The sequence below is a fragment of the Mucilaginibacter boryungensis genome, from assembly GCF_015221995.1.
Lineage (GTDB): Bacteria > Bacteroidota > Bacteroidia > Sphingobacteriales > Sphingobacteriaceae > Mucilaginibacter > Mucilaginibacter boryungensis.
This window is the reverse complement of record NZ_JADFFM010000002.1, coordinates 1498236-1554968: the sequence shown is the minus strand read 5'-3', so window position 1 is coordinate 1554968 and position 56733 is coordinate 1498236. Positions and strand designations below refer to the sequence as shown.

The window sequence follows — 56733 nt, the reverse complement described above, 5'->3', positions numbered from 1 at the left end:
ATATTTATTTCAATCTACAAAGCATCTGCGCGTCAAAAAACGGTTTTAACTGTTGTTTATTGGCTGACTTTACTTTTAACGTTTATATGTATTGATATTTTACCCTATCATGATAACATGTCTTTAATTAATGGCTGTTTAGCTTTTGTGCCTTTTATATGCATGTTAATTGCAGGTGTAATTTATAACCGCTTATCTGAAAGAAATTAACACTAAAGCCTTACCCATCCTCACGATTTCATTTTCATAAACCTATTGCGTAATTTTGCAGTTCAAAAAAAAATAATACGATGTCATCAGTAGAAACCGCTTTTGTTAAATACAAAGTAAAAGACCTTTCGCTTGCCGAATGGGGCCGCAAAGAAATTGAACTGGCCGAAGCAGAAATGCCAGGCTTAATGGCCCTGCGCGCCGAGTACGGCCCATCGCAACCGCTTAAAGGCGCACGTATTGCAGGCTGCTTACACATGACTATACAAACCGCTGTATTAATTGAAACACTGGTTGCGCTGGGTGCCGAAGTTACCTGGTCATCATGTAATATCTTCTCGACACAAGATCACGCTGCTGCCGCTATTGCTGCTGCCGGTATATCTGTATATGCCTGGAAAGGCCTGAACGAGCAGGAGTTTGACTGGTGTATAGAGCAAACTTTATTCTTTGGCGAAGACCGCAAGCCATTAAACATGATATTAGATGATGGCGGCGATTTAACCAACATGGTGTTTGACCGTTACCCGGAACTGGTTGCCGGTATTAAAGGCTTATCAGAAGAAACTACCACCGGCGTGCACCGTTTATACGAGCGCATGAAAAACGGCACATTGCCAATCCCGGCTATTAATATTAACGATTCGGTTACCAAATCGAAATTCGATAACAAATACGGCTGTCGCGAATCGTTAGTTGACGCCATCCGCCGTGCTACCGATGTTATGATGGCCGGTAAAGTAGGTATTGTTTGCGGTTATGGCGATGTGGGTAAAGGTAGCGCCGATTCATTACGTAACGCCGGTGTACGCGTTATAGTTACCGAAATTGACCCAATTTGTGCATTGCAGGCTGCAATGGAAGGCTTTGAAGTGAAAAAACTTTCAACCGCTATTGCCGAGGCTGATATTGTAGTTACCGCTACAGGTAACCTCAACATTGTACGCGAGGAACACTTCCGTGCGATGAAGGACAAAGCTATTGTTTGTAACATCGGCCACTTTGATAACGAGATTGACATGGCCTGGTTAAACAAAGCTTATGGAAATACCAAAGTTGAAATTAAGCCACAGGTTGATAAGTATACCATTAACGGTAAAGACGTAATTGTTTTAGCCGAAGGCCGCCTGGTTAACTTAGGTTGCGCAACTGGTCACCCAAGTTTTGTAATGAGTAACAGCTTCACCAACCAAACTTTGGCCCAATTAGAGCTTTGGACAAATACAGACCAATACGAAAACAAAGTTTACGTATTACCTAAACACCTTGACGAAAAAGTAGCACGCTTGCACTTAGCCAAAATTGGTGTTGAACTGGAAGTACTTGACCAGGAGCAAGCCGAATACATTGGTGTAACCGTTGAAGGTCCGTTTAAGGCAGATTATTACCGTTACTAAGACTTAAGTACTGCGTTTTAAGTCTTAAGTTAAATATAGAAGGAAGGGCATGATTTTAGGATCATGCCCTTTTTTTGTTATATCCAATTCTCACCATCCCTCATTGCGAGGGACGAAGCAATCTTCCGGCAAACAGAGCGGTGTCAGTGAGTGGTTTTATCGTTGCGTCCCACAGGTCCTCTCCGAGAGACTCTGCGAAACTTAACGAAATTTCCTAATTTTATTCACTTAAGCCCTAATGCTAAACAACCGACACCGGCCAAAAAGGTTAAACTGTAAAACAATGAGGAAACTAATAATAGTTATTTTAACGGGCCTGTGTTTATGTGCCTGCCAAAACCGGCCGCATAATACGCCCAAAGAAAAAATGCTTTGCGGCCAATGGATGACCACTGGCGAAAAATATAACTACGAGCGCTACCATTTTAAACCCGATGGCACATTTACCGATACGGAAGCAGGCAGCGACAGCCCTCTGCGAGAAGCCCAAACCTGGGAAGTTGAAGACGGGCAGCTTGCACTAACCTATAAAAACCATGTAGTAATCCCCTTTAATTATACTACACATTACCGGATAATCAGCCTAAACGATTCGGTATTAGTTATAGCTGGCAGCTCTCATCGCCGCCATACGAGGGGTAATATGGTTTTAAAAAAAATGAAATTGGGCGGAAAGTTTATTCAATCTTAGCGTATTTCCATACTATTCCTATTAGGATGTAAAATAATTACTTGTTTTTTTAATTATTGGATAACCTTTTGGAAATATTACCGTTTAAAAGGGTAACACTAACTATTTCAGAAATAAATATTAAAGATATGGAAGCTATCATTTGTGTTATACTTATCCTGGCCTTATGGGGATTTACTTTTTTGTATACAGCTGTAAAAGAAACAAAACCTGGCAGAGTAAGGGGAGCTGCTGGTGGTGACCTGGATTACTTGTACACCTATCGTAGCTTATTACAAAAAGTAGCACAAATAGAAAATGCACTTCAGAATGTAGATAGCCATCCATATTTCAGATCTGTTGAAATAAGCCTGATCAGGCAGCAAACCTGTGCTAAAATGCGCACTTTGTTAGCCAGTTACGGCCGCGGCCAGCTTACCGGCGCTGATGCACACGATCGGTTAGACGAGATCAACGCACGCATACAAGTGTTATTCTATTCTATGGCGGCTTAATATTAGGATCAATAATAAGTTTAGGGCTTGCGGGAGTTATACCCCGCAAGCTTTTTTTGTTTAAAGGCGGGGGCAACCGGCTGCAAAGTCCCCATTATTGTAGTATCTGTGCAAGCGATATCATCTTAAATTTATTTATAATTATTTATTATTATTCGAAGGGGCTGGTGTTTTATTCCAGATTATTCGAAAAAATCGCTTTTTATTCCCTTTGAAATTCGGTATATTGTAGTAAGTTCTTTGAAAAATAGCAGCGTGTTAAAACCGTCGCCCAACAGGAATAGGTCAATATTTACCTAATTGGCAGCGTTAGGCCTGCGTAAATATTGGAGTAATCCTACGGTTATTTGCCGTCTAAAATTACTTTTTTAATTTGCTGTAACCCCAACTTCAAATAAACGGCAAATCAGTTGGCAGGGGATGATGAGATCGTACATTATCAGAGGAACTGCTTTACATGGGATCAAAACAGGTTGAAAGGGAACAAAAAACCCGTTTAAACCTAAATTTAAACGGGCCTGGTATGTAAGTATCCTTATTGGAAGTACTATTTACAAAATTTAATAAATGACTGTTGATTTAGTTCCAACGACCGCCACCGCGGTTGCTGTCTTTTTGGTAGCCGCCGCCACCGCCACGGTTTCCACCGCCGCCATAGCCGCCGCTTCTGCCGCCGCCGAAGCCGCCACCACCACCGCGACGATCACCGCCTGCGCCTGGTTTCCTTTCTTCTGCCTGGCTAACTGCAATTGTTCTGCCACCAATTTCGGTGCCGTTAAGGCCGTCAATTGCTTTTTGTGCAGACTCGTCATCAGTCATTTCAATAAATCCGAAACCTTTACTTCTGCCGGTTTCGCGGTCAGTAATAATCTTAACAGAACCAACTTCGCCGTAAGCTTCAAATAGTTCCTGTAAATCAGCTTCCTCTACCTTGTAGGGAAGACTTCCAACAAAAATTTTCATCAAGTTTTAATTTAATCATTAGGCATTTTGTGCCTAACATCATTTTCAGTAACACAAATAAATCAATAGTGTTTATTTAATTTCAATAATAGGTAAATTATATTCAATTAATGCTATTTATTTACTGCCGGTTACAATTGTTTGTAATGTTAGCCAATAACACCTAATTAGTTTGTTTATACGCATGGGACAATATATTTGTTATGGTGAAGGCAAGGCAGACTATATTATTCAACATGATGATTTATCAGTGCCCGAATCTTTAAAATAAATTATATTTTCAAGCCCTAAATGCCTGCTGAAAAAAAACATCGTAAAATCCGCCCGCTGCAACTCATCGCGGTTATCTTCTTTACCGTATCAGGCGGCCCTTACGGGCTCGAGCCTTTATTAGGCTATGTACATCAACATGGCGCCCTGTTATTGTTATTAGTAACCCCAATATTATGGGATATCCCTGCTATATTCACCGTACTTGAACTAAATGGGATGATGCCCGTAACCGGCGGCTATTATCAATGGGTTAAGCATGCATTGGGTAAACGCTGGGGATTTTACGAAGGTTGGTGGACCTGGTTATATACCTTTGCCGACCTTGCCATCTATCCGGTATTGTTTATCCAATACGCTGCATTCTTTTTTCCGGGGATAGAAACTTACAAAATACCCGTTTGCCTGGTTATTGTTTGGTCATCCGCGGCATTGAATATTTGGGGCATTGTGCCCGTTGGGCGGGTGGCGCTGGCATTAAGTGTAGTTGTATTGCTGCCATTTATTATACTTTTTGCAGTATTTGCACAGCATCATACCGGTGGTTTTTTATTACCTGCACCATCATTAAAAGGGATTGCTTACCCGTCATTAGGGCTGGGCATTTACACGGTAATGTGGAATTGTTTTGGCTGGGATAATGTAACCACTTATGCCGAAGAAGTTGAAAAACCCGAACGCGCCTATTTTGTATCGATTTTTTTAGCCTTCATTTTAGTAATGGTTATTTACTGCGGTGTAATTATAACTGCGTTGTTATCCGGCATTGATTATACCGTTTTTGCTAACGAGGGGTTACCCGCTTTAGGCACGCTTATTAACGGGCGTTGGCTGGGATCTATCATTGCCATAGCCGGACTGGCCAGTACGCTTGGCTTATACGCGGCAAATTTACTTTCGGTATCGCGGTTACCTAAAGTAATGGCCGACGATCAATTTTTACCAACCCGGTTGCATTCTCTGCATCCGCGGTTTAATACACCTTATGTATCTATCATAGTTTGCTCGGTAGTTATTAGCCTGATGTGCTTCTGGAGCTTTGGCGACCTGCTGATCATTGATGTTACGGTTTATGGCGCGGGGTTGTTCCTGGAATATATATCACTAATAAAATTGCGGCTAAAAGAGCCGCATCGCGAGCGCCCGTTCAGGATACCTTTAAGTACCCGTTGGTTGTGCATATTTTTAGTATTGCCCATAACGGTTTACGGCATTGCGTTAAGCGGCGTGCTATCCAGCATGTCCGAAGCTTTGAAGCCTGCTTTGTTTGCCCTTGCCGCTTTACTGAGTGGCGAATTGGTGTGGCGGTTAATTATGTGGCGCAAACCGCATTTGCGGGGTTTATAAAATTATCACCTTTAAACCATGCGTGTCCATATCCAAAAGCCTTGTTCAGGCGCCATAATATATAATCCTGAAATGATAATTATGCATCAGGCACACTCGTTTTGTGGAGAGAAATATTAATTGTGGAAAATTTTAAGATCGGTTTTTTATTTTAAAAAAATATTGCTAATATTGCAGTCCGATTTTTACGGGCTAAAAATCGCTTTTAAGAGCTAAAAATCATGGATTTAGTAAAATTTGTTGAAGAACAATCGGTAGTAAATAATAAAGTTCCTGCGTTTAAAGCTGGTGATACCATTAGCGTACACTACAAAATCAGGGAAGGTAACAAGGAACGTATCCAGGTTTACCAGGGCGTAGTTATACAACGCAACAGTACTGGCAATAATGAAACTTTTACTGTACGTAAAGTATCAAACGGTATAGGTGTTGAGCGTATTTTCCCTATCAACTCTCCAAACATCGATAAAATTGATGTAAACAACGTTGGTAAAGTACGCCGTGCTAAATTGTTCTACCTGCGCGAATTGACAGGTAAGGCAGCCCGTATCAAATCAAAAAGGGTTTAATTTATACGCCCGTTCAGGGCTGTATTAAATATAAAAAAGCCGCTTCCTTTTCAAAGGAAGTGGCTTTTTCTGTTTGGCTTAACTTCATAGAGCTGATCCATTATTAATAAAAGCCCGCGCAAACAACCCGTCCAACTATTTGTAACGTATATCAGGTATGATAAAACGGCAAATACTAATTTTTTCTGCTTTGCTGGTAATGCAAAATGTTATAGCGCAAAGCCAGCCGGGCAAAAGATATAAGGATATTGTTTTTAACGATATTCTCCTTGAGAAGGATCTCAGTTACAACTCCCAGGCATCCAAGGATCAAAAAAAATCATACCTGTTCGATCTGTATCAACCCAAGGGCGATGATGCAAGTTCCCGCCCGTTAATCATTTGGATGCATGGAGGTGGCTTTAAATTTGGCTCCAAAACAGCTAAGGGCGTAAAGCTTTGGAGCCAAACCTTTGCCCGGCGTGGTTATGTGTGTGCTTCTATCAATTATCGTTTAAGTAAGGCAAACCCATTGTTTCATTTTGATGATTTGCTAAAGGGCTCATTTTATGCTACGCAGGATGCAAAGCTTGCGGTAGCATATTTTCGCACAAATGCAGCGAAGTACCATATTGATCCTGATAAAATTATTCTTGGGGGTAATTCCGCCGGGGGCTTTATAGCCCTTAATGCCGCTTATAGTAAAAATGAGGACTTTGGCCGTTTGGCTAATATTGCTGATGATGAAATTAAAAGCAGCGGGGTGCCCCATCGGCCTATATACGCCGTAATAAATTATTGGGGTAGTATTTATGATCTGGGATGGTTAAGCAACGCCAAAACACCGATTATCAGCGTACATGGCAGCGAGGATGGTTTAGTACCTATCACCCACAAAAACTCGTCGCTGTATGGCAGTCTCGACATTCATAACAAAGCCGATGCGCTACACATTCCTAATACACTTAAAGTATACAAAGGGTATTCTCACGAATTGCAAAAACATTTCAATCCGTTTTTTGAAGGCTCAAAAGCACAAAGCCGGTGGCTGGAAGCCGCGCAGTTTACGGCCGATTATTTGTATGGAATAATGAAATAAAATTGGGTCTGTACTTTATTAGCAATAGCCGCTGGTACATGTTATTAAGTTATCTACGACCCTATATCGTCTAAAAACTTATCAATGTGTATACACCCCTCACTAATGGATTTCATGTAGTACTGCTGGTCTTCGGGGGCGTTGGCTAATTCGTAGCGTAGTTGTTCAATACATAATATCATACCCGAAAGCTCGTTGCGGATATCGTGCCTTAGCTGGCGAATAACTTCGATATTTACCGTTTCATTTTTTTCCGGCTCCATAATGCTACTTGCCCAAGTTAATGGCTTTCATTTTATTGTATAACGTCTTACGGTCTATTTGTAATATCTCGGCAGCTTTTGTTTTATTAAAGTTCACCTCGCGCAGTACCTTTAAAATAGTATCGTATTCTGCTTCCAGGGCTGCGTTTTTTAAATCGTGCTTGGGTTCTTTAGCTAATTGCGCCGGTTCGTTATAATGATTTGTAGCTGGTTCTGGCGAGCTATATTTGGCATTAATGGATATTTCCAGTGGCAGGGCTTTCATTTGCACAACATCGCCTTCGGTTAATAAAGCGGCCCGGCGTACCACGTTTTTTAATTCGCGGATATTTCCAGGCCAGCGATAGGTTAAAAAGCATTCTTCAACCTCGGGCGAAAAGGAAGTGACGTTACGCCCTAATTCATCGTTGGCCATCTTTAAAAAATGGTTCGACAATAACATGATATCGCTTCCACGTTCACGAAGGGCCGGTAAATAAATACCAAACTCGTTAAACCGATGAAACAGGTCTTCGCGGAAACGGCCTTTCTGAATGCCCTCCTGTAAGTTTTCGTTAGTGGCAACAATAATGCGCACATCCAGATCAATCTCTTTCGTACTACCTATCCGTTTTACTTTGCGTTCTTGTACCGTACGTAATAGTGCGGCTTGTATATCATAAGATAAATTACCTACTTCGTCTAAAAACAAAGTCCCGCCGTTAGCCATTTCAAAGTGACCGATCTTGGTATAAAGTGCCCCGGTGAATGAGCCTTTTTCGTGACCAAAAAATTCGCTTTGGGCCAGTTCCTTGGTTAACGAGCCGCAATCCATGGCTATAAAAGGCTTATCGTGACGCGGGCTGTTCAGGTGGATACTTTTAGCCACCGATTCTTTCCCGGTACCACTTTCACCCATAATAATTACGCTGTAATTAGTTGGAGCAACCAATTCAATCTGCCGTAATAATTCTTTTGAAGCCTTACTGGTGCCCACCACAAACTCGGCCGAAAGCACTTGTTTTTTGCCGGGCTTTGGCGTAGCTGCCGCCACCGGCTCTTCCTCTAACAGGGCATGGCGGGTTTCAATGGCTTTGGTAATGGTGTTCAGAATTTCGTCGGGGTACAGGGGTTTGGTGATATAATCATACGCGCCCATTTTAATGAGTTCAACGGCCATTTTAATATCCGAATAGCCCGTTATAATAATTACTCCCGTTTTTGGATAACTGCTTTTGATGTTGATCAGCATCTGCCGCCCATCGGTATCCTCCAACCTGAAATCGCAAAGCACCAGGTCAAACTCACCATTTTTTAGATGCTCCATGGCGCTTGCCCCGTTGTTGGCCGTGGTTACATCAAAATTGTTGCGTGTTAAAAATTTGGATAGCAATAGCCCAACATTTACTTCATCATCAACAATGAGTATTCTTTTCATAGCAGTATAGTAGACTTCAAAGGTATGTAGTAATAAAAGTCAAGGTACTACAAATTTGGTAAAATATTTCGTCCATTTCAATTTTATAAGCTTGGTTGAGAAAATTTTTACCCACCTATGCTACCATTTGTTTTATCCTTAACATTTATTACAATGTCCGTATCTTTAACGCAATGAAAAAACTGATCCGTGGCTTTGGCTATGCATTTAAGGGTATTTGGTATGCTACAGCTACACAACTGAATTTCCGCGTGCACCTGGTAGCATCTCTTACGGCAGCTTTGCTGGGTTACGCCCTAAAAGTGTCGGCTATTGAGTGGATCTGGATCATATTCTGCATGGCCCTGGTATTAGCGGCCGAACTGTTTAACACTTCAATAGAGGTATTAACTGACCTGGTATCGCCCGAGTTTAATACCAAAGCCGGACACGTGAAGGATATTGCGGCCGGGGCAGTTTTGGTTACCGCCATTTTTGCGCTGGTTACCGGGACCATTATTTTTTTACCTAAAATTTTAACGCTTATCCATGCTGCATAAAACCCGCGGCATTGTTTTTAAGGTAACCGATTACGGCGAAAGCAGTGTAGTTGTGCAGGTATATACCGAAAAGTTTGGGCTGCAATCTTATATCGTCAACGGGGCCAAAAAACCAAAGGCTAAAATACACCGCAATATGCTGCAGCCCCTGCATTTGCTGGATATGGTGGTTTATCATAAAAACGCAGGGACCGTGCAGCGCATTGCGGAACTAAAAAATCTGCCCGTTTTACAAAGTATCCCTTATGATGTAATTAAAAGCAGTCTGATTATGTTTTTGAACGAGGTTTTGTATAAATCTGTAAAGCAACAGGCGCCTGACGAAAATCTGTTCCAGTTTTTATTCCATTCGGTTGAATTGCTGGACCAGCAAACAAATAACCCGGCTAATTTTCACCTGGTATTTTTATTGAGACTAAGCCGATACCTCGGTTTTTATCCCGATCAAAACAAAGCCGCCGATGCCGACTACTTTGATATGAGAAACGGCGTTTTTACAAAGTATAAGCCTGAAAATTGGCAGTATCTGTCGCCGCCGCATACACAAAACTTTTACCAGTTATTAAAATATGGTTTTGAAAATATGGATCAGCTTGTGTTGAAGAATGATGAGCGCCGCTACCTGCTAAGTAAAATGCTGGAATACTTCGCCCAGCACATAGAAGGTTTTGGCAATATCCGCTCGCACGAGGTATTGGAGGAGGTGTTAGGATAGGGTCTCACCCTGTCCTCTCCAAAGGAGAGGGAATAGGGCAGATAGATTTAAGTGGGCTACAACTATACCTCGTGTCCAAGCACTTCCTTTTTAATAAATTCAATATTGGATTCGGGAAGTGTGTTGCCGCCTATCTGGTGTACGGTGCCATCTGGCTCCACCTGTAGCTTGGCTTCTATATTTTCCATCTTTACGTTTAAGATATCGTCATCCTTATCAACAATGCAATCTAATTCCCTGCCTGCATAGTTGATGGTAAATTCATAATGCCCGTTGCTACCGCTTGTTGGCGCTGTATTTTGAGTAGTTTCCATGATATTTTGTTCCGTTGTTTACCCTTATAACACAACAGGCACACGGTTGTTTTAGTACTTATAGTCCCTCTTATAACAGCAATAATTTTCGTAAAATATTTTGAAATGCAATTTCTTATCTATTACTTTGAACATCAAAGTACTTTTGCGTGAAAGAAAATCAAGTACAGCAAGACCTTGCCTCTATTCGGAGTTTAATGGAGCGGTCATCCAAATTCCTGTCCCTTAGCGGCTTATCGGGCATATTAGCCGGTGTTTACGCTTTAATTGGGGCAGCAATTGCTTATCGTATTATTTATATAAACCCCATTGATATAAAGCGGCCGGTGCGCGGTTTTTTTTACGAGGGCAGTATAAACGATTACATTGTAACCCTTGCCGAGTTGTTTTTTGTAGCGATTGTGGTATTACTATCATCAATAGCTACAGGCTTTATTTTAAGTTTGCGCAAAGCCAGGCGCACGGGGCAACCATTTTGGGGGGCCAGCAGTAAGGCGCTGGTGTTTAATATGCTTGTACCATTATTAACGGGTGGTGCATTAATGTTTTTATTTGCTTTGCGTGGTTATTTCGGTATTGTTGCGCCGGCATCGCTTATTTTTTACGGACTGGCATTAGTTGGTGCGGGTAATTACACTTTTAAAGGCGTACAATATCTTGGTATTAACGAAATTATATTAGGTTTGATAGCTGCACTTTATCCCGGCTATGGCTTGCTGTTTTGGGCTATTGGCTTTGGTGTGTTACACATTATTTATGGCAGCATTATGTATTTAAAATACGACAAGTGAGCATCCCTTTTGATAAACTTGATAAGGCTTTTGAGAACCGTATAAGGTTACAAATTATGAGTATACTGGTGGTGAACGAGCGGTATGATTTTAACGCGCTTAAAGAACTGCTGGGCGTAACCGACGGTAACCTGGCATCGCACCTGAAGGGTTTGGAGAAGGAGGAATATATTTTGGTAAACAAATCGTTTTTAGGGCGTAAACCCAATACTAATTATGAGGCAACCACAAAAGGCAAGCAAGCTTTTAAAGCACACCTGGATGCATTGGAGCAATTAATTAAACATCAAAAAGTAGGCTAAATTTTTTTTACATATTAACTTTGAAATTCAAAGTACTTTAAAAACCAAAATATGAAAACAAGCACTTACTGGATCGGCTATTTCAAGGCAAATGCCCGGCAGCAACGTATAAACTGGGAAACTAAACCACAGTTAACCCAAGCTGAATTAACAACCATATTATACTCCTTACAAATATGGCAATTGGGTGAAACATCGGAAGGTGTTCAACTAACAAATATGGCGGCACGCCATGCTATCAGAACTAATGATCCGGATTACCTGGAAGCTACAAAACTGTTTATTAAAGAGGAACAGAAACATGGCAATAACCTGGGGCGTTACTTAGATGCTATCGGCAAGCCGCGTATAAAAAATAATTTGGGCGATAACATGTTCAGGTTCATACGGCATTTAAATTCAAATATGGAAATGCTGACGCTCACTGTACTGGTGGTGGAAAGTACTGCACAAATATTTTACCAGGCGCTTAAAGACGCCACCAACTGCACCCTGTTAAAAGAAATATGCACTGATATATTGATTGACGAAGCCCATCACATTACCTTCCAAACCGAGCGTTTGGCCAATGTATATTGTAATAAAAATGCTTTCTCGCGCGTCTGGCGCAAAAAAGCTTACAAGTATTTCTTTTATGCTACTGCCTGCGTAGTTTGGTTTGCACATAGCAAGTTGTTTAAAGCTGGTGGTAATACGTTTAGCGGGTATTTAAAAAAGATGCGCTATAAATACATAAAAACTTTGGAAACTATAACCGGCAACGCTATTGCTCAATTTGCTTAAATCATAGGTCATTATACAAAGTTAGGTGCAATTGCGCTTAGTTTAGACCACAAATCGAGTTTATGATGTATGAATCCTGATTAAGATTTACCTTAGTGAAGTTTTAAAATGTAACACTAAGCCACATTAAGCGTTTATTATCCATGAAACTTATCTCTAAAATACTTTTCGTTTTTTTAATATGCGTTAACTATTGCTTCGCCCAAACCGGTGATCCGAAATTGCTTGTGCGTGAGGGGATTGAGTTACACAACCAGAAAGATTATGCCGGCGCGATAGCAAAATACAAAGCCGCCTTGGCTATCGACCCTGATTACGACCCAGGTAATTATCAATTGGCCTTCTCGCTTAACGCCATGGGTAAGGGGTTGGATGGCATCCCGTATTTAGAGAAAGTATTTAAATCAACTTCGGCATCAACTAACCTCATCACCGGGGCGTACGATCTGGCCGGAAGTATTTACGATCAGCAGCATCAGCCACAAAAGGCAATAGCAAGCTATCAGGCGGGTATCAAAGCCAACCCGGCTTATCAACCCCTGCGCTACAATTTAGGGCTGGCGTATTTCCGCAACCGCCAATATGCTGAAGCCGAACAAGCGGCAATAGGAGCTATTAATATTGATCCGAAACAGGCGAGCAGCATGCGCCTTTATGCGTTGGTATGCTTTCATCAAAATAAACGGGTGCCTGCCTTGTTAGGTTTATGCGAATTCTTAGTTTTAGAACCCAACACTGCACGTAGTGCCGAGGCGTATGGTAACCTGCAGCATATTCTGCAGGGCGGTGTGTTAAAGCCCGAGCCAGGTGAGGTGCGACCGCATGCTATTGAAGCAGGTGTGAATGCCCCAAACCAGGTCATTGCTAAAGCCATTGCGCCGTTTTCCAGGCGTAGGTACGCCAGCGCAGGCGACCTGCTTTCAGCGCAGCTTAGCGCCATCTTTATAGCTTTAGGTACAACACCACAGGAAAAATACCAGTTTTGGCACGCATTAGCCGATGATTTTTACAAACTATCTCAAACACCAAATATGCCTGCATTCGCGCGGTTGATTAGTCTAAGCACTCCCGAAAGCGCCAAATGGGCCAAAACCAACGTCCAGCAAATGAGCGATCTTGATGGCTGGCTTAAAAACAACCAGCCGGATTATAAATAACCCGGCTGAGGTACTTTTATTCAGTTTTGCCCTTTTGCAAATTCACCATTTCGGTGAAGCTTTTAGCGGCAGTTGTAAAATCGGATGGGATAAGCATTACCGTAGTAGTGTTATTATCGATACCAATTTCCGAAAGCATCTGCATACGGCGCAACTCTAAGGCTATGGGGCTACCTTCCATTTGTTTAGCGCCCTGGGTTAATTTTATTGAGGCGTCCAGCTCTGCTTCGGCTTTAATAATACGGGCACGTTTCTCGCGGATGGCTTCGGCTTCGCGGGCCATGGCACGCTGCATGCTTTCAGGTATTTCCACGTCCTTCATTTCCACCATTTCAATTTTTATACCCCAGGGTTCGGTGGCCGAATCGACAATTTTTTGCAGGGTGGCGTTGATCTGCTCACGTTCGCGCAAAACCTCGTCCAGCAAATGCTGACCAATAATATTCCTTAACGCGGTAACCGAAAATTGATACACCGCCTGGTTGTAGTTAGCCACTTTAATAATAGCATCCTCGGGGTTTATCACCTTAAACCAAAGCACTGCGTTAACTTTTATAGTAACACTATCTTTGGTAATGGTTTCCTGTTGTTCCAGGTCAACGGTACGGGTACGGATGTCCACTTTCATTTGGGTGTCGATAAAGGGAATGATGAAATACAACCCGGGCCCTTTTGTAGCATGATAGCGCCCCAAACGGAAAACGATAGCGCGCTGATATTCCTGGGCAATTTTTACCCCCATTACCAATAAAACCAATGCAATAAATGCAATAATTAATCCTGTTGTCATGATGTGTGTTTGATTATTTGTGTGATTAGTTTTTAATCGCCTGCCTGTTAAGTTCCGGGAGGATTTTTAGACGTCGGGGAAAGGTTCACCGGTACGCGATTGTTGAGTAAATGTAGATACATTGCACAATATGGTGCAAATATTTCTTACAAATCAGCACAGTACCAGCACAGTTGGGGGGAGATAATCAAACTGTCATTTCGACCAGCGGGAGAAATTTTATACGTGAAGTAACAAATCGCAGAAGATTTCTCCTTGTACCTCGTTCGAAATGACACGTGGCTATTGAAGGTTTACACCTTCCTGTAAATATCCAGCAGGTTACGGCCTTGTTCCTTGTAGTCGAGCCCATAGCCTACCACAAATTCATTTTTAATGTGGAAGCCCACATAGGTTAATTCTTCTATAGAAACCTCAATAGCCTCGGGCTTTAGTAATAATGAACATACACGAATAGAAGCTGGTTTACGCTGATATAGCTTCTCGACAAGATATTTCAGGGTGTTTCCGCTATCAATAATGTCTTCTACAATTATAATGTCGCGGTCTTTAATATCTACAACCAAATCAATATCCTCGCGTATTTTGCCGCTGGTGGCCGTACCGCCATAGTATGATGCCAGTTTGGTGAAGGTAACCTCGCAGGGAACGTTAATGTGTTTGATCAGATCGGCAATGAAAAGAAAGCTGCCATTCAACACGCCAATAAAAATTGGACTACGCTCAGCATAATCCGTGTTCAGGTGCGCAGCTATCTCTGCTATACGCTGTTGAATTGTACTCTGGTCTATCAGTTTCTCAAATTCCAGATCGGCTACCGTCGTTTTCATCCGACTAATTTAAAAATTTATCCCATAACCCAAAAAATATTATCATACGGATAACTATTATATTTACAGCCACATGATAGACTACCAGGTACATACCCTGCCTAATGGCATCAGGCTTTTGTTTAAACATTACCCATCAACTATAACGCATTGTTGTTTTATGGTTAATGCCGGCGCCCGCGATGAAACTGAGGGCAAAGACGGACTGGCGCATTTTATTGAGCATTTACTGTTTAAAGAGACCGAACGCCGCAGCACTAACCAAATATTAAACCACCTGGAACTGGTTGGGGCAGATTTGAATGCCTATACTACCAAAGAATATACTTGCCTGCACGCTTCGCTGTTAAAGCAACACCTGGGCCGCGCTATGGACCTGTTTGAAGATCTGATATTCCATTCCACGTTCCCCGAAGTTGAATTGCAGAAGGAGCGCGGTGTAATTTTAGATGAAATAGCATCGTACTTAGACCAGCCCGAGGAGGCGATACAGGATGATTTTGAAGGTATATTATACAAAGGGCACCCTATTGGTAATAATATTTTAGGTACGCCCGAATCGGTAAACAAGCTAAATAAGGCCGATATTGATAACTTCATCAGCAGTAATTACAACACCGCGCAAATGGTATTTGGCGTTTTTGGAGATTATGATTTTAATAACCTGATCAAACTATTCAACAAGTATTTTGAAGGGGTTAAACTAAATGACAGCCAAAAGCAGCGCGTAAAACCCGTACCCGTAAAAGCCGAAACAATAGTTGTGAAAAAGCCTATTTCGCAAACACATTGTATTATTGGCAGCAGGGCCTATCCGTCAAACAGTCCGCATAAATACGGCTTGCTTTTGTTAAACAATTTATTGGGGGGCATGGGCATGAGCAGCCGGTTAAATTTAGAGATACGGGAAAAGCATGGGATAGCTTATACCATCGAATCCAATTATACTTCATTCACCGATACCGGTATTTTTAATATTTATTTTGGTACCGATGCAGAGAAAGCCGACAAGGCCCTTCGCCTTACCCATAAAGAATTAAAAAAGCTTCGTGATAATAAGTTGGGGGTATTGCAGTTGCACCAGGCTAAACAAAAGTTTATCGGGCAAATTGCCCTGGCTGAAGAGAACCGTATGAGCCTGATATTATCTATGGCCAAAAGCCTGATGGATTTTAACCGGGTTGATTCGCTGGAAGAAATTTTTGCCAAGATAAACGCGGTAACCGCCACAGAATTATTGGATATCAGCAACGAGATATTTAACGTAAATAATTTATCAGCTTTGTTATTTGAACCCAATGAATAGTTGCTAGTGAAGGGCTTTAAAATAATCAGGCTTACGGATTGTAATCCGTAAGCCTGAAAGTAGAGATATTATCAGATACCCAGTTATATGACAGTTCCGTTGGGTATTACCGCACGTTTTTTAACAACTACAATCCCATCCTGAACAGTATGGGTTGGGAAATCGCCGTTGGGTAGCGGCTCGCCGCAATTAATAATTACATCGTTACCTATATGGCAGTTTTTATCGATAATGGCATTTTTTATCTGGCAGCGGTCGCCAATACCCATAATCGGTTCGTTATTAGCTTTCGAGGTGGCAATTTGTTCAAGTGTCTGATAATTATCGCTACCCATAATATAACAGCTTTCTATCGTGGTGTCAAAGCCAATGCGGGTACGTATCCCCACCAGAGAGTGGGTGATATGGCTGGCGTTAATAATACAGCCCTCGGATATAATGGCCCTTTCTAAATGCGTGCCCGATATTTTTGACGGCGGCAGCATGCGCGCGCGCGTATAAATTGGCCGGTTGCCAAATAAATTAAAGGCCGGTATCTCATCTGTTAAACCCAGGTTGGCATCAAAAAAAGATGGAATGGTACCAATATCTGTCCAATATCCCTCGTATTGATAGCTAACCACCTTATGGGTTTTAATAGATTGCGGGATGATCTCTTTACCAAAATCGGTATGATCGTTAGACTGCAGCAAATTATACAACACTTTGCGGTTAAAGATATAAATGCCCATGGAAGCCAGGTAAATACGTCCCTCGGCCTTCATTTCATCGCTTACTTCTGATACCAGTGCATCGAAACCGCTTTTAGGTTTTTCAACAAATGATGTGATCCGTCCATCGGTGTCTGTTTTTAAGATGCCAAAGCCTGGTACATCATTTACATGAACTGGGATACTGGCAATAGAAATATCGGCACCGGCAGCAATATGCTTATTGATCATTTCGTCAAAATCCATTTGGTATAGCTGGTCGCCCGATAGGATCAGTACATACTCAAATTCGTGCACAGACAGGTGGTGTAGGCTTTGCCTAACGGCATCGGCCGTACCCTGGAACCAACCGCCGCTGGTAGGGGTTTGTTCGGCTGCCAGAATATCAACAAAAGCAGTACTGAAACTGCTGAAATGGTAGGTGTTTTTAATGTGTTTATTAAGCGACGCCGAGTTGAACTGCGTTAATACAAATATGCGCGATATGTTAGAATGTAAGCAGTTGGAAATAGGGATATCGACCAGGCGATACTTACCTGCAATTGGAACCGCGGGTTTTGACCGGGTTGCCGTTAAAGGGAAAAGGCGCGATCCCTGGCCACCGCCAAGTACAATGCTGATTACTTTATCTGTCATATGTTGTTTATTAAGCGTTCATAAAGGTCGATATACTGTTTTGCCGAGCGGTCCCATGAAAAATCCAGCTCCATTACATGGGTGCGCAATAAATTAAGGTGGCCGCTATCCTGGTAAAGGGCAACCGCGCGGCTAACTGAATAACAAATGTCGTCGATACTGGTTTGATCGAAGCAAATGCCATAACCGCCTTCATCGCCGAAATCAATTACAGTATCGCGCAATCCCCCCGTACGGTGCACCATAGGTATGGTGCCATAACGCAGTGCATACAATTGGTTTAACCCGCATGGTTCCACCCGCGATGGCATTAGCAGAAAATCGGAACCCGCGTAAATAAGATGCGAAAGCTCCTCATTATAACCAATAAAGCTACGGTACTGATTAGGCTGATGCGGCGCTAAGTCTATTAAAGATTGTTCAATGGCCGGGTCTCCGGTACCCAGCACCAGGAAATTCACCTTGCCGGGATGTTCATTGATAGCCCGGTTAATAGCCTCGGCTAACAGGTCGGCACCCTTGTCATCAACCAAACGTCCTATAAAGGATATAAGCGGCAATTTATGGTCAAGTTCAAAACGTTTACACAGCGCTTCTTTATTTTTCTGTTTGCCTTTAACCAGGGTTTTAATGGTAAAGTTCCCGGCTATCATCGGGTCGGTTGCCGGATCCCAAACCTGCGTATCTATGCCGTTTACAATCCCCACACCACGATGGCGCTCCATCTGGAATAACGGTTCTAAGCCGTTAGATTGCCAGCTGAGTTCGTCCATATAACTGGGTGAAACGGTGGTATAAGCCGAGCAGCAACGCACAGCTGAAGCCAGTGGATTAATCCCTCCGGCCCAATCCAGCAAACCGGCATGCAGCATATCTATCTCGGGCAGGTACTTTATTTTGGTCCAGCTAAAGGCCCCATGGTACTGCCCGTTGTGGATGGTGAATACCGTAGGTGTATTACTTAAACGGCTATATATAGCCGAATGCTGCAACAGAAAGGGAACCAGGCCGGCATGATGATCGTGGCAATGAATAATATCCGGCGATTGCTGCGACCAGTTGATCCAATCTAAAAACGCCAGCTGATAGGCCATAAACTGCTCGTTCTCATCGGGATAACTGTAAATTTCTTTGCGGTCGAGCAGGCCGGGAATATGAATAAGGTATAGTTCAAAACCCAGTTTATCGGTAGTTTCTTTCCAAACCTCAAATTCCATACGGTTACCCCCAAACATGGTCGAGGCTTTAAAAACTACATCAAACTTGTTTTCCTTTACAAATTTACGATTGTAAAAAGGCAACGCTACAGCGGCCTGCAAACCGGCTTTAACCTGATATTTTGGCAAGGCCCCAACAACATCGGCAAGGCCGCCAACTTTAGCAATAGGATAACATTCGGCAGCGAGGTGATAAATTTTCATTCACAGGTTTTATTGGCTCAATTTAAGCAAAGATTGCTAAAAGAGAAACCCTCAGGAATTATTATGGTTTTTAAAATATAGTTTAGCTAATGGTAAAAATTTAGCCGGTTTGGTGTACTGATATTGAAATTTTTTCAGGGAAAAGGGATGTTACTGATTTTGCAGATTTAGTATTTGTTTACAAAAAACTATTGATAAAAACGCTGACAGTATCGCGACACCACTATCTTACCGGTTTTACAAAGTTTTGCGTCCATTTCGGGGGCGTTAATCGGATTAAAACACCCCTTGTAAACTTTGCCGGTTTTAGACCTTATCCTGGTTTTTTACCCGGAGTTTCTCACTTTTAGACAGACTTTCGCATTTTTAGCGATTTTTAGGTTTAAACACCTGCTTATCAGCTGGTTGCCAAAAACTAAAATCAATGACACGCTTATGCCACCATTAAGCATTTGAGGGATGGGTAACTTTGTAATGTCCACTCAAGAATAAAACGTTTGCTGTCAAACAAATCCTAACCCGCGTTCCTTTTGCGGCTATAATTTCAGATCTACACATACTTCAGCGCATGACTGATAAAATTACTGGTCAGGCCATAATCTTCAGTGCCTTTGCGGCGGATAAAAAAGAAATCGCGGGTGATCTTTAATCCTTCAACGGGGACTTCAACCAAATCGCCTTCGGCCAGCTGGCGCACTATGGATGGCCGCGGCATAAAGCCCAGGCATTGATCGGCCAGCAGGAAGTTTTTTAATGCTTCGGTACCACCAAGCCGTATTTTTACCGAAAGGTCGGCGGGTTTAACATGGTGCACCGATAACGCTTTCAACAAGGCATTCAATGTGCCCGATCCACGCTCGCGCAAGGCCACCGGCGTTTTAACCAATTGTTTTAAGGTAAGCGATTTACCTGCCAGCGGACTTTTAGCCGAACATACAGGGATCACTTCATCGCTCATAAAAGGCTTATAGCTAACCGTAGTCAGTTTATTATCTACCTCTATAATACCAATATCAACCTCGTGGTTAAGTAAAGCATTCAGTATGTATTCCGAATTACGGTTCACCAGCTGCACGTCTACATTAGTATATTCTTTTTGGAAACCCGATAAAATGGATGGTAAAATGTATAATGCAATGGTAGTGCTGGCCCCCAAACGCAAATGGCCGGCCGCGTTACTAAGGTTACTAAGTATCGAAAGATCGTATTCTATTTTGCGTTCAATCTCTGTAGCCTGTAAAAGATACTCGTTCAGCTTTTTACCTGGTTCGGTTAGCAGGATGCTATTCCCTTTGCGTTCAAAAAAGGCTACCTTATATTGGTCTTCCAGCCCCTTTATATGCTTGCTGATAGCCGGTTGTGTAACAAATAATACCTGCGCCGCTTTTGAGAAACTCATATTAGCGGCAACTTCCATAAAAACACGGTGGGCGAAGGATATCATACTTTAGTTAGCTGTTACAAATATAACACGCATTATAAGATAAAGTTATAATGCAACTACACTTTAATACGCAGGGCTATATAAAAAGGTTGCTTTTTGAAATAAAACGAATAATATTTTGATATAAATAACTAAAATGGAACACAAAAAACATTATATGGGTTATTTATAAAAACAACGCTATGAAAATTACAAAATACCTGCACTCGTGCCTTGTGTTTGAAAAGAACGGGTTTAAATTATTGGTAGATCCCGGTACATTCTCTTTTGCCGAAGGATTTATTGAAGCCGATGAATTTAACGATGTTGATGCTGTTATCATCACCCATATCCATGCCGATCACCTGGATAAAGAGAACCTGGTCAAAATTATTGAACTCAGCGGGGCTAAAGTTTATACCGTTAAGCAAGTAAGCGATGAGTTGCAAAAGATTGCCGTAAAAAGTGAGCCCATACCCAATACCATCGGCCCCTTTACGTTGGAATTGATCCCCGTTAAACATGAAGGCATTTTGGATAACCCGCTGCCAGAGATGGTAGCTATGGTTATTGATGGCCAAGTGCTTCACCCGGTAGATTCCTTCGACGATAAACTGTTGGCCTATGCCGGTATTGAGTTATTGATATTGCCTGTTATGGCACCGTTCACTACCGAACTTATTGTAGCCTCCTTTGCTGATAAAATACGCCCTAAACAGGTACTCCCTGTTCACGATGGCTTTGCAAAACCATTCTTTTTAAAACAACGGTACGAAAACTACAACAGGCACTTTGAAAAGCTGGGAGTGGTGTTTCATAACCATATGTCGGAGATTGGCGCGTCGGTTGAAGTTTGAGGCAAACATTATTAAGGTATAGCCAACAGATGTTCGGAAGATTAGAAAGGCGTGGGGTTGCGCGATTCCCCTCTTGAGAGGGGTGCAGGGGTATGTCCTTCTAAACATAAATGACACTCTCCTGCCACCACAATTCCCTCCCGCCCCCTCTCAAGAGGGGAATTTGGATTTCTTCCGAACACTTGTGAGGTATAGCCCACTAAAAGGCATATTGGTCAATTACCAAACGTTCCGATGGAACGTAATAAATTCTCCTTATTTCTACCCACTAAACATCCCTACGGGATGAAAATATGAACATTCCATCGGAACGATTGGTTGGCAGCAATGTGAGCCAGCATTTATTACGTTCCACCAATCATTCCTACGGGATGAAAATAATAACCGTTTCATAGGAGGGGTTGGTTGGCTACAAGGTGAACAAGCATTGATTTCGTTCGCCAAACATCCCCACGGATAAAAATATGAACCGTTCCATGGGAACGATTGGTTGGTAGCAATGCGAACCGAGATTTATTACGTTCCATCGGAACGTTTGGTGTAACCTGCCTTTTCATGGGCTATTGCTTTTATTAGAGGCGTTGCTTTAGCACGGTATGTAGGCTTGCTCTGCAACAGGGAAATGCTACTGCCCCTACCAATGTCAGTAACATTAATAAGTGTTCAAAAACGTCTAAAATTCCCGCTATTCAAAATTATCCCTAACCTTTTTCCTGTTTTAACATAAACCTTACCTTTGCAGCTAAATTTTTTACGCGTGGGAAAAGACAAGTTAAGGCGCTTTGCCGAAGTGGACACTTTTAAAAATGTAGTGCAGATGGATGCCGGCAAACCTTTTAAAGGAAACTGGGCCAACGAGTTTTTTAAAAACAATAACCCGGTGGTGTTAGAACTGGCCTGCGGCAAAGGCGAATACACTGTTAATCTGGCGCGCTTGTTCCCAGGCAAAAACTTTATTGGTGTCGATTATAAAGGCAACCGTATTTGGCGGGGCGCAAAAACCGCGCTGGAAGATGGCATAAACAATGTCGGGTTCCTGCGTATCCAGATTGAAAACCTGCTGGATTATTTTGCACCGGGTGAAGTTGACGAAATCTGGATCACCTTTCCCGATCCTCAGCCGCAGCTAAGTCGAGAAAAAAAACGCCTTACATCACCGCGTTTTTTAGCTATGTACAAAGTGCTGCTTAAACCGGGTGGTTTTGTAAACCTGAAAACCGACAACGACGGCCTGCACGCATATACCGCCGAAAAGATTGATGAATTGAAACTTAAGCTACACATCCGCACGGAAGACCTGTACCACTCGCCATATGCCGATGAGGTATTGTCCATAAAAACCTATTACGAGAAAAAGTATTTGCAGGATAACAAAAACATTAACTATCTTAAATTCTCATTTGAATAACAAGCCATGGACCGCGCAGATTTTTATGACCAGGTATACCAGGTAGTCCGCCTTATCCCCAAAGGGCGGGTAACATCATATGGTGCAATTGCGGCTTACCTGGGCACCAAAGGGTCGTCCCGCATGGTAGGTTATGCTATGAACGATGCTGGCAAAGTACACCCGCAGGTACCCGCCCACAGGGTAGTAAACCGCCAGGGGCTGCTTACCGGTAAATTCCATTTTGGCGGCAATACCATGGAGGAATTACTGGCTGGCGAAGGGGTAAAAGTAGCGGATGATAAAGTAGTAAACTTTAAAGAGCTTTACTGGGACCCGTCAATTGAGTTGGCGCTGTGATTTTAATGTGCAGATATGCGTATATGCAGATGTGCGAATTAGGAATCATACAATAAATTACAAACCCTCATCTGCATATTTGCACATTTTCATATTTGCACATCAAAAACGATGTTGCTTATACCCATCGCTAATCAGCCTATACAATTCATCAAAATTGCATTGAAGGCCGTTGGCACTTATACATACCGGCGTATTATACATGCGATAGTTAATCTTCATCATCCGTTTTTTAAAGCTGCCCGGCTCGGCCTCAATTCGTTTTTCGGGGTCGTTAACCATTAATAATATAAAGCGCTGGTTATGTACCTGGGCGGTGCTGATGCCCGTTATTTCTTCCCAGCCGATCAGTCCCCCGCTTACCCCCGATGAATTATCGGTGATGCCATTCTCATCAATAATAAGCCCGGGCCGTTTATCAAAAAACTTAGTGAAGGCAAATACGGCGCATATGCCAAAGAATACTACAGCTGCAGCCCCTACAATAAAAATGAAAGGCTTGTTTTGCATTATAGGACTAACAAACTTTCCCGGCTCCATTAAAAAGTAAATGCCAAAAACCACAAACAATACCGAGCCAAAAAATAGCAGGGTTATTTTACGCTTGCTGATGGGGATGATGACGGGTTCCATATTAACAGTAATATATAAAGATATTATTTGCCAAACAAAAAGTTAACCCCCAAGCCACATATTGCTAAACTGCTGAGATACGGAGCCTTAACAATTGATAACGGAAAAGTATAACCAGCATTAAATTCCAGTTTATTATTTATGGTTACCCCTGCTTTAAGTGGTATAGATACCCCCATCGACCGAAACTCGGGGTAATTTTGGGTACTTGAACTTGAGGTGCCGTATGTTATAACAAAATTGGAGTTATTATATTTTGATATGTTAAAGCGGGCGCCGCCACCAATAAATATTTTAAAGTTATCCTGTGAGTAAAAGTTATATATAAACTGTGGGGTTACGCTAAAGGTATATTGATTGATTTTTAAAGTGGCCGTTGCGGGCGTTGATGAGCCAGTAGCTATAGGCGTTGGCGGATAACTAAATGAATTACCCGACAATGATACTTCGGCCCTAAAATAAACCACACGTGTATTGTTATTAAAAAACAAATCCAACCCCGCGCTTATTTGCGGCAGTATGCTATTTTCGGTCATGCCGGGGAATAGGGCGCTGCTTCCCGTAAATTTAAATGTGCTGTAGTTAACCCCTGTGCCAACAAAAAATTGCTTTCCCCCATTGCTTTTAGGCGTAAAAGAATGACCCTTATCGCCGTTTATTTTTTTTGCGATGCTTAACAGGTCGTGTTCGTTATATTCGGCTTTCAGGATTTGTTGAGAGAGCCCAGCATCATCAATATTGTTTTTTTGAACAAGATATTGCAACTGAACCCGGTACCTGTTCACGGTTTGTAAACTTCCGCTCTCGTTAAAAAACAACTTGTACACCAGTTCCTGCGGGACGCCACTCTTTTCTTTTATATAAAACCGGGTCTTTATCTCATCGCTGTAACTGTAAAGGCTTATCTTATCACCCCGGGTAAGCAATTTCAAAAACACGGTATTTACAACTGAAGCACTATCCATAGCCTCGGTGGAGGCCCGGGTTACATCAACTGTTTGCTGACTTATCCGTACAGTGAAACGCTCATAATATTCGTATCCTGTTAACGCAAACCCCTGGGAGTTTTCAACAGTATATTTTTCTGTAGCACTATTAACGGTTGTTCTAAAGTTAACAGATGCGGGATTTCTTTCCCACTCGCGGTAGTCAACAAAGCCTTTTAGGGTATCGCCTTTAAGGTTAATTATATAACCGGGCTTAAAGTTTGTTTGTGCTTTTAAAGTAAATGGGATAGCAAAAACTGCTAAGCAAGGCAGTTTAAAATAGTTTTTCAATTTGGTGGTTTTAATTGTGATAAAATTTATTGCACCAAGATATTGAATATCGTAATCAAAAAAAACTTAATTTAAACAAACTGCAACAACTCCATGCGGTTCCCAAACGGATCAATAAAAGCAAACCGCTCCCTGCCGGGGATGACAGGTTCCCATATAATTTCTACCCCTTTACTTTCCAGGTAAGCTTTGGCCGCTTTTACATCAGTTACCTCAAAAGCGCTATGACGGATGGTGCGTGGCAATGGCGTTTCTACACCAATGTGCAATTCGATCCCACCTATATCAAACCAATGTCCCGGTCGCCCAAAAACGTCGGGGCGGGGCTTTTCCATTAAGCCAATAACATCGGCATAAAAACTGCGTGCTTCCTCCAGCCGCTCCTGCGGCACACAAATGTGAATATGGTCGATTTGTTTAAAGGAGATCATTAGCGTGTTTATTTAAAAATTGCTGCCAGGTCTTTGTGCCAAAGGCGTTTTCCGGACACACGTTTATGCCCGATCTAAGCATATCAAAACGCGCTCCCGATAGCTGTTCCGTTTTTAATTCGTCCTTTCGGTTTTGCACGTCCAGGTATGCTTGTGCCATTTCTTCTATAGTTTGTACCGCGGGACCGCCAATAGTGATTGTTTCGTTTTTAGGGGTGCTTTCCATTAAGCCGGCTATTTTGCCGGCCACTTCGCTTATATCAATAGCCTGAAATTTAAGTCCCGCCGGGATTGTAAGGCTTTTGCCCGTATCATACGGTTTTATCATCCGGTTTAATACAAACTCGTAAAATTGTGTGGCCCGTAAAATGGTGAAAGGAACATTGGCCTCCGCAACTAATTGCTCAACATTATACTTCACCTTATAATAAGGGAAATCACTTTTGTCTATCCCGGCTATGGAGATATAAATAAAATGTTTAAGCTTCTCTTTATTGATAGATGCTAACAAGTTCCATGTGCCATCTATATCAACTATCTGTGCATTAAGAGGGTTGCTGGCGCAGTGTATAACTATATCTGCATTAGTCACGGCATCCTGTATACTTTGGCTATGGGACAGGTCGCCCTTAACTATGTTTACTTCTTTAGGCAAGCCTGGATCTTCCTGGGTAGTGATAACCGTTATTTGCTGCCCGGGATAACTTAATTGTTTAATTATTTCCCGGCCAAGGGTGCCGGTGCCGCCGGTTATTAAAATATTACCAGGAATTTTCATCTCGCATCCACAAATTAGGAATTCAACTCATCCCAATACTCCACCGCCCGGCGATAGTGCGGTATCACAATCGATCCGCCTACCAGGTTCGCTATCATAAACACCTCGTTCATTTCATCGTGATTAACGCCGGCCTCGTGGCACTTACCCAGGTGATATTTAATACAATCGTCGCAACGCAGCACCATGGATGCTACCAGGCCCAGCATCTCTTTGGTCTTCACATCCAGCGCGCCATCCGCATAAGTAGTAGTATCCAGCGCAAAGAAGCGTTTAATATTGGTATTGGCCGTTTCCATTATACGGTCGTTCATGCGGGTGCGGTAGCTCTCGAAGTTATCTATTAGTTCTCCCATAAGTATTTTATTAAAGGCTTTGAATCCGAAACCGGATATCCGGACTTCGAGATCATAGCCTGTTACAATTTTCGTTAAAAATTATTGGAATTTCTTATTAATAACTAAATTGCGAAAAATATTAGCAATTCTAAATCAATAATTCATCCTTCAACAATTATACTTTATGGAAACAATATCACCCAACATTTTTACAAACGATATGAAAGCCACTATTGCTTTCTACCAGCTACTGGGCTTTACAAAAACCATGTCGGTACCCGAGGAGGGCGATGATTTGGTGTGGGTGATGATGAATAACGGCAGCGTAACCATGATGTTCCAAACCTTTGAAAGCCTGGCCGATGACCTGCCCGAAATATCGCGAAAAAATGGCGGCTCGTTATTGCTTTATATTAACCTGAAAAACATCAAAGCGTTCTTTAATGAGATACAAAGTAAAGTAACTGTACTAAAAGGGCTTGAAACTACTTTTTATGGGGCAACGGAGTTTTCTATAAAAGATAATAATGGATATGTTTTGACATTCGCTGAACATGAATAAGTCTTAAGTTTCAAGTCATTAGTCTGAAGTCCAAAATCAATTAAAATGGGAACTTTTAGAGAATTAATTGCTTACAAAAAGGCGTTTAATTTATCCATGGAAATTTTTGAATTGACTAAAAAGTTTCCGAAAGAAGAAACGTATAGCTTAATTGACCAAATCAGGAGATCGTCACGGTCGGTTTTTGCATGCATTGCAGAGGGGTATAAAAAGCGGAGATATCCCAATCACTTTATAAGTAAATTAACTGATGCCGATATGGAAAACGGCGAAACACAGGCATGGTTAGATGCATCTTTGGCATGTAAATATATTTCTAAAGAAATCTTTGAAGACTTAAACAAGAAAAGTGAAGAAGTGTCTTATTTGTTAATTTATATGATTAACAATCCCGATAAATTTAAATAGACTTTAGACTTAATTACCTATTATATGACTTCAGACTCAAGACTTCAGACTTCAGACTTAAAACGCTGCGCCTGGTGTGGTACAGACCCATTGTACATGAAGTACCACGACGAAGAATGGGGCAAGCCCGTGCATGATGATAAAACCCTGTTCGAATTCCTGGTGCTGGAATCGGCACAAGCGGGGCTGAGCTGGATCACCATTCTGCGCCGGCGCGATGGCTACCGTAAAGCCTTTGCCAATTTTGATGTGAAAAAGGTGGCCGCTTTTGATGAGCAGGATGTAGAACGCCTGATGCAGGATGAAGGCATTATCCGCAACCGGTTAAAAATATTGGCGGCTATTAATAATGCCCGGTTGTTTATTACCGTGCAGAAAGAGTTTGGGTCGTTTGATAAATACCTGTATACCTTTATGCCTGATGGTAAACCAATTGATAACAAACCTAAGCCGGGCGGCATACCGGCCAGCACCGATATCTCCGACGCGATAAGTAAGGATATGAAAAAACGCGGGTTCAAATTTTTTGGCACCACTATTTGCTATGCCCACATGCAGGCCACCGGCATGGTGAACGACCATTTGGAAGATTGCGATTTTAGATAGATATTACACCCATGAAACGGACACTTGTTATTTTATTGCTATTACTTGCCGGCACCAACCTGTTTGCCCAGCAGGCTAAAATTAAAGCGCTTGCCCAGCAAATGGCTACGGCCACTGTGAAAGGCGATTTTAAAACAGTGATAGCCCATACCGACCCCGAAACCGTAAAAAAAGCCGGCGGTCCCGATGCGATGCTAAAAGTTGTGACCAACATGTTTGCGCAGCTTAAAAAAAGCGGTATGACCATCAGGAGCGCGACGGCAGGTAACCCCGGACCAGTTTTGCAAGCAGGCAACAAACGGTTTTGCGCCGTTCCTGAAACGGTTGCTATGGCTGTACCCGCAAATAACATGACACCAAAAGGGGTTTATACCGCGCAATCAACCCTATTGGCTGTCAGTACCGATAATGGCGCCAACTGGTATTTTGTAAACTCTGGCAGTATGAGCGATGAAGCGCTTTACAAACTATATCCTGAAGTAAAGGGTAAAATATCCCTGCCCAAACAAACACCACCACAATTTACACCCGAACAGTAAAACACGCCTACTCTAAACAGATAACGGACGTATTACTTTTTCACCATATAAGAAGCCAGGGTGCCCTTCAGCATAATATCATGGGCTTTAATGGCCACCTGGTAATCATCAACCATAGCGTTATAGGCTTTAATTTTGGCATTGGGTTGTCCGGTTACTTCATATTCCAACCGGTGAAAAATGAAAGACCGTACTAAAAAGGCTTTCAGGTCAAAATCAACACCAACATCGTTAAGCAGCTGGCCAATATAATCTTTATCCATCAGGTAATCGAGCCCTACGTACGATTGCATGAAGCTAAGCAACTGAAAGCTGGCGGATACCGCGGCCGGGTTGGCATACCTATCAGGCATGGCATAGTAAGCTTTTAGCTGTGCCAGTACAGGCGCAAACTCGGTGGCAAGCTGTTCTTTGGTTAAAAACTTAAAGCCTTTTGGTGGATAAACCGGTGCCATTTTATATAGGTCTGTGTATAGTGTAACCGTATCCTTACCGCCTGTTTTGGTTAGTAAAAAAATATCCACGTTAACACCGTTTATCATTTTGCTTGTACGGCCCGCATATATCAAAGGCGACCCATCGGCCCATAAATAGGTTTTCAGAAACCGGTTCAGCTGGGCGGTAATTTTGGTTTGATTGGCCAGGTCCTCCACATATGCGCCTACCGGGATCAGCATATTCGGGCTCATACCATAACCTTCAGGCGCGGGGCCGTCCGCATGTTTTAATACGTAGTGTTCAAAAAGCTCATCGGTAGGCAGGCCGGTGGGCGGTGCCTCAACGGTGGTTGTAGCAGATTTTGCAGGGGTTTGCTTTGGTTTAGTTACAGGGCGTTGTGCTTTAACAACACCTGCCAAAAGCACAATCAGGATCAATAGTTTCGCAGTCTTCATAAAATTAATTCCATGAAGATTAGTATAAATCTTCAACTAAGCAAATAGTACATTGATAAACTTATATTTTTAACAAATCTTTGCTTTATAATTGCAGTAATGGCTCGCGGGCTTAATAAAACGGATGGCAGGATCACGAGCCGGGGGAGAACCCCTGGCGACCGGCTCTTCTCCATCGCCGTGTATTAGCTTTGCTTCATTATTGAAAAAACATCAAATACCGGGTTATGAAAAAATTGTTTTTGCTGGATGGTATGGCCCTTATATACCGGGCACATTTTGCTTTAAGTAAAACTCCGCGTTTTACATCGGGCGGGTTAAATACATCGGCCGTTATGGGTTTTACCAATACATTGCTGGATGTGTTGAAGAAGGAGAAACCAACCCATATGGCTGTTGTTTTTGACACTGACGCGCCAACCGAACGCCATACCGATTTTGAGGCTTACAAGGCCCACCGCGAGGCTATGCCCGAAGACCTGAGCAAAGCCCTGCCTTATATATTTAAAGTGGTACTGGGTTTTAATATCCCACTGATTACATCCGACGGTTATGAAGCCGACGATATCATCGGCACCCTGGCCAAAAAAGCCGAGCAGAAAGGCTACCAGGTTTACTGTATGACGCCTGATAAGGATTTTGCCCAGTTGGTATCCGATAATATTTTCATATATAAACCGGCCCGTATGGGTAATGATATGGAAATATTAGGGGTTAAGGAAGTGCTGGCCAAATGGGAGGTTGAGAAAGTAGAACAGGTAATAGATATACTGGGCCTTTGGGGCGATGCGGTAGATAACATCCCCGGCATCCCCGGCATTGGTGAAAAAACCGCGAAAGCATTGATAAAGCAATATGGCTCGATGGAGAACATTATTGCCAACAGCCATGAATTAAAAGGCAAACAACGTGAGAATGTAGAACAATTTGCCGAACAGGGGCTCCTGTCGAAAAAACTGGCGACCATTAACCTGAACGTCCCGGTTGAACTGGACGAAGCCGGACTTGAAATGTGCGCCCCAAGCAAGGAGTTGTTAGAACCCCTATTTGCCGAACTGGAGTTCCGCACCTTGGGTCGCCGTGTGTTTGGAGATGACTTCAGCATTATTGAAACCCGTGCAGCCGGTACACAGATTGATATGTTTGGCGCGCCGGTTGCCGAAGGGCGCACTACCATGCAGGTAGAAATAACCGATATTGCCGAAAGCCCAACCCATGCCGCCAAAAACATCACTAATGTTGAACATGAATACCATTTGGCCGATACGCCCGAAAAACGCGCCGAACTGGTAGCCTTACTAAGTCAGCAAACACATATTTGTTTTGATACCGAAACTACCGGCACCGATGCTAACAATTGCGAGCTGGTGGGCCTTTCGTTCGCGATAAAGCCCGGTCAGGGCTGGTATGTCCCGGTTTCAGCTGTGAAGGAAGATTGCCAAAGCGTAGTTAACGAATTTAAGGCTGTACTTGAAAACCCCGATATCGCCAAAACGGGACAAAACATCAAGTACGACATTATGATACTGAAATGGTACAATGTTGAGGTGAAAGGCAAGCTGTTTGATACCATGATGGCCCATTATGTTATAGACCCTGATACCCGCCATAATATGGATATCCTGGCCGAAAACTACCTGGGGTATAAGCCTGTTTCCATTACCGAACTGATTGGCCCCAAGGGTAAAAACCAGGGAAGTATGCGCGATGTAGACCCCGAAAAGATAAAAGAATATGCTGCCGAAGATGCGGACATTACCCTGCAACTGAAAACCGTGTTTGAAAGCAAAATAAAAGAAGCGGAAGCCGAAAAATTGATCCACGAGATTGAGCACCCTTTAATATATGTGCTGGCCGATATGGAATATGAGGGCGTGCGCATTGATGAGGGTGCGCTGAGGGACTTCTCGAAAGAATTAGAAGGGGACATTATTAAACTTGAAAAAACAGTTTACGACAAAGCCGGCGTGCGTTTCAATATCGCATCACCAAAACAATTGGGCGAGGTGTTGTTTGAGAAATTAATGCTTGACCCTAAAGCCAAAAAAACCAAAACCGGCCAATATCAAACCGGCGAGGATGTGCTGCTGGCCCTTGCCAACAAAAGCGATATTGTACGTGATATTCTGGATTTCCGCCAGCTGCAAAAGCTAAAATCTACTTATGTAGATGCGTTGCCGCTAATGATCAATAAAAAAACCGGGCGGGTGCATACTTCCTACAACCAGGCGGTGGCGGCAACCGGGCGGCTAAGCTCTAATAACCCCAACCTTCAAAACATCCCTATCCGTACCGAACGCGGCCGGGAAGTGCGCAAGGCTTTTATCCCGCGGGATGAGAACCATATCCTGGTATCGGCGGATTATTCGCAAATAGAACTGCGCATTATTGCCGAGATAAGCAAGGACGAGAACATGCGTGCCGCCTTTACCCAAAACCTGGACATCCACACTGCAACGGCTGCCAATGTATACGGCGTAGCGCTTGACCAGGTAGATGGCACTATGCGCCGCAATGCTAAAGCGGTAAACTTTGGTATTATATATGGGCAGTCTGCTTTTGGTTTATCGCAAAGCCTGGGTATCCCGCGTAAAGAAGCCGCCGAAATAATTGAACAATACTTTATCCAGTTTCCCGGCATTAAAAATTACATGGCCGATACCATGAACTTTGCCCGCGAGAATGGCTATGTATGTACGCTGATGGGCCGCCGCCGTTACCTGCGCGATATTAACTCGGCCAACCAAACTGTGCGCGGCTTTGCCGAACGAAATGCCATTAACGCGCCTATACAAGGCTCGGCGGCTGATATGATAAAGATAGCCATGATCAACATTCACCGCGAACTGAAAGCCCAAAACATGGCCGCCCGCATGACCATGCAGGTGCATGACGAGTTGGTTTTTGATGTGCCGCACAACGAAGTGGACAAAATAAAGCCAATAATAGAGCATCACATGAAAAATGCCATTAAAACCGAAGTACCGATTATGGTAGAGATAGGCACGGGTTTAAACTGGTTAGAAGCGCACTAATTGGTGCTTTGCCCGGGTTTATACATACCTGCGTCAAACTAATTACATTGGCGGGATGCCAAAGCCCTGCAGGTCTTTTGCCTTGGGGCTTTTTTCCTTTTTGCCTATACCAATTTTGCTGAGCAGCGATTTGGCTTTATCAAACAATCCGCCAACCGAATCTTCGCTGATAAAATGAGATGCCTTTTGCGAGGCTATACCCACTATGGCTTTTATCAAAAGATTAGAATTGCGGAACAGCGTTTTGTTTAAAGCAAAAGGCAAGGCTACCCGCGAAATAAGGCCCAGCATATCCTGCCCTTTAAAGGCCTCGGTTGCCGCCGTTTTGGGGAACAGCGACATAACGGTTGAAAATATAGCCCCGGGACCGTTAAACCGTGCGCCAATAGCGGCTTTTTGTTGTTGCTCGGCCTCTTTAAGCCGCGATATCTCGCTGCGCAGGTCATCAATATTTCTGATTCGCATATCCATATCGCGTTAATATTTAAATAGTTTTTTTATCAATGCATCCACAATGGGGCGATGCAGGCTTTTGCGGAACAACACGACCAATATAATAACGACAATGTATATGAATGCTACACACCCAAAGCCCTGCCAGTAGGAATGAAGCACACTCCCCAGGAATAATGCCAATGTAATACTGGCAAACAAACTGGTCATGGCAAGGCCCAGTATAATAAACAGGTCGGTAGCAATGCTGGCAAATATAGATGTGCCCCGTTCTATAGCCTTTAGGCGCGCCAGTTTAACGTAGGTTTCCAGGTATTCTTTTACCTGGTCGGCTATAGGCGGCTGTTCATTTTTGTCTTTTTCTTCCATGCGGATGTAGTTAATAATTTATCCCGCCCAGGTTGTACCTCTCCGAACGGGATTAATATTTTATATTCAGGCGTGTTCCAGATCGTCCTGATATTCTTCTTCCGCGCCCTTCACTTTGTTCTTAATACTTTCTACAACTTTGTCTTTAAGGCCAACCAGGTTGTCAATTTCAGCAGCGGCTGTTTCTTTAATAGAATCGCCCAGGTTTTTTAACGATTCGCTAAGCTTATCACGGGTTTCAGTTCCTTTATCAGGGGCAAATAATATACCTAACGCTGCTCCTGCTGCTAATCCGGCAAGCAAAGCAACAACTACCTTTGAGTTATCATTCATAGTATTATAATTTTTAAGTTGAACAATTGTTTTTATTATTGGTTTTTTTCAAATATGGCTTTTATCTGTTTCTTAAACGTAAAGGCCCCTGTCAAAGTATGGTAATTATTTAAAGGCTAAATACAATATAGCATTTTCCATTTTAACTATCCGGCCCGGTTTTTATCCGCTCCAGCCGTTCGGCAGCCAGGGTGTTTGTTTCATAAATTTCTACCAGCAGCAAAAAGTACGATAATAATACGGGCCCAAAAACCAGCCCTAATATACCAAACAACGGGATACCAATAAATACCCCAATGATAGAAATAATGGGATGCGTATTGGCCAAACGCTTATTAATGATCATCCGCAACACATTATCTACGTTGCCAATAAATAATACTCCGTAAGCAAGCAGCAATACACCCTTAAGTGTATGTCCGTTTATGATGATAATAATAGCAGCCGGGATACATAGCGTTGGCGCCCCAACCACCGGCAAAAACGAAATAAAGGCACCTATTACACCCCAAAACACAGGGTCGGGGATACCGGCTATCCAAAAACCATTGGCCAGCAATATGCCCTGCACTATGGAGATAATACCCTGTCCCAATACGTTTGAATAGGTAGCATTACGCAACGCAACTGCAAACTTCATTGCATGCTGCTCGCGAAAGGGGGCGTAGCGCAGCAGGCCTGCCTCAAACCCGCGCATTTGCACAAACATAAAATATAATAAAAAGTACATGACCAGCAGGGTGATAACGATACTGACCGCGCTGCCTATTATAGATGGGAACAAGTCGGTTGCCAGGCCGCCTACCTTTAACATGATACTGTCGACAAAATGGGGTTGTTTAAAATTCGATCCGGCAAAATGGTCCAGCTTGCCTAACCATTCCTCTATTGGGAAAGTATTGCGGTTTAACGATGATATTTTATTGATCATCATAAAGCTTAACGTAAGGAAAGGGATAACTACTACGATGACAGAGATCAGGATAAGTATAACCGCCACAAGGGATCTATTCCAGCCACGCCCTTCCACCAGATACAGATAAAGCGGGCGAAAAATGGTGTATAAAACAATAGCGCCCAGTATGGAGCTGAACAGATCTGTAAGCGCATAAAACAATAAGCAGCCCAGCACAATAATGCTGATCAGGGTAATATTATTACGCTGCTTATGGGTAAAAACGGACATTTAAAACAGTAAAAAATTTCTTCTACAAGAAGAAACAAAAAACCGGTGAAATGTTTTGAGATAACCCTAAGTTAGGTCTATCCCAGTATTTACCGTGTAATAAAACCCGCTATTAAGCGATTGTTGGCGACCCTTAAAGCCATGATTGGGTAATCGTTTTTACCCCCTTCAACACAGTTAAAATATCGCTTCGGCTATCCGTTTAGTTGGCCCGGCGTTACTCATCGTGTAGAAATGCAGGACAGGTGCGCCAAATTTTATCAGTTCGCGGCATTGGTTAATGGTCCACTCTATACCCAGGTCTTTAACTTCTTTTTCCGATTTGCAGGCATGCACCGCGTCACACAGATCTTCAGGCATATCAATATGGAAGGTTTTGGCCAGCCCTATTAATTGCTTAGTATTCGCCAGCGGTTTCAGTCCCGGTATAATAGGCACGTTAATGCCGTTAGCGCGGCAGTTATTTACAAAATCGTAGTATTTCTGATTATCGAAAAACATTTGGGTAACAATAAACTCCGCACCCATATCAACTTTCATTTTCAGGTATTTGAAATCCGTTTTCATGTTGGGGGCCTCAAAGTGCTTTTCGGGATATCCCGCAATACCTATGCAGAAATTAGTTTTCAGGTTGTCCTCGGCATGCTCGTGCAGGTAAATACCGTTGTTCATATTTACTACCTGTTGCAGCAGGTCGGTAGCATAATTATGGCCATTAGGTGTCGGGATGAATGAAGTATCCCCACGGCGGGCGTCGCCGCGTAGTACAAGCACGTTATCTATACCTAAAAATTGCAGGTCGAACAAGCCATTTTCTGTTTCATCCTTAGTGAAACCACCGCACAATAAATGGGGCACGGTATCTACGTGGTACTTATTCATAATAGCCGCGCAAATAGCAATAGTACCCGGGCGTTTGCGGTAGCTCAGCTTTTCCAGCAAGCCGTTTTCATGCTCTTTATAAATATAATCCTCGCGCAACGATGTTACATCAATAAATGGCGGCTTAAACTCCATCAGCGGGTCAATAGCGTCATAAATGCCCTGTATGCTCTGGCCTTTTAACGGCGGTATCAATTCAAAAGAAAAAAGCGTTTTGCCTTTGGCGTTTGCTAAGTGTTCGGTTATTTTCATTTGCCCCCTAACCCCCTAAAGGGGGAATTTGGTTTAGTTGTTTACAAATATATTAATAGCAGCCCTTTTTCTCCCCTTCAGGGGCAGGGCTTAATAATTCAAATTCGGCCCCAGCCAGCGTTCCACATCCTCAAGCGGCATGCTTTTCCGGATGGCATAATCTTCTACCTGGTCTTTCCCTATTTTACCTAAGCCAAAATATCTTGCCTGGGGGTGTGCAAAATAGAACCCACTTACCGATGCCGCGGGCATCATGGCAAGGCTTTCGGTTAAGTGCATTTTGACGGCATCTTCTGCCTTCAATATGTCAAATAAAGTGATCTTTTCGGTATGATCAGGACAGGCAGGATAGCCCGGTGCAGGGCGGATACCCTGGTATTCTTCCTTGATCAGCCCGTTGGCATCCAGTTGCTCGTCTTTGCTGTAACCCCAGTATTCTTTACGTACCAGTTCGTGCATTTTTTCGGCAAAGGCTTCGGCTAAACGGTCGGCTAATGCTTTGGCCATAATACTGTTATAATCATCATGGTCGCGTTCAAACTCGGCCACTAATTCATCACAACCCAAACCTGCCGTTACCGCAAATCCGCCAAAATAATCAGGAACGCCGCTTTCCTTTGGCGCTACAAAATCGGCCAGGGCATAGTAGGGTTCGCCTTTAACCTTTTCACCTTGCTGGCGCAGGGTGAAAATAGTGGTTAACACCTGGCTGCGGCTATCATCGGTATATAATTCAATATCATCGCCTATGCTGTTTGCCGGCCAAAAACCGATTACGCCGTTAGCTTGCAGCAATTTCTCCTGCACAATTTTATTCAGCAATACCTGGGCATCATCAAACAGTTTTTTAGCTTCGGTGCCTACGTATTTATCGTCAAATATCTTCGGGTAGCTGCCCCTTAATTCCCAGGTGTGGAAAAACGGTGTCCAATCGATGTAAGGTACCAGGTCTTCCAATGGGAAGGCCTCTACAACTTTGGTTCCGGTAAAAGTTGGCTTCGGCGCCACATCGCCATCCAGGCTTATTTGAAACTTGCTGGCACGGGCTTCTTCAATACTTGCAAAACGCTTGTCCGATTTTTTGTTTAAATGTGCTTCCCGGGCTTTTGCATATTCATCTTTTATGCCCTGGATATACGCATCGCGGCTATCGCGGTTCATTAAACTGCTGCAAACAGTTACACTGCGCGAAGCATCCAGCACATGTATAGCGCCGCCCGAATAATGCGGAGCCACTTTTACCGCAGCATGGATGCGCGAGGTGGTAGCCCCGCCAATAATTAATGGTATGGTAAACCCTTCACGTTCCATTTCCTTAGCAAAATGCACCATTTCATCTAATGATGGGGTGATCAGGCCACTTAACCCAATAATATCTACCTGATGTTTTTTTGCCTCTTCTATTATTTTTTGTGCAGGCACCATCACCCCAAGGTCTATCACCTCGAAATTATTACAGGCCAGTACTACGCCCACAATGTTTTTACCAATATCGTGCACATCGCCTTTAACGGTAGCCATTAATACTTTACCCGCGTTAGCCCGGCTGCCGCTGCTATCTTCACCGGCATCAATTACCCGTTGCTTTTCCTGTTCAATAAACGGCAGTAAATACGCCACGGCTTTTTTCATTACCCGGGCCGATTTTACTACCTGCGGCAAAAACATTTTACCGGCGCCAAACAGGTCGCCTACTATGTTCATCCCGTCCATCAGCGGGCCTTCAATCACTTCCAGCGGTTTGCTGTAGGCCAAACGCGCCTCTTCTACGTCGTCATCTAAGTATTCAATAATCCCTTTTACCAGCGCGTGCGATAAGCGTTCCTGCACGGTGCCTTTACGCCATTCCTCATCACGGACGATCTCTTTGCCGCCGCCGCCCTTTATGGTATCGGCAAAGGTAACCAGTCGCTCGGTGGCATCTGCACGGCGGTTCAATAGTACGTCTTCTACAAGTTCCAACAGGTCTTTCGGAATTTCCTCGTATACCTCGAGCATGCCGGCATTTACAATACCCATATCCATACCCGCTTTGATAGCATGGTATAAAAATGCCGAGTGCATGGCCTCGCGCACCTTGTTATTACCGCGGAAAGAGAACGAGATATTACTTACCCCGCCGCTTACTTTAGCATACGGCAGGTTCTCTTTTATCCATTTGGTAGCTTTTATAAAATCTACCGCGTAATTGTTATGTTCTTCCAGGCCGGTAGCTACGGTCAGGATATTCGGGTCAAAGATGATATCCTGCGGCGGGAAGCCTACTTCATTTACCAGTATATCATAACTGCGTTTGCATATTTCAATGCGTCGCTCGTACGAATCCGCTTGTCCCTGTTCATCAAAGGCCATTACCACGGTAGCCGCGCCATAGCTTAATATTTTACGGGCATATTCTTTAAATTTTTCTTCGCCCTCTTTCAACGAGATCGAATTTACGATACCTTTCCCCTGTAAGCATTTCAAACCCGCCTCAATAACCGACCATTTCGATGAATCGACCATGATAGGCAGCTTGGCAATATCCGGTTCGGAGGCCAGCAGGTTCAGGAACTTCACCATCGTCGCTTCCGAGTCGATCATTCCCTCGTCCATGTTCACATCAATCACCTGCGCGCCGCCTTCTACCTGCTGGCGGGCAACGGTTAACGCGCCTTCAAAATCTTCAGCTAAGATCAGTTTGCTAAATTTTGGTGAGCCGGTAATATTGGTGCGTTCGCCCACATTTACAAAGTTGGCTTCAGGGGTAATGGTTACTGCTTCCAACCCGCTCAGGCGCATATAGGGTTCAATCTCCGGGCGTTTGCGCGGCTGGTGCTTCGCTGCTTTTTCGGCAATGCACCGGATATGGTCGGGGGTGGTGCCACAACAACCGCCTACAATATTTACCATATTGCTGGCCATAAAATCTTCTACCAGGTGGGCAGTCTCGTGCGGCACTTCATCGTATTGCCCAAACTCGTTTGGCAAACCCGCATTGGGGTAAGCCGATACATATACATTGGCTTTGGTTGCCAATTCCTCTAAGTGCGGACGCATTTCTTTAGCGCCTAAAGCACAATTTAACCCAACCGAAAGCAAGTTAGCATGCTGCACGGAATCCCAGAAAGCCTCAACGGTTTGCCCTGATAAAGTCCTTCCCGAGGCATCGGTAATAGTGCCCGATATCATCAGCGGGATGCCTTTATAGCCGGGGTTTTTCTGGCGTAATTCGTCCTCATAGCGCTTAGCGGCAAACAGGGCGGCTTTAGCGTTCAGGGTATCAAATATGGTTTCTATTAAAAGCAGGTCCGCGCCACCGTCAACCAATCCCCGTATCTGGGTATAGTAAGCATCGGCCAGGATATCAAAATTCACAGCACGGTAACCCGGATCGTTCACATCTGGTGATAATGATGCGGTGCGGTTGGTTGGACCAACGGCACCAGCCACAAAACGTGGCTTTTCAGGCGTTTTTTTATTGTATTCATCCACCACTTCACGCGCAATGCGTGCACCCTCGTAGCTCATTTCATAAGCCAGGTCTTCCATTTGATAATCGGCCAGCGATATCACCTGTGTGCTGAAGGTGTTGGTTTCAATAATATCCGCACCGGCATCCAGGTATTCGGCGTGAATAGCCTTAATTATATCCGGGCGTGTAAGGTTCAGCAGGTCGTTATTGCCTTTCAGGTCTGAAGGGTGGTCACGAAAGCGTTCCCCGCGGAAATCATCTTCCGTAAGGTTATACCGTTGTATCATGGTACCCATTGCCCCGTCAATAACCAGGATGCGTTTTTCTAATTCTTTTCTAATATCCATTCTTTGAGAGTCGTAAGTCTTAAGTACAAAGCCTTAAGTATTAAAATCGGAAAGCAGTATTGACTTACGACTTTAAACTCAGAACTTCAGACTTAAAAAGCGGCTTATATCGAAAAGTCGGGTGTTGATTTTGACCTTCGCTTATCTGTCTTATCGGCTTTTGTTTGCCGGTAAGTAGAATGTAGCACCTTGTAAGTACAGGTTGCTAAGACATCGCAGGGTCTAATCCCTCCGTCTTTCTCTATAAGCAGTGCAAAGTTGCACAATAGGGCTGTAAATTGCAAATAGGTTTGTTAGCTTTATGTTATAGTACATACGCATGACCAATCTATATAGTTTAAGACTAATAATAGCAGCAATAATGTTATTGACGGTATCTGCTGCGTGTAACACTCGCCGGTTCAACAAAACAGTAATTGATATACCGAAAGATTCAAATGGCAAATTTATTCTGATGTATGATCTCGACCTGCAAAAGGACCATGCCCTAAAATTGCAAGATCTGCAACATGGTTATGATGGTATTCAAATTCGTATCTGGTATGATTATTCGTTAACAGACGTTAGAAAGCTGGTCATTTTAAAATGCCGGAAGAATAGGTGGGATGCTGAATATTATTATGTTCATGCCGACTGGAAATATCAAAGCTTACGCGATTCGGTGACAAGCTACACGCATAGGAACATGGTGCCAGCATCCGGATGGAATGTGTTTTCCAAAACATTACTTAGTCATCAGATACTTACCCTTCCGGATTTTTTTTCAATAAACAATAAAAATATCACCTTTACCGACGGCCTGTCATGTAATATTGAAGTAGCAACAAAAAACAAATTTCGCTTTTATACCTATACTTACGCCCCGTCTCTGGCTAAAGACTATTGGCAAGCTAAAGATTTTTTTGAGGCCTTAGATCTGGTAAACAAAGAATTCAATATTTCTATTACCCACTTAACAGAAGATAAAAGCAACAATGCGCCATACCACAGGTAACAGCCTGCCTGCTTAATTACCTATATCACTTCAAGCACCCTATACTTCTTTCCGTTCTGTTCAAACCAATCATCAACCTTACACCCCATCATTTTATAACCAATGGGCGATGCGGCTGAAATAGCGAAATAGCTTTCGCCTGCTAAGTTTAAAACCCCCGCACTTACCGCGATGTAAAAGTTGCCGTTATTTGTTTTCACTACGCTGCCCTCTTCCACCCTGGTTGATTTGCCTGCGGTACTGATACGATTGAGCGCTACCAGTAATTTGTTCGCCTCGGTTAGCTGGGCCATGCCCCTGTCCTTTTCCTGCTGCAGCATCTCCCGGCCGGTTTCATATTTGTCGCCAGCGCTGCTTTTGGTGTCCTCGGCCGCACTTTGCTCGGCCGATTGAATGGCCTGTTGCGCGTTGGCCATGCGCTGCTGCACAAATTCGCTACAAAGCTGGTGGAGTTGTTGTTTTAGATTGTTCATTTGGCAGGTGCAAATATATTAAGCAGGGCGGCTAATTCCTGCCAATTTTTAACCGCCTCATCAAATCCAAGCATTTTTGAGATCCCGGTATAAATATCCTGGGGCTTTTTGCCTTCTCCCCGTAAATAATGTATGGATGTTGCCCCGGCCGATTTGGATAGTTTTTCGTTCCCGGATGCCATCAGCAATGGGTGATGATAAAAGATAACATCACGGAAAGACGCGGCGCCAATATGCGGGGCCAGATAATTTTGTGCAAGGGTAGAATCCCACAAGTCTTGCCCGCGTACTATCAAATCGACCCCGTAAAAAACATCATCTGCAACCGAAGTTAACTGATAGGCGGGGTAACCATCTTTTTTGCGCGCTACAAAATTTTGCATAGTTGCGGGTAAAGTAGTTTTTACCACTTCATTGGGGAGGGTTTTAATATTCAGCAATTCGGTCGCATCTGTCTTCAACCGCCAGCTTGCATTTTCGGTATCCAGCGTTATGTTTTTGTGCAGGCAGGTGCCGGGGTAAGCATCACTAACATTACTATTCCTAATTTGCGCACGCGAACAGGTACAGGCGAATACGGATTTATTATCTTTCAGTTGCTGTAATGCCGCCTGATACATTTCCATACGGTGAATTTGCGACCAGTTATTTTTGTAGTCCGTAAAATCGCGCGGACCTTCATCATAAGGTATTTCTAAAAAATTAAGGGTATCAAAAATATCCTGAACATATAACCGGCTTACCCTGTCGCGGTCAAGGTCATCTAAGCGCAGCAGTATTTTAGCGCCGTATTTTTTGGCAAGTGCCACTGTTATAGCAAACGACAGTACATTCCCCAAATGCAAATAGCCACTGGGTGTAGGGGCTATGCGTGTTTTGCTGGATGTTTGTGCCGGGATAGACATCGTCGGATTTTTACATTGATGATACCCCCCTCTCCAAAGAAGGGTATTAAATCTACATTAATTCTTTCATCAGCTTGTCAAAAGCTTCTTTTAATTCAGCGTAGTCCTGCTCCAGTTTAGTTACCCGAGCTTCCAATCCGCTGGCAGAGTGGGCAACAGGCGCATCCGGTTCATCGTCCCCAATCTCGGGCACGCCGGCCAGCAAATGGGCATAGCGCACTTCTTTTTGCCCCGGGCGGCGTGGTAGCTGCATTAAGTACGGCGGTTCATCGGCTGCCAGCTTTTCTAATATTTGCTGCACTTCATCAATCGATTCAAACTCGTACATCCGGCCTGAATTAGTATTGATCTCGCCGGGAGTTTGTGGACCGCGCAGTATCAGCAGGCAGATAATACAAACCTCCTGCGGCAACACAGGGTATACAATGGCGAAATTGTGTTTATACTTTACAGCCCTGCTTGAGCCTCCGGTAGCTGTAGATATCAGCCCACGCTTTTTTAATGAATCTAAAGCTATGGCAACAGTTCCTTCGTCATATTGCACTACTGGCTTACGCGATGTTTTCTGGTTACACGCGGCCGTTAAGCCGTTTAACGACATAGGATAATATTCGGGGGTGGTACGGGCCTTTTCCATTAACGACCCCAGCACACGCAGTTCGATGCTGTCTAATACCGGCAAACTTTTAGGAGTATCCATTGGCTAAATATAAATGCTTTGGGGCGCCAATATAGTTTTTTGTATCTGAAATTGAGCCTCTGGGTCTCCCGGGTTATAATAACCCCCTGTCTTTTAATTCTTTTTGACGCTGTTTTTCCAGTTTTTTCTGTTCACGCAATTCCTGACGAATTTGTTTTTTGGTTTTGCCGGCGGTATCAAGTTTAGGCTCGTTATTTTGAGTAGTGTCTTTCTTTTTACCGCCACCAAATAAACGTTGGAAAAAGTTCGGTTTCTTTTCCGGCTCGGGCGCCGGTGGTGGTGATGGAATTACCGCCGTAGTAGCGGCCTCGTTATCATCATCATCCCCTCCCTTCATTAACCGGGTAAAGTTTGATGTATCTGATGGGTGAATTTGCCTGCGCAGGCTTTCTCTTAATCGCACGGTATATAAACCATACACGCTGCTATCGCGGTGTGCTGTTAACCCATGACCTTCCATCAGGTTGCCAATAATATTAAAATAGTAGCTTAACCGCGGATTAAGGGTACCATCAGGTAAAAAGGCGTACAGGCCCGAGCGTGGCTTGGGCACAATACTGGCCAGGTAAATACTTTCGCCCAGGGTAAGTTCCGACGGGGATTTACCGAAATAATAGCGCGCAGCCTCGCCAATGCCATAAATGTTATTGCCCCACTCTATCATGTTAAAATAAACCTCGAGCATGCGGCTTTTGGTAGTAATATGGTTATTAACCAGCAGCCACACAATCAGCATCTCCTCAACCTTACGCGTTAGCGTCTTCTTTTGGCTAAGGAAGGCGTTTTTTACCAGCTGCATGGATATGGTACTGCCGCCTCTTTTAAACTTATGCTCTATGTAATCGGTGGCTATAGATTTGCGGATAGATTCTTCCACAAAACCATTATTGGTGTAAAACGTTGGGTCTTCGGCTGTCATTACCGCATTTCGCAGATCTGGCGATATTTGCTCTAATGGGGTGTAATTAGGATTAGCGGGCCCGATAATACGCGGCGGCATGGCTTTACCTTTTACATAGGGCGTATCTATAAATGTGCCGTTCAGCTTGCTGAAGTTTGTGCGGCCGTATTTAATGATCTTAAACCCATCCTTGTCCAGGCGCGAATCAAACTGTACATCTTTTGGATTACTGCTGTCCAGGTAAAGCTTTAATTTATAATTCAGTTTACCTGCGACTTGTATGCCTTGCAGTGTTTCAAACGTACCACCCGGAAAAGAGTCGAACATGTCCTGCGCATTTATCCAGCCGGTATTTACTTTAACTTCATATATTTTTACCGGGTTAAGCGTGTATTTAACATACGGGGTTGCGGTCAGTTTTTTAAGGCGTATCACCGATGAACTATCCAGTGATACATAATTCGATCCTATAAAAATGTTAGCATCAATGGCGCCCTGGGGTATCACAATATCATTTACCGCCAGCGCTTTTTGGTTAATAACTAAATTGCGGGCCGATAGGGTGCTATAAATACGCGTTTCGCCGCCGCTGTTATCTACCTTGTTCAATCTTGTAGTTACGGTATCAAAACTAACTGTGGCATGAAAGCGTTTTTGTACATAAGGGACAACTATTTTACCTTTATCGGCATACAGGCTAATATCGATATTCTTATCGCTGGGGTGCATGGTACCGGCAAAATGCCAGGTAGTATCGCTATTGTTCACCTTAATGGTCGACATTAGCTTACCGCTTTTAATACTTGCCGTGCTATTAAGCATTACCCGCGATGAATCATCGGTATAGCTTATTAAAAAGCTTTTCATTTGCAGGTCATCCGGTATTTTATATAAAACCTCGTTGATCAGGTTATCGGCTATGTCTGAAAGGTCAACCTTTTTGCGGACGGCCGTCGAGTCCTTTTTTTTGTGAAAAATAAAATCAAAATTTTTAACCCCCTTAATACTGGTTAGGTTAAGGTGGCCGGTTTCCATATTCACTTCGGCCAATTTCATTTTGCCGAATATTAATGGGATTATCTTTATGCTTACCTCAAGATGGTTAATGGTAAGCAGGCTATCCCGGTTTTGCGGCACAATAGTGATAGATGAAAATGCTACTGTTGCCAGCCCCGTAAAATGAGGGCTTGCCATTTTTATATCTAAATTATAATCCTTTTTTGCTTTAACCTTGGCTTTGCTGATAGCGTTTTGAAGAATTGCTTCGCGCTTGGAATAGGCTATAAAACCACCGATGATCAAAAGCATCACTAAGGTGGCTATGGTAATAAGGGCAATGCGTATGTATTTAGGGTTGAGGCGGTGCATCAGGTAAATTTTGTCAAAACTAATGAAATATGTACCGATACAAACGTTAGGATATATAAAATGTTTCCTCCTTTACTTTATACGCAGGCCAGGATCAATAATTTGCCGGGTAATGTTCGGGATATAGAAACGTTGCTAAAATAGCTATAAGCCCTTTGCACAATAAAGGCTTCTCAAATTATGAGAAGCCTTTATTTTATACCCTATAAAAACAGTATCCTTTTTAAAGAATGTTTATATCACACCGGTTATTTCCAGTTCGTCAGTAAAGTTGCTAAATGTATCATAGGCAAGCCCTCCATTCACCGGGTCTGAATACGTATACCCGGCAGAATCATAGCCAATAATGACAACGTAACTATATCCATTTGTGCTACTATAATGAGAGGCTAAGACGGGATGGTTTGCATTAATTGCATCTTGTACATTATTTGAACCTATAGTAACTGTAGCCTGTCTAATATAATATAATTCTATAGCCGTTAATCCGGATGCGTTATATACATAGTTTTCGAAATCCTGGGTACTTGTAAAATTGTAGCCTAATTGAGCCGCGTTCAGTGCCGGCCAGCTTTCGGCCATTACGTCTTCGGTACTGACCATTGCATTACCATAAAACCAATTTATTTGTTTAATAGATGAGAATAGGCTAACGTGCTGATCCTCACCCCAGGCCGAGCTTGGCCAACTTAATTGAGCAAAAGAAAAGGATGATATTAGCATGAACAGAAATACGAGTTTGATGATTTTTGTTTTCATAATTTTCATAGTTAAAGGTTAATTATATAGATCCCGCTTTATAGGCTATTGAACTATGTTATCTTCCGGAAACAGATCATACGGAATGACAACAGGTCTGTTAAAACTTTTGGTTAAAGGCCTTTATTCCTGGGTACGCTATCTTAAATAATTACGCCTGTAATAGCATCATACGGCATCATTATTTAATCTGCTTTACCAAGTTTCGTTAATGTAATATCAACGCATAGTTCATGCACTAATTTCGAATGAAATTATTCATGGGGAGGAGATATGAAAGTAAACACTATTGCATTAACTTCAAAATCATTTGTAATGCATTTATTATAAGCGACTGTTTATCAATTAAATAAAATAGGATTTGGGGTTAAATGATCGGAATATACCAACGCACCCTTCATATCATAGCCTATTTATCATTGCTCATATGGCTATTGGGTTTTTCTCCATATTTAAGCAGGGATAAGCAGTGGCTGTAAGCATGTAGCGTATGCCAATTGCCTACATTTTATCATTCATATGACAGTACTTGCTTAGGGTTTAGTAAATTTGTAACACAAATGACATTTACAAAAGAACAAGTTTTAGCCGCTTTAGGCAATGTTGAAGAACCCGACCTGAAGAAAGATCTGGTTACCCTGAACATGATACAGGATATTGTGATCGATGGCGATAAGTTAAGCTTTTCGGTGATTCTGACCACACCAGCCTGTCCGCTAAAAGCCATGATAGAGAACGCCTGCCGCAATGCCATCAGCCATTTTATCAGCAAGGATATCCAGGTGACGGTTAATATGACATCGCGCGTTACCACGCAAAAAAACACCGGAGTGCCCGGCGTGAAAAATATCATTGCGGTAGCATCGGGTAAAGGCGGCGTGGGTAAATCAACCGTAGCCGTTAACCTGGCTTTGGGTTTAGCTAAAAGCGGCGCCAAAGTGGGCTTAATTGATGCTGATATTTATGGGCCATCTATCCCGATTATGTTTGGGCTGGAAGGCGCGCGCCCCAATGCCACACAAGTGGAGGGCAAAACGCGGATAGAGCCGATTGAGAAATACGGTATCAAGCTGTTATCCATTGGCTTTTTTACCGACCCCAACCAACCTGTACCCTGGCGCGGGCCAATGGTATCAACCGCGGTAAAGCAGTTATTTAACGATGCCGATTGGGGCGAGCTGGATTACCTTGTTGTCGATTTGCCGCCGGGCACGGGCGATATCCACATCACCGTAACGCAAAGTTTCCCGGTAACAGGCGCGGTAATTGTAACCACCCCGCAAAATGTGGCTTTGGCCGATGCAAAGAAAGGCGTAGGTATGTTTATGATGGACGCTATTAATGTTCCAATTTTGGGTGTAATAGAAAACATGGCCTATTTTACCCCGGCCGAACTACCCGAAAACAAATACTACATTTTTGGGCAGGACGGCGGCAAAAACCTGGCCGCGCAAATAGACGCCCCATTTTTGGGTGAGTTGCCCCTGGTAAAAGCCATTAGCGAAAGCGGTGATGCCGGCAAGCCGCTGGTATTGGAAGATAGTGTGACAACCAACGCGTTTATAACTATTGCCGAACGGGTGGCGCAGCAAGTGGCTATTGCCAATGCAAAGGCCAATGGGAAAGCACAATAGTTTTTCAAACGTGTCATTTAAACCAGCGGGAGAAATCTAAACGTGGGATAAATACTGCGTATAAGATTTCTCCTCGTCCCTCGTTCGAAATGACATGAAGGTTATACAGGTATCTAACTATATTTAATTTTTATTAATACCTTTATATATTAATTTAATAGAAATGAGTTTATTAGCACAAGTGGAGTTAGCATTGGATTCCATCCGTCCCTATTTAGAGGCTGACGGTGGGAATGTGTCGGTGGAAGAGATCACTCCCCAAAATGTGGTAAGGTTGAAATTGCTGGGCTCATGTGGATCGTGCCCTATGAGTATCATGACGCTGAAAGCGGGCATAGAACAAGCCATTTTAAAAGCCGTGCCCGAAGTAACCGCTGTAGAAGCGCTTAACCTAACCGATATTGACGACCCTAACGCCGTTCTTCCCGAGAACCTGAGATAGTGTTAAGAATTGTTAAATTGGCATTGGCTTTGTTGCAATAAATTATATTTGTGAGGAGTTATAGTAAACCAATTGAAACAATAGGGCGTATTAACGTAAGCATGAAGTATTTATTAGCATCGTTGTTTTTCTTCTCATCTGTCGCGGCGTTTGCCCAGCAGAAGGAGGGGGCATTGGTGCAGTTTTCGGGCGTGGTTCATAATGCCGATTCGCTTGATGTCGTAGTCCCCTACGTTACCATCACTAATCAAAATAGTAGTAAACAAGTAAATATTGCTAACTATATGGGCTATTTCTCTTTTGTTGCCCATGAACGTGATACCTTGCTTTTTAGCTGCGTGGGTTATGCCCCCCAAACCATCATCATACCCGAGCATTTAAACAAGAGTTATACTTTAAAAGTAGCCTTAAAGCCACAAACTACTAATCTGCCATCAGTACGGGTATTCCCATGGGCCACAACAGATGAATTTAAAAAGGACTTTATCTCCATGAAACTGGCTGACGACGATCTGGAGATAGCGCGCAAAAATTTAAGTAAGGGATCGTTGGCCGAGATGATGAAAACCTTACCACGCGATGCGCACGAGATTCAATCGGCTTATGCACAGGGCGAACACCTGAATATCCTGAACCAGCATTCGCTGATGCCAAACCCATTGCTTAACCCAATAGCCTGGGGTACGCTTATTAAGCAAATTGCCGATGGCGATAAAAGCCGAAGCAGCGGAGGGAATTGAGTCTTGAGTTCTAAGTTTTAGTACTTTAGATTTCAGTTTTGATCTTCTTTAAACAAACTTGTCATTTCGAACGAACAGGAGTGGGCTGAGCAGAGGCGTGAGGAGAAATCTTATACATAATGAGATAGTACGTATAAGATTTCTCCTCGTCCCTCGTTCGAAATGACATATTGGGTTAGACTTTCTACCGGCCTTTCTTAGCAGCCGGAAATTTCATTTTATAATCCACATCTACAATCCCGCGCGAAATTTCGGTTAGTTTTTTTTCTATCAAACGCCTGCGTAACGGACTAAGCTTATCGGTAAACAGTTTACCTTCTATGTGGTCATATTCGTGCTGGATAACGCGCGCGGCTAATCCTTTAAAGGTTTCTTCGTGATGTTTCCAATTCTCATCGTAATAAGATATGCGTATAACCGGCTTACGATAAACGTCTTCCCTGATATCCGGAATACTCAGGCAACCTTCGTTAAAGGCCCATTCTTCGCCGGTTTCCTCTTCAATACAGGCATTAATAAATACCTTTTTCATATCCTTTAGCGTTGGTTCTTCATCTGCAAAAGGCGAGCAATCTATCACAAACAAACGGGTTGAATGCCCAACCTGCGGGGCAGCCAGTCCAACACCACGGGCAGCATACATGGTCTCAAACATATCCTCGGCAAATTGTTTAATATGCGGGTTTTCTTCAGGAGATATGTTAGTAGCCTTTTTGCGTAATATCGGGTCTCCGTATGCTATGATAGGTAATTTCATAGTGCAAAAATACAGGTTTTTATATTCGGAACAAACAGCAAGCCAATTGTAGTATAGGCATAAGCGGTCAACCCTATAGTCCGAGACTAATTACACCAACTCCTCCAACCCGCATTCCTCCAATACTATACGTTCGGGTGTTTTATGGGCGGCATATTTCCACTTGATCAAGCGAATGCAACCATTCTCTATTTCAATACCTGTGATATCGCCATCATCAAAACAACAGCAGCCGCTATTAAAGTAGCAAGGCTTGTAGCTGTGGTCTTTAAATTCCAGCACCTGGTCTCCTTTTAAATGCCGCCCGGTTATCTGGTGCTGTAATTTATCGATCAGGACCGCATCATTTGCGGCTTTTGCCTTATCCAATGCGGCATACAGCGTTTCCAGGTGGGTTAGCGATCTGAATACCGGCTGGTGTGTATGTCCTGTTATCAACAGCAGGTTTTCTCGTTTTTCAATCCATTCATACATTAGTCGGTTATGTACCGTTTTCAGCTGGTCGTTGTTGGCGGGCGTATTGGGGTTAATGCGTAAATAAGCCTGCAGTGGCCCCCATATAGTGGATACAAACCATTTGCTAAACCAATTGCCATCGCTTTGCATATCGCCTTGGTGCCCGTGCGTTAGATAAATAGAAAAGGGTTTGTCTTTTATTTGGGTTTCCAGTATTAGTCCTTCATATATCTTAATATTTTGACCATACACCTGCATTAAACTAATGGGTGCCAGCGGGTCATTATCCCAATACAAGTCGTGATTGCCGAATATTTTTGTGAAGGCATTCCGGGCTAAAAACTGCTTTTCGCATTCAAATGTGGCTTTATTGTGCTTTTTTACGGTTAAAAACATGTTTTCCCACAGTTCTTCGCTATCACCCAGGTTAATATAGTGGAAGTTGTTTTTGTTATAGTGATCAAGCGCTGCCAGGTAGTTCTTTTCGGCCAGGGCAAAGTCGTCGGCCCCATCGCGCGCGCCCTTATGCTGGTCGGATAGGATAATAAATTTTTGATGCCGCGCGTCAAATGGAATCACTAAACCGCGTTTACCCGGGTTTTCTAAAATATTGTTATATAAATTACTCAGCGCCTCATTTATCCTTTTAGGATCTGGGCGCGACGAATATTTATCAGTTAGCCTGATGATCGGCTCTTTTAGCAGTCGTTGTAACAGGCGCATAATTGGTTAACAGAGCGTTAGGCTTATTTGTGTTTTTTAACCGACAGTTTTCCCAAGAACAAAAGTCGGCAATGGCATTGTTGTAACACCGGGTGTTTTACCCCTTTCTGTACCGTGAAAAAACGGGGTATAAAAATTTGAAACATAATGTTATTTTTATAGCTTTATTAACCCTTAATTATAAAGCAATGTCTACACTAAACCCCACATCACGCGGCAATGGCGGCGTTAAAAAAAGCCAATTAAAAAAGTTGTCTGATAATTACTATCAGATTATGAAAAAGAAGGACGAAAATGGCAACATCGTAGACCTTGACCCCACAAAAGATGCCAAAAGCGTTTGGTTTACCAAAGCGGCTATCGACAAAATGTTTGCCGACCATGGCTGCCACGCCGGAAACAACAACGAATTCGGTTTAAGAGTATACTTCGCGGTCCACAAAACAGGTGTGCTGCACCCCGACCATGAGATACCCGGCCATTACCATAACCAGCAAACCGTTATATTGGTGCCAACAAAAAACATTAATGGCCAAAAAGATAAAGACCTGCTAAAAGACGATGAGCAACTTACACAGGGCGCTGACGGCAAGGGCGATGGCATTCCCGATGGCGAGGGCCAGGGTGTAAACCATGGCGCACTATGCCCACCAGATACTGATTGTGGATGCTCTATTTAAAGCTTCACTTATTTTTAATAGCCGGTTATCTAAAATAACCGGCATTTTATTTTTATGTACAGGTACACTTACTTATTTGTAGAGACGGTTACACTGCTGACTTGTATTTTTTGCTATCGCAAATTTTGGGTTCCCCGCTTCAAGCTTTTTTTACCCTACATGGTATTTATTGTATGGTATGAGTTTACCAGCATTACCCGGTCTTTTTTTATGCATAAGTGGTTTTATATCAATCACTCAAATCTCTGGATAGTAAATTTTGAAGTGACCCTTGAGTTTTTATTTTACAGTTTTTTTGTTATCTCCTCTTACCGTGATAAAAAGGACAGGCGGATGTACACATTCATTTCCTTGTTGTTTACTTTATTTACATTTATAGATATCTTTTTTATTCAAGGTTTTTTAAAGCTATGTTCAATAGCCATTGTTTTGCAATACGCTTTGTTGATATTAATGGTATGTCGTTTTTTTTATAAAACCATGCAGCAGTTTGATAAAGATACAACCCTTATTAAACAGCCGGATTTTTGGGTAAATACCGGCTTGTTATTTTTCTGCCTGGCCGAATTCCTGTTTTTTGCCTCTTTTAATTTGGCCTATGTACGTCATATATTTTTTAGTACCATATTTCATTTAGTAAGCGGGCTAGCCAATATAATTTTATATTCTTGCATAGCAATTTCATTTATATGTTACAGGCGGACCAGGACTATATCCTCATCATCGTAGCTGGCACAATTATGCTGCTATTGCTGGGGATATTTATCATCAGCTTTTTATTTTTTTATCAAAAAAAGCGCACCATACATATAACCGAGCAGGAACAATTAAAGTCGGCATTTAGCCAGGAAATATTAACTACCCAAATAGAAGTTCAGGAACAAACCCTGAACTATATAAGCCAGGAACTGCACGATAACATTGGCCAGGTACTTTCATTTGTGAAACTAAATTTAGGTACCACCACTATGTTAACCGAAGAAAAAAAGCAGCGTAAGATTGACGAAAGCCGCGACCTGCTGGCCCAGGCCATATCCGATTTGCGCGACCTTTCAAAAAGCCTCAGTTTCCAACAGATAAAACAGTTTGGCCTGGTGCGGGCTATGCTAATTGAGATAGAGCGGGTAAACAAAAGCGGCCTGATAAAAATAACCATGGAAGTTACCGGCGATGCCTTCAGTTTAGGCGAACAACGTGAACTGGTATTATTCCGTATTTTTCAGGAAGCATTAAACAATGCGTTAAAATATTCGCATGCTATAAACCTGGTTATCCAGTTAAACTTTTCTGCCCACCTTTTTGCATTGCGCATTGCCGACGATGGTATTGGCTTTTCGCCCGATATGAGCGGCGATAAAAATGGATCGGGCTTAAAAAATATGGAAAGCAGGGCCGCACTTATCGGGGCCCGGGCAACGCTGGAAAGTTCGCCCGGTCAAGGCTGCATAATTAATATAACACTTGATCCTTTTAAACAATTAAACATCGATGGAACCCATTCAAATAGCACTGTGTGATGATCACCGCCTTTTTCGTAGCGGTATAGCATCGCTGATAAGCGAATTCAAGGGATATGAAATTTTATTTGAGGCCGGCGACGGCGAAGAACTAACACGTAAACTTACCCCAAAAGTAATGCCCCGAATTATTTTACTGGATATTAATATGCCGGTAATGGATGGCATGCAAACCGCACATTGGCTGCGTACCAATTATCCCAATATCGATATTATTATCTTATCCATGTTTGGCGATGCCGAAAAAGTGCTGGAAATGGTAAAGATGGGCGTGAAAGGTTACCTGCTTAAAGATGCCGAGCCGCACGAGTTTGAACAAGCATTGCAAAAGGTATCGCAGGGCGAGGTTTATTATCCTGAATTTGTAACCCGGCATATCATCAACAGCTTTAACCAGCAGCCCGAACTGATTAAGCTAAACAGCCGCGAACTGGAGTTTTTGAAATTGGCCGCTACCGAATTAACCTATAAGGAAATTGCGGATGAAATGTGCATCAGCGCCCGTACGGTTGATGGTTACCGCGATCAGCTTTTTGAAAAACTACAAATAAAAAGCCGGGTTGGCCTGGTATTATATGCCATAAAAAATAAACTGATAAGTTTGTAGCTTGCTAAAATTATTAGCAAATTTGTGCTTATGGCACATGAGGATAATCCCGAGTTTTTTAAGGGTCGGGGGGCGCAGGTTAATACCCACAATAAGTTTTTAAAAAATAAGTATGTACAGGATCATGTTGAGGGGATCGATGAGCCTTTCATGGAAAACAGCTGTACCCAAATATTCGAGGAAACCCCAAAAAAGATCGTCAGCGAAAGCAAAAGCCCCGACCTGGGCAATATGCATTCCATTAATCCCTACCAGGGGTGCGAGCATGGCTGTATCTATTGCTATGCCCGCAACAGTCATGAATACTATGGCTTTAACGCTGGCTTAGATTTTGAACGAAAGATCATTGTAAAGCGCAATGCCCCCCAACTGCTTGAAGAATACTTTAATAAGAAGAATTATCAGCCGGTAACTATCCTTTTATCCGGAAATACCGATTGCTATCAGCCCATTGAGCGCAAGCTTGAAATTACCCGCCGCATGCTGGAGGTGTTTTTGAGATACCGTAACCCCGTGGCCTTTATCACCAAAAACAACCTGATACTGCGCGACCTGGATATTATTACCCAATTGGCCGCATTAAACCTGGTGAGCGTTAATGTATCGCTTAATTCCCTTAACGAACAACTTCGCCAAAAACTGGAGCCTCGTACGGTTACCGCTACAGGCAGGTTAAATGTGATCCAAAAACTTTCGGAAAACAATGTCCCGGTACGGGTAATGGTGGCCCCCATCATTCCGGGTTTAAACAGTAACGAGATACCGGCTATTATTAAAGCTGCAGCCGATAGGGGCGCAAAAGGCGCGGGATTTACCATTGTGCGCCTTAACGGCAGCATCGCCGAAATTTTCAGCGATTGGGTACATAAGGCTTTCCCCGACAGGGCAGAAAAGGTATTGAATATGATAAGGGCATGCCACGAAGGTAGCTTGAACGACAGCAATTTTGGCCGCAGGATGAGCGGCGACGGCCAAGTAGCACAATCTATCCATCAGTTGTTCCATATGGCCTGTAACCGCTTTTTGCAGGGTCGGGAGATGCCGCATTTAGACCATACCCTGTTCGTGCCTAAAAATGGGAGGCAGACGAGTTTGTTTTGAGGGATAACTATATGTCATTTCGAACGAGGTACGAGGAGAAATCTTATACGATGAGCAGGTGGCCCGTATAAGGTTTCTCCTCACGCCCATTGCACCGCCTATCCTGTTCGTTCGAAATGACAAGGCATATAAAATAGAAAAAGGCGCCTTACAGCGCCTTTTTCTATTTTATATCGAATCAGAGAACCTAATCTCTGATCAACCAATCTCTGCAACTACGCTTCCTCAACCTCCATAGCCATTTGCTCATCAACCAGGATACGGCCGCAGTGTTCGCAAACGATGATTTTTTTGCGTTGACGGATATCCGACTGGCGTTGTGGCGGGATTTGGTTAAAGCAGCCCGAGCATGAATCGCGACGGATGGTTACTACAGCTAAGCCGTTTTTAGCGTTGGTACGCAAACGGTCGTAAGCAAATAATAAACGGTCTTCAATATTTGCTTTGGCTTTTTCAACCTGTGAAAGCAATTCTTCTTCTTCTTTTTGGGTTTCAGAAGTAATAGTGCCTAACTCGTCTTTTTTAATCTCAAGGTCTTTTTTGCGGTCTTCCAAATCAGCTAATGCTTTTTCGTAAACCTGGTTTTTGGTAGTGATCTCAAAACCAAACTCACGGATCTTTTTCTCGCTCACCTGTATATCTAAGCCCTGTATCTCTATTTCTTTAGAGATAGCTTCGTACTCGCGGTTGTTTTTAACCTCGTTAAGTTGGGCTTCGTACTTTTTAATGTTGGCCTGAGCTTCTTTGATCACGTTTTTACGTGTCACGATCTCATCTTCCAGGTCATCCAGCTCAAATTTAATTTTCTGAATACGGGTTTCCAATCCTGCTACATCATCTTCAAGGTCGGCAACTTCCATTGGAAGTTCGCCACGAATCTGGCGAATTTTGTCGATTTGTGAGTGGATGGTTTGTAGTTCGTATAAAGCTTTAAGCTTTTGTTCTACGGTTTGTTCCATTAAATATAGTATTTGACGGGGTTTGTATTTATTTCTGTTAAACGGACGGCAAAGTTAGTGAATTTTTTTTGAATTATTTCACACAATAAATCTTGCGTAAATTGTTCACTTTCAAAGTGTCCCACATCGGCTATCACCAGCTTTCCTTCGGCATCAAAAAACTCGTGATATTTGTAATCGGCCGTAATAAAAACATCGGCCCCTGCGGCTATGGCATGCTTCAACAAAAAGCCACCCGCGCCGCCGCAAACAGCCACCTTTTTAACCTGCCTACCGGTGAACGCCGTATGCCTGATCACACTGGCGCCCATTTGCAGTTTCACGTGCGCTAAAAACGTGCGCTCATCCATAGGATGTTCTACTTCGCCTATCATCCCTGCACCTACTTCCTGGTGCTGGTTAGTAATAGGGTAAAGATCATAAGCTACTTCTTCGTACGGGTGGGCCAATATTAGCGCCATTAATATTTTACTCTCCAAATTGGCGGGGTAAACGGTTTCGATCCGGGTTTCGGGTTCGGTATGGCGCTGGCCGGGTATCCCTACATATGGGTCGGTATGCTCATTGCCCTTAAAGGTTCCTTCCCCGGGGGCATTAAAGCTGCAATCGCTGTAATTACCAATATGGCCTGCACCTGCTTTAAACAGGGCATTGCGCACCTGTTCGGCCTGGGCATGGGGCACAAAGGTAACCAGCTTTTTCAGCAGCCCGTGTTTTGGTGACAGGATATGGCAATTGGTTAATCCCAGTGTTTCGCAGATACGGGCATTTACGCCCGCTTTAATATGATCGAGATTGGTATGGATGGCATAAATGGCGATATTATTTTTAATGGCTTTTTCTACCACACGTTCCACATAGGTTTTGCCGTTAAATTTTTTCAGTCCTTTAAACACAATGGGGTGGTGCGATACGATGACCTGGCAATGGTTGGCAATAGCTTCGTCAACTACGGCCTCGGTGCAATCCAGCGATATTAATGCCTGCTGGATATCCTTGTCGGGATTACCGACAATAAGGCCTGAGTTATCATAATCCTCCTGGTAGGCCAGCGGGGCCAGGCTTTCCAGGTAGTTGGTTAATTCTGAAAGTTTCATTCCCGAAGTTATAAATTAACCCCAGAGGGCGCAAAATTTTTAAATAGGGCCGATACGCAATAGCCTGCTTTATTATTGCGGTTTATTCCCTTTATCCTGTTGCTTTTGCTGGTTCTCCTGTGCT

The 56733-nt window shown here is 43.1% G+C and carries 61 protein-coding genes and 1 riboswitch (2 of these 62 running past the window's edge); of the genes, 30 read left to right on the top strand and 31 right to left on the bottom strand.

Going from position 1 to position 56733, the window contains the following annotated elements; genetic code table 11:
- The 4 genes from IRJ18_RS19805 to IRJ18_RS19790 all read left to right on the top strand — a co-directional run.
- Positions 1–210 carry the 3' portion of a hypothetical protein gene (locus tag IRJ18_RS19805; RefSeq protein WP_194108017.1) on the top strand. The gene continues 123 nt to the left of window position 1, outside the view, so the window shows 210 of its 333 coding nt (coding positions 124–333); its start codon lies beyond the left edge, outside the window; its stop codon occupies positions 208–210.
- A gap of 80 nt (positions 211–290) precedes the next feature.
- Complete coding sequence (gene ahcY, locus IRJ18_RS19800) at positions 291–1607, top strand: adenosylhomocysteinase (protein ID WP_194108016.1); 1317 nt, start codon at positions 291–293, stop codon at positions 1605–1607.
- Positions 1608–1890: 283 nt separating this feature from the next.
- Entirely contained in the window at positions 1891–2298 is a 408-nt protein-coding gene (locus tag IRJ18_RS19795; RefSeq protein WP_194108015.1) for a hypothetical protein, read from the top strand.
- A 128-nt stretch (positions 2299–2426) separates the two neighbouring features.
- Entirely contained in the window at positions 2427–2792 is a 366-nt protein-coding gene (locus IRJ18_RS19790; protein ID WP_194108014.1) for a hypothetical protein, read from the top strand.
- A gap of 579 nt (positions 2793–3371) precedes the next feature.
- On the opposite strand, the gene IRJ18_RS19785 is transcribed toward IRJ18_RS19790, so the two are convergent.
- Positions 3372–3755, bottom strand: coding sequence for an RNA recognition motif domain-containing protein (locus IRJ18_RS19785; RefSeq protein WP_194108013.1), 384 nt, complete (start codon positions 3753–3755; stop codon positions 3372–3374).
- 291 nt (positions 3756–4046) lie between these two features.
- Between IRJ18_RS19785 and IRJ18_RS19780 the strand changes: the two genes are divergently transcribed.
- The 3 genes from IRJ18_RS19780 to IRJ18_RS19770 all read left to right on the top strand — a co-directional run bounded on the left by IRJ18_RS19780 (position 4047) and on the right by IRJ18_RS19770 (position 7019).
- The gene (locus IRJ18_RS19780; protein WP_194108012.1) at positions 4047–5372 is read left to right on the top strand and encodes an APC family permease; all 1326 of its coding nucleotides are present in this window, start codon (positions 4047–4049) and stop codon (positions 5370–5372) included.
- 221 nt (positions 5373–5593) lie between these two features.
- A complete protein-coding gene (rplS, locus tag IRJ18_RS19775) occupies positions 5594–5941 on the top strand; it encodes a 50S ribosomal protein L19 (RefSeq protein WP_194108011.1) in 348 nt (115 codons plus the stop codon).
- A gap of 157 nt (positions 5942–6098) precedes the next feature.
- Positions 6099–7019: an alpha/beta hydrolase gene (locus IRJ18_RS19770; RefSeq protein ID WP_194108010.1), complete on the top strand. Its 921-nt coding sequence runs from the start codon at positions 6099–6101 to the stop codon at positions 7017–7019.
- 53 nt (positions 7020–7072) lie between these two features.
- Here IRJ18_RS19770 and IRJ18_RS19765 read toward each other — a convergent pair whose 3' ends face one another.
- Both IRJ18_RS19765 and IRJ18_RS19760 read right to left on the bottom strand, forming a co-directional pair.
- On the bottom strand, positions 7073–7282 hold the full coding sequence (locus tag IRJ18_RS19765) for a histidine kinase (protein ID WP_194108009.1): 210 nt from the start codon (positions 7280–7282) through the stop codon (positions 7073–7075).
- A 4-nt stretch (positions 7283–7286) separates the two neighbouring features.
- The gene (locus tag IRJ18_RS19760; protein WP_194108008.1) at positions 7287–8699 is read right to left on the bottom strand and encodes a sigma-54-dependent transcriptional regulator; all 1413 of its coding nucleotides are present in this window, start codon (positions 8697–8699) and stop codon (positions 7287–7289) included.
- 173 nt (positions 8700–8872) lie between these two features.
- Here IRJ18_RS19760 and IRJ18_RS19755 point away from each other — a divergent pair, with 173 nt between their 5' ends.
- Both IRJ18_RS19755 and recO read left to right on the top strand, forming a co-directional pair.
- The gene (locus tag IRJ18_RS19755) at positions 8873–9238 is read left to right on the top strand and encodes a diacylglycerol kinase family protein (protein WP_194108007.1); all 366 of its coding nucleotides are present in this window, start codon (positions 8873–8875) and stop codon (positions 9236–9238) included.
- Positions 9228–9953: a DNA repair protein RecO gene (recO, locus tag IRJ18_RS19750; RefSeq protein WP_194108006.1), complete on the top strand. Its 726-nt coding sequence runs from the start codon at positions 9228–9230 to the stop codon at positions 9951–9953. Before IRJ18_RS19755 ends, recO begins: the two co-directional genes overlap by 11 nt.
- A gap of 62 nt (positions 9954–10015) precedes the next feature.
- Here the strand turns inward: recO and IRJ18_RS19745 are convergent, their stop codons facing one another.
- Positions 10016–10267: a hypothetical protein gene (locus IRJ18_RS19745; protein WP_194108005.1), complete on the bottom strand. Its 252-nt coding sequence runs from the start codon at positions 10265–10267 to the stop codon at positions 10016–10018.
- Positions 10268–10416: 149 nt separating this feature from the next.
- Between IRJ18_RS19745 and IRJ18_RS19740 the strand changes: the two genes are divergently transcribed.
- The 4 genes from IRJ18_RS19740 (at position 10417) to IRJ18_RS19725 (ending at position 13300) form a co-directional block, all read left to right on the top strand.
- Positions 10417–11058 carry a hypothetical protein gene (locus tag IRJ18_RS19740; RefSeq protein WP_194108004.1) on the top strand — a complete coding sequence of 214 codons (642 nt, stop codon included), beginning with the start codon at positions 10417–10419 and terminating at the stop codon, positions 11056–11058.
- Entirely contained in the window at positions 11055–11360 is a 306-nt protein-coding gene (locus IRJ18_RS19735; protein ID WP_317174109.1) for a winged helix-turn-helix domain-containing protein, read from the top strand. The genes IRJ18_RS19740 and IRJ18_RS19735 overlap by 4 nt, the downstream gene beginning before the upstream one ends.
- A 51-nt stretch (positions 11361–11411) precedes the next feature.
- The gene (locus IRJ18_RS19730) at positions 11412–12143 is read left to right on the top strand and encodes a ferritin-like domain-containing protein (protein WP_194108003.1); all 732 of its coding nucleotides are present in this window, start codon (positions 11412–11414) and stop codon (positions 12141–12143) included.
- Between the two features lie 143 nt (positions 12144–12286).
- Entirely contained in the window at positions 12287–13300 is a 1014-nt protein-coding gene (locus tag IRJ18_RS19725; RefSeq protein WP_194108002.1) for a tetratricopeptide repeat protein, read from the top strand.
- Between the two features lie 16 nt (positions 13301–13316).
- Here the strand turns inward: IRJ18_RS19725 and IRJ18_RS19720 are convergent, their stop codons facing one another.
- Both IRJ18_RS19720 and hpt read right to left on the bottom strand, forming a co-directional pair.
- Complete coding sequence (locus IRJ18_RS19720; protein WP_194108001.1) at positions 13317–14090, bottom strand: slipin family protein; 774 nt, start codon at positions 14088–14090, stop codon at positions 13317–13319.
- A 293-nt stretch (positions 14091–14383) separates the two neighbouring features.
- Positions 14384–14920, bottom strand: coding sequence for a hypoxanthine phosphoribosyltransferase (hpt, locus tag IRJ18_RS19715; protein WP_194108000.1), 537 nt, complete (start codon positions 14918–14920; stop codon positions 14384–14386).
- A gap of 76 nt (positions 14921–14996) precedes the next feature.
- Between hpt and IRJ18_RS19710 the strand changes: the two genes are divergently transcribed.
- Positions 14997–16226, top strand: coding sequence for a M16 family metallopeptidase (locus tag IRJ18_RS19710; protein WP_194108294.1), 1230 nt, complete (start codon positions 14997–14999; stop codon positions 16224–16226).
- Positions 16227–16309: 83 nt separating this feature from the next.
- On the opposite strand, the gene IRJ18_RS19705 is transcribed toward IRJ18_RS19710, so the two are convergent.
- From IRJ18_RS19705 to IRJ18_RS19695, 3 genes are all read right to left on the bottom strand, one after another.
- Entirely contained in the window at positions 16310–17572 is a 1263-nt protein-coding gene (locus IRJ18_RS19705) for a glucose-1-phosphate adenylyltransferase (RefSeq protein ID WP_194107999.1), read from the bottom strand.
- On the bottom strand, positions 17569–18993 hold the full coding sequence (locus tag IRJ18_RS19700) for a glycogen synthase (protein WP_194107998.1): 1425 nt from the start codon (positions 18991–18993) through the stop codon (positions 17569–17571). The genes IRJ18_RS19705 and IRJ18_RS19700 overlap by 4 nt, the downstream gene beginning before the upstream one ends.
- A 550-nt stretch (positions 18994–19543) precedes the next feature.
- Positions 19544–20437 carry a LysR substrate-binding domain-containing protein gene (locus tag IRJ18_RS19695; protein ID WP_194107997.1) on the bottom strand — a complete coding sequence of 298 codons (894 nt, stop codon included), beginning with the start codon at positions 20435–20437 and terminating at the stop codon, positions 19544–19546.
- A 182-nt stretch (positions 20438–20619) separates the two neighbouring features.
- On the opposite strand from IRJ18_RS19695, the gene IRJ18_RS19690 reads away from it, so the two are divergent.
- The 3 genes from IRJ18_RS19690 (at position 20620) to IRJ18_RS19680 (ending at position 23020) form a co-directional block, all read left to right on the top strand.
- On the top strand, positions 20620–21273 hold the full coding sequence (locus IRJ18_RS19690; protein WP_194107996.1) for an MBL fold metallo-hydrolase: 654 nt from the start codon (positions 20620–20622) through the stop codon (positions 21271–21273).
- A 757-nt stretch (positions 21274–22030) separates the two neighbouring features.
- A complete protein-coding gene (gene trmB / locus IRJ18_RS19685) occupies positions 22031–22681 on the top strand; it encodes a tRNA (guanosine(46)-N7)-methyltransferase TrmB (protein WP_194107995.1) in 651 nt (216 codons plus the stop codon).
- 6 nt (positions 22682–22687) lie between these two features.
- A complete protein-coding gene (locus tag IRJ18_RS19680; protein ID WP_194107994.1) occupies positions 22688–23020 on the top strand; it encodes an MGMT family protein in 333 nt (110 codons plus the stop codon).
- Between the two features lie 102 nt (positions 23021–23122).
- Here the strand turns inward: IRJ18_RS19680 and IRJ18_RS19675 are convergent, their stop codons facing one another.
- The 5 genes from IRJ18_RS19675 to IRJ18_RS19655 all read right to left on the bottom strand — a co-directional run bounded on the left by IRJ18_RS19675 (position 23123) and on the right by IRJ18_RS19655 (position 26495).
- Positions 23123–23653: an STM3941 family protein gene (locus IRJ18_RS19675; RefSeq protein ID WP_194107993.1), complete on the bottom strand. Its 531-nt coding sequence runs from the start codon at positions 23651–23653 to the stop codon at positions 23123–23125.
- Positions 23654–23676: 23 nt separating this feature from the next.
- Positions 23677–24930 (bottom strand): outer membrane beta-barrel protein, encoded by a 1254-nt coding sequence (locus IRJ18_RS19670; RefSeq protein ID WP_194107992.1) that lies wholly within the window; start codon positions 24928–24930, stop codon positions 23677–23679.
- Between the two features lie 71 nt (positions 24931–25001).
- Positions 25002–25361 (bottom strand): VOC family protein, encoded by a 360-nt coding sequence (locus tag IRJ18_RS19665; protein ID WP_194107991.1) that lies wholly within the window; start codon positions 25359–25361, stop codon positions 25002–25004.
- Positions 25348–26139 carry an SDR family oxidoreductase gene (locus IRJ18_RS19660; RefSeq protein WP_194107990.1) on the bottom strand — a complete coding sequence of 264 codons (792 nt, stop codon included), beginning with the start codon at positions 26137–26139 and terminating at the stop codon, positions 25348–25350. Before IRJ18_RS19660 ends, IRJ18_RS19665 begins: the two co-directional genes overlap by 14 nt.
- Before the next feature lie 14 nt (positions 26140–26153).
- On the bottom strand, positions 26154–26495 hold the full coding sequence (locus IRJ18_RS19655) for a carboxymuconolactone decarboxylase family protein (protein WP_173417083.1): 342 nt from the start codon (positions 26493–26495) through the stop codon (positions 26154–26156).
- Positions 26496–26661: 166 nt separating this feature from the next.
- Between IRJ18_RS19655 and IRJ18_RS19650 the strand changes: the two genes are divergently transcribed.
- Genes IRJ18_RS19650 through IRJ18_RS19635 form a run of 4 tightly spaced genes read left to right on the top strand, consistent with a single transcriptional unit; the run spans position 26662 to position 28592 of the window.
- Positions 26662–27039, top strand: a complete 378-nt coding sequence (locus IRJ18_RS19650; protein WP_194107989.1) for a VOC family protein — start codon at positions 26662–26664, stop codon at positions 27037–27039.
- A 45-nt stretch (positions 27040–27084) separates the two neighbouring features.
- Positions 27085–27447 (top strand): four helix bundle protein, encoded by a 363-nt coding sequence (locus IRJ18_RS19645; RefSeq protein ID WP_194107988.1) that lies wholly within the window; start codon positions 27085–27087, stop codon positions 27445–27447.
- A 24-nt stretch (positions 27448–27471) separates the two neighbouring features.
- The gene (locus IRJ18_RS19640) at positions 27472–28053 is read left to right on the top strand and encodes a DNA-3-methyladenine glycosylase I (RefSeq protein WP_194107987.1); all 582 of its coding nucleotides are present in this window, start codon (positions 27472–27474) and stop codon (positions 28051–28053) included.
- 11 nt (positions 28054–28064) lie between these two features.
- A complete protein-coding gene (locus tag IRJ18_RS19635; protein ID WP_194107986.1) occupies positions 28065–28592 on the top strand; it encodes a hypothetical protein in 528 nt (175 codons plus the stop codon).
- Positions 28593–28624: 32 nt separating this feature from the next.
- Here IRJ18_RS19635 and IRJ18_RS19630 read toward each other — a convergent pair whose 3' ends face one another.
- The gene (locus IRJ18_RS19630; RefSeq protein ID WP_194107985.1) at positions 28625–29485 is read right to left on the bottom strand and encodes a hypothetical protein; all 861 of its coding nucleotides are present in this window, start codon (positions 29483–29485) and stop codon (positions 28625–28627) included.
- Positions 29486–29712: 227 nt separating this feature from the next.
- Between IRJ18_RS19630 and polA the strand changes: the two genes are divergently transcribed.
- A complete protein-coding gene (polA, locus tag IRJ18_RS19625; RefSeq protein WP_194107984.1) occupies positions 29713–32520 on the top strand; it encodes a DNA polymerase I in 2808 nt (935 codons plus the stop codon).
- Positions 32521–32562: 42 nt separating this feature from the next.
- On the opposite strand, the gene IRJ18_RS19620 is transcribed toward polA, so the two are convergent.
- From IRJ18_RS19620 to metH, 6 genes are all read right to left on the bottom strand, one after another.
- Positions 32563–32985, bottom strand: a complete 423-nt coding sequence (locus tag IRJ18_RS19620; protein ID WP_194107983.1) for a hypothetical protein — start codon at positions 32983–32985, stop codon at positions 32563–32565.
- A 12-nt stretch (positions 32986–32997) separates the two neighbouring features.
- Entirely contained in the window at positions 32998–33342 is a 345-nt protein-coding gene (locus IRJ18_RS19615) for a hypothetical protein (RefSeq protein ID WP_194107982.1), read from the bottom strand.
- Between the two features lie 66 nt (positions 33343–33408).
- Positions 33409–33675 (bottom strand): YtxH domain-containing protein, encoded by a 267-nt coding sequence (locus IRJ18_RS19610; RefSeq protein WP_194107981.1) that lies wholly within the window; start codon positions 33673–33675, stop codon positions 33409–33411.
- 142 nt (positions 33676–33817) lie between these two features.
- Positions 33818–34861, bottom strand: coding sequence for an AI-2E family transporter (locus IRJ18_RS19605; protein ID WP_194107980.1), 1044 nt, complete (start codon positions 34859–34861; stop codon positions 33818–33820).
- A 177-nt stretch (positions 34862–35038) separates the two neighbouring features.
- The gene (gene metF, locus IRJ18_RS19600) at positions 35039–35995 is read right to left on the bottom strand and encodes a methylenetetrahydrofolate reductase [NAD(P)H] (RefSeq protein ID WP_194107979.1); all 957 of its coding nucleotides are present in this window, start codon (positions 35993–35995) and stop codon (positions 35039–35041) included.
- A gap of 90 nt (positions 35996–36085) precedes the next feature.
- Positions 36086–39796 (bottom strand): methionine synthase, encoded by a 3711-nt coding sequence (gene metH / locus IRJ18_RS19595; protein WP_194107978.1) that lies wholly within the window; start codon positions 39794–39796, stop codon positions 36086–36088.
- Between the two features lie 138 nt (positions 39797–39934).
- Positions 39935–40046, bottom strand: a riboswitch (SAM riboswitch).
- Between the two features lie 111 nt (positions 40047–40157).
- Between metH and IRJ18_RS19590 the strand changes: the two genes are divergently transcribed.
- Positions 40158–40790 carry a hypothetical protein gene (locus tag IRJ18_RS19590; protein ID WP_194107977.1) on the top strand — a complete coding sequence of 211 codons (633 nt, stop codon included), beginning with the start codon at positions 40158–40160 and terminating at the stop codon, positions 40788–40790.
- Between the two features lie 20 nt (positions 40791–40810).
- Here IRJ18_RS19590 and IRJ18_RS19585 read toward each other — a convergent pair whose 3' ends face one another.
- From IRJ18_RS19585 to IRJ18_RS19565, 5 genes are all read right to left on the bottom strand, one after another.
- Complete coding sequence (locus IRJ18_RS19585) at positions 40811–41263, bottom strand: 3-oxoacyl-ACP synthase (RefSeq protein WP_194107976.1); 453 nt, start codon at positions 41261–41263, stop codon at positions 40811–40813.
- Complete coding sequence (locus IRJ18_RS19580; protein WP_194107975.1) at positions 41260–42168, bottom strand: glutamate--tRNA ligase family protein; 909 nt, start codon at positions 42166–42168, stop codon at positions 41260–41262. Before IRJ18_RS19580 ends, IRJ18_RS19585 begins: the two co-directional genes overlap by 4 nt.
- A 52-nt stretch (positions 42169–42220) precedes the next feature.
- Complete coding sequence (locus IRJ18_RS19575; protein ID WP_194107974.1) at positions 42221–42868, bottom strand: YceH family protein; 648 nt, start codon at positions 42866–42868, stop codon at positions 42221–42223.
- A 73-nt stretch (positions 42869–42941) separates the two neighbouring features.
- Entirely contained in the window at positions 42942–45137 is a 2196-nt protein-coding gene (locus tag IRJ18_RS19570) for a transglycosylase domain-containing protein (protein ID WP_194107973.1), read from the bottom strand.
- A 234-nt stretch (positions 45138–45371) separates the two neighbouring features.
- Entirely contained in the window at positions 45372–45896 is a 525-nt protein-coding gene (locus IRJ18_RS19565) for a C39 family peptidase (protein WP_194107972.1), read from the bottom strand.
- A gap of 560 nt (positions 45897–46456) precedes the next feature.
- Here IRJ18_RS19565 and IRJ18_RS19560 point away from each other — a divergent pair.
- From IRJ18_RS19560 to IRJ18_RS19550, 3 genes are all read left to right on the top strand, one after another.
- Complete coding sequence (locus tag IRJ18_RS19560; protein ID WP_194107971.1) at positions 46457–47530, top strand: Mrp/NBP35 family ATP-binding protein; 1074 nt, start codon at positions 46457–46459, stop codon at positions 47528–47530.
- A 163-nt stretch (positions 47531–47693) separates the two neighbouring features.
- Complete coding sequence (locus IRJ18_RS19555) at positions 47694–47972, top strand: NifU family protein (protein WP_194107970.1); 279 nt, start codon at positions 47694–47696, stop codon at positions 47970–47972.
- A gap of 101 nt (positions 47973–48073) precedes the next feature.
- On the top strand, positions 48074–48712 hold the full coding sequence (locus IRJ18_RS19550; protein WP_194107969.1) for a peptidase associated/transthyretin-like domain-containing protein: 639 nt from the start codon (positions 48074–48076) through the stop codon (positions 48710–48712).
- 184 nt (positions 48713–48896) lie between these two features.
- Here the strand turns inward: IRJ18_RS19550 and def are convergent, their stop codons facing one another.
- Both def and IRJ18_RS19540 read right to left on the bottom strand, forming a co-directional pair.
- On the bottom strand, positions 48897–49469 hold the full coding sequence (gene def / locus IRJ18_RS19545; protein ID WP_194107968.1) for a peptide deformylase: 573 nt from the start codon (positions 49467–49469) through the stop codon (positions 48897–48899).
- A gap of 90 nt (positions 49470–49559) precedes the next feature.
- Positions 49560–50648, bottom strand: coding sequence for a metallophosphoesterase (locus IRJ18_RS19540; protein ID WP_228072953.1), 1089 nt, complete (start codon positions 50646–50648; stop codon positions 49560–49562).
- A gap of 188 nt (positions 50649–50836) precedes the next feature.
- On the opposite strand from IRJ18_RS19540, the gene IRJ18_RS19535 reads away from it, so the two are divergent.
- The 4 genes from IRJ18_RS19535 to IRJ18_RS19520 all read left to right on the top strand — a co-directional run bounded on the left by IRJ18_RS19535 (position 50837) and on the right by IRJ18_RS19520 (position 54553).
- On the top strand, positions 50837–51328 hold the full coding sequence (locus tag IRJ18_RS19535) for a hypothetical protein (RefSeq protein WP_194107967.1): 492 nt from the start codon (positions 50837–50839) through the stop codon (positions 51326–51328).
- A 689-nt stretch (positions 51329–52017) separates the two neighbouring features.
- The gene (locus IRJ18_RS19530) at positions 52018–52845 is read left to right on the top strand and encodes a sensor histidine kinase (RefSeq protein WP_194107966.1); all 828 of its coding nucleotides are present in this window, start codon (positions 52018–52020) and stop codon (positions 52843–52845) included.
- Positions 52817–53452 carry a response regulator gene (locus tag IRJ18_RS19525; RefSeq protein WP_194107965.1) on the top strand — a complete coding sequence of 212 codons (636 nt, stop codon included), beginning with the start codon at positions 52817–52819 and terminating at the stop codon, positions 53450–53452. The genes IRJ18_RS19530 and IRJ18_RS19525 overlap by 29 nt, the downstream gene beginning before the upstream one ends.
- Before the next feature lie 30 nt (positions 53453–53482).
- Complete coding sequence (locus tag IRJ18_RS19520) at positions 53483–54553, top strand: PA0069 family radical SAM protein (protein ID WP_194107964.1); 1071 nt, start codon at positions 53483–53485, stop codon at positions 54551–54553.
- Positions 54554–54768: 215 nt separating this feature from the next.
- On the opposite strand, the gene IRJ18_RS19515 is transcribed toward IRJ18_RS19520, so the two are convergent.
- The 3 genes from IRJ18_RS19515 to IRJ18_RS19505 all read right to left on the bottom strand — a co-directional run.
- Complete coding sequence (locus IRJ18_RS19515; protein ID WP_194107963.1) at positions 54769–55512, bottom strand: zinc ribbon domain-containing protein; 744 nt, start codon at positions 55510–55512, stop codon at positions 54769–54771.
- On the bottom strand, positions 55512–56609 hold the full coding sequence (locus IRJ18_RS19510; RefSeq protein ID WP_194107962.1) for a Nif3-like dinuclear metal center hexameric protein: 1098 nt from the start codon (positions 56607–56609) through the stop codon (positions 55512–55514). The genes IRJ18_RS19515 and IRJ18_RS19510 overlap by 1 nt, the downstream gene beginning before the upstream one ends.
- Before the next feature lie 72 nt (positions 56610–56681).
- Positions 56682–56733 carry the end of an MlaD family protein gene (locus tag IRJ18_RS19505; protein WP_194107961.1) on the bottom strand. 716 nt of this gene lie beyond the right edge of the window, so the window shows 52 of its 768 coding nt (coding positions 717–768); the start codon falls outside the window, past its right edge — the gene reads right to left on this strand; the stop codon is at positions 56682–56684.

Excerpts from the sequence above, each read along its gene's own strand:
- IRJ18_RS19515 (WP_194107963.1), bottom strand. The coding sequence starts at position 55,512 with ATGGAACAAACCGTAGAACAAAAGCTTAAAGCTTTATACGAACTACAA.
- IRJ18_RS19555 (WP_194107970.1), top strand. The coding sequence starts at position 47,694 with ATGAGTTTATTAGCACAAGTGGAGTTAGCATTGGATTCCATCCGTCCC.
- IRJ18_RS19680 (WP_194107994.1), top strand. The coding sequence starts at position 22,688 with ATGGACCGCGCAGATTTTTATGACCAGGTATACCAGGTAGTCCGCCTT.
- IRJ18_RS19645 (WP_194107988.1), top strand. The coding sequence starts at position 27,085 with ATGGGAACTTTTAGAGAATTAATTGCTTACAAAAAGGCGTTTAATTTA.
- IRJ18_RS19655 (WP_173417083.1), bottom strand. The coding sequence starts at position 26,495 with ATGGGAGAACTAATAGATAACTTCGAGAGCTACCGCACCCGCATGAAC.
- IRJ18_RS19540 (WP_228072953.1), bottom strand. The coding sequence starts at position 50,648 with ATGCGCCTGTTACAACGACTGCTAAAAGAGCCGATCATCAGGCTAACT.
- IRJ18_RS19630 (WP_194107985.1), bottom strand. The coding sequence starts at position 29,485 with ATGAAGACTGCGAAACTATTGATCCTGATTGTGCTTTTGGCAGGTGTT.
- IRJ18_RS19510 (WP_194107962.1), bottom strand. The coding sequence starts at position 56,609 with ATGAAACTTTCAGAATTAACCAACTACCTGGAAAGCCTGGCCCCGCTG.
- IRJ18_RS19780 (WP_194108012.1), top strand. The coding sequence starts at position 4,047 with ATGCCTGCTGAAAAAAAACATCGTAAAATCCGCCCGCTGCAACTCATC.
- IRJ18_RS19620 (WP_194107983.1), bottom strand. The coding sequence starts at position 32,985 with ATGCGAATCAGAAATATTGATGACCTGCGCAGCGAGATATCGCGGCTT.
- IRJ18_RS19530 (WP_194107966.1), top strand. The coding sequence starts at position 52,018 with ATGTTACAGGCGGACCAGGACTATATCCTCATCATCGTAGCTGGCACA.
- IRJ18_RS19570 (WP_194107973.1), bottom strand. The coding sequence starts at position 45,137 with ATGCACCGCCTCAACCCTAAATACATACGCATTGCCCTTATTACCATA.
- IRJ18_RS19795 (WP_194108015.1), top strand. The coding sequence starts at position 1,891 with ATGAGGAAACTAATAATAGTTATTTTAACGGGCCTGTGTTTATGTGCC.
- IRJ18_RS19770 (WP_194108010.1), top strand. The coding sequence starts at position 6,099 with ATGATAAAACGGCAAATACTAATTTTTTCTGCTTTGCTGGTAATGCAA.
- IRJ18_RS19705 (WP_194107999.1), bottom strand. The coding sequence starts at position 17,572 with ATGACAGATAAAGTAATCAGCATTGTACTTGGCGGTGGCCAGGGATCG.
- IRJ18_RS19615 (WP_194107982.1), bottom strand. The coding sequence starts at position 33,342 with ATGGAAGAAAAAGACAAAAATGAACAGCCGCCTATAGCCGACCAGGTA.
- IRJ18_RS19695 (WP_194107997.1), bottom strand. The coding sequence starts at position 20,437 with ATGATATCCTTCGCCCACCGTGTTTTTATGGAAGTTGCCGCTAATATG.
- ahcY (WP_194108016.1), top strand. The coding sequence starts at position 291 with ATGTCATCAGTAGAAACCGCTTTTGTTAAATACAAAGTAAAAGACCTT.
- IRJ18_RS19730 (WP_194108003.1), top strand. The coding sequence starts at position 11,412 with ATGAAAACAAGCACTTACTGGATCGGCTATTTCAAGGCAAATGCCCGG.
- IRJ18_RS19635 (WP_194107986.1), top strand. The coding sequence starts at position 28,065 with ATGAAACGGACACTTGTTATTTTATTGCTATTACTTGCCGGCACCAAC.
- IRJ18_RS19700 (WP_194107998.1), bottom strand. The coding sequence starts at position 18,993 with ATGAAAATTTATCACCTCGCTGCCGAATGTTATCCTATTGCTAAAGTT.
- IRJ18_RS19720 (WP_194108001.1), bottom strand. The coding sequence starts at position 14,090 with ATGACAACAGGATTAATTATTGCATTTATTGCATTGGTTTTATTGGTA.
- IRJ18_RS19745 (WP_194108005.1), bottom strand. The coding sequence starts at position 10,267 with ATGGAAACTACTCAAAATACAGCGCCAACAAGCGGTAGCAACGGGCAT.
- IRJ18_RS19520 (WP_194107964.1), top strand. The coding sequence starts at position 53,483 with ATGGCACATGAGGATAATCCCGAGTTTTTTAAGGGTCGGGGGGCGCAG.
- IRJ18_RS19785 (WP_194108013.1), bottom strand. The coding sequence starts at position 3,755 with ATGAAAATTTTTGTTGGAAGTCTTCCCTACAAGGTAGAGGAAGCTGAT.
- rplS (WP_194108011.1), top strand. The coding sequence starts at position 5,594 with ATGGATTTAGTAAAATTTGTTGAAGAACAATCGGTAGTAAATAATAAA.
- IRJ18_RS19575 (WP_194107974.1), bottom strand. The coding sequence starts at position 42,868 with ATGGATACTCCTAAAAGTTTGCCGGTATTAGACAGCATCGAACTGCGT.
- IRJ18_RS19665 (WP_194107991.1), bottom strand. The coding sequence starts at position 25,361 with ATGATCTCCTTTAAACAAATCGACCATATTCACATTTGTGTGCCGCAG.
- IRJ18_RS19550 (WP_194107969.1), top strand. The coding sequence starts at position 48,074 with ATGAAGTATTTATTAGCATCGTTGTTTTTCTTCTCATCTGTCGCGGCG.
- IRJ18_RS19725 (WP_194108002.1), top strand. The coding sequence starts at position 12,287 with ATGAAACTTATCTCTAAAATACTTTTCGTTTTTTTAATATGCGTTAAC.
- IRJ18_RS19580 (WP_194107975.1), bottom strand. The coding sequence starts at position 42,168 with ATGTCTATCCCGGCACAAACATCCAGCAAAACACGCATAGCCCCTACA.
- IRJ18_RS19525 (WP_194107965.1), top strand. The coding sequence starts at position 52,817 with ATGGAACCCATTCAAATAGCACTGTGTGATGATCACCGCCTTTTTCGT.
- IRJ18_RS19610 (WP_194107981.1), bottom strand. The coding sequence starts at position 33,675 with ATGAATGATAACTCAAAGGTAGTTGTTGCTTTGCTTGCCGGATTAGCA.
- def (WP_194107968.1), bottom strand. The coding sequence starts at position 49,469 with ATGAAATTACCTATCATAGCATACGGAGACCCGATATTACGCAAAAAG.
- IRJ18_RS19585 (WP_194107976.1), bottom strand. The coding sequence starts at position 41,263 with ATGAACAATCTAAAACAACAACTCCACCAGCTTTGTAGCGAATTTGTG.
- IRJ18_RS19650 (WP_194107989.1), top strand. The coding sequence starts at position 26,662 with ATGGAAACAATATCACCCAACATTTTTACAAACGATATGAAAGCCACT.
- IRJ18_RS19660 (WP_194107990.1), bottom strand. The coding sequence starts at position 26,139 with ATGAAAATTCCTGGTAATATTTTAATAACCGGCGGCACCGGCACCCTT.
- metH (WP_194107978.1), bottom strand. The coding sequence starts at position 39,796 with ATGGATATTAGAAAAGAATTAGAAAAACGCATCCTGGTTATTGACGGG.
- IRJ18_RS19675 (WP_194107993.1), bottom strand. The coding sequence starts at position 23,653 with ATGGAACCCGTCATCATCCCCATCAGCAAGCGTAAAATAACCCTGCTA.
- hpt (WP_194108000.1), bottom strand. The coding sequence starts at position 14,920 with ATGAAAACGACGGTAGCCGATCTGGAATTTGAGAAACTGATAGACCAG.
- metF (WP_194107979.1), bottom strand. The coding sequence starts at position 35,995 with ATGAAAATAACCGAACACTTAGCAAACGCCAAAGGCAAAACGCTTTTT.
- polA (WP_194107984.1), top strand. The coding sequence starts at position 29,713 with ATGAAAAAATTGTTTTTGCTGGATGGTATGGCCCTTATATACCGGGCA.
- IRJ18_RS19560 (WP_194107971.1), top strand. The coding sequence starts at position 46,457 with ATGACATTTACAAAAGAACAAGTTTTAGCCGCTTTAGGCAATGTTGAA.
- IRJ18_RS19690 (WP_194107996.1), top strand. The coding sequence starts at position 20,620 with ATGAAAATTACAAAATACCTGCACTCGTGCCTTGTGTTTGAAAAGAAC.
- IRJ18_RS19605 (WP_194107980.1), bottom strand. The coding sequence starts at position 34,861 with ATGTCCGTTTTTACCCATAAGCAGCGTAATAATATTACCCTGATCAGC.
- IRJ18_RS19755 (WP_194108007.1), top strand. The coding sequence starts at position 8,873 with ATGAAAAAACTGATCCGTGGCTTTGGCTATGCATTTAAGGGTATTTGG.
- IRJ18_RS19790 (WP_194108014.1), top strand. The coding sequence starts at position 2,427 with ATGGAAGCTATCATTTGTGTTATACTTATCCTGGCCTTATGGGGATTT.
- IRJ18_RS19640 (WP_194107987.1), top strand. The coding sequence starts at position 27,472 with ATGACTTCAGACTCAAGACTTCAGACTTCAGACTTAAAACGCTGCGCC.
- IRJ18_RS19565 (WP_194107972.1), bottom strand. The coding sequence starts at position 45,896 with ATGAAAACAAAAATCATCAAACTCGTATTTCTGTTCATGCTAATATCA.
- IRJ18_RS19590 (WP_194107977.1), top strand. The coding sequence starts at position 40,158 with ATGTTATTGACGGTATCTGCTGCGTGTAACACTCGCCGGTTCAACAAA.
- recO (WP_194108006.1), top strand. The coding sequence starts at position 9,228 with ATGCTGCATAAAACCCGCGGCATTGTTTTTAAGGTAACCGATTACGGC.
- IRJ18_RS19760 (WP_194108008.1), bottom strand. The coding sequence starts at position 8,699 with ATGAAAAGAATACTCATTGTTGATGATGAAGTAAATGTTGGGCTATTG.
- IRJ18_RS19535 (WP_194107967.1), top strand. The coding sequence starts at position 50,837 with ATGTCTACACTAAACCCCACATCACGCGGCAATGGCGGCGTTAAAAAA.
- IRJ18_RS19765 (WP_194108009.1), bottom strand. The coding sequence starts at position 7,282 with ATGGAGCCGGAAAAAAATGAAACGGTAAATATCGAAGTTATTCGCCAG.